The organism is Halomonas salsilacus, from assembly GCF_051216275.1.
Lineage (GTDB): Bacteria > Pseudomonadota > Gammaproteobacteria > Pseudomonadales > Halomonadaceae > Halomonas.
In genome coordinates this window covers 283,284-332,384 of sequence record NZ_JBPKAQ010000003.1, presented here as the reverse complement: position 1 = coordinate 332,384, position 49,101 = coordinate 283,284, and the positions used below count along the sequence as shown (strand labels likewise).

General features: G+C 66.6%; 51 protein-coding genes, 1 rRNA gene and 1 pseudogene. 28 read left to right on the top strand and 25 right to left on the bottom strand.

The genetic code is table 11. The features are described from left to right. Positions 1 to 94 (top strand): 5S ribosomal RNA (gene rrf / locus ACR80S_RS07120); the annotation flags it as partial. Between the two features lie 194 nt (positions 95 to 288). Next, a complete protein-coding gene (locus ACR80S_RS07115; RefSeq protein WP_435401339.1) occupies positions 289 to 447 on the top strand; it encodes a hypothetical protein in 159 nt (52 codons plus the stop codon). Between the two features lie 117 nt (positions 448 to 564). Here ACR80S_RS07115 and gdhA read toward each other — a convergent pair whose 3' ends face one another. Beyond that, the gene (gene gdhA, locus ACR80S_RS07110) at positions 565 to 1,917 is read right to left on the bottom strand and encodes an NADP-specific glutamate dehydrogenase (RefSeq protein ID WP_435401340.1); all 1,353 of its coding nucleotides are present in this window, start codon (positions 1,915 to 1,917) and stop codon (positions 565 to 567) included. Between the two features lie 297 nt (positions 1,918 to 2,214). Between gdhA and ACR80S_RS07105 the strand changes: the two genes are divergently transcribed. The 3 genes and pseudogenes from ACR80S_RS07105 to ACR80S_RS07095 all read left to right on the top strand — a co-directional run. Next, positions 2,215 to 2,646 carry a DUF2721 domain-containing protein gene (locus tag ACR80S_RS07105; protein WP_435401341.1) on the top strand — a complete coding sequence of 144 codons (432 nt, stop codon included), beginning with the start codon at positions 2,215 to 2,217 and terminating at the stop codon, positions 2,644 to 2,646. Then, on the top strand, positions 2,643 to 3,668 hold the full coding sequence (gene rlmM, locus ACR80S_RS07100; RefSeq protein ID WP_435402899.1) for a 23S rRNA (cytidine(2498)-2'-O)-methyltransferase RlmM: 1,026 nt from the start codon (positions 2,643 to 2,645) through the stop codon (positions 3,666 to 3,668). The genes ACR80S_RS07105 and rlmM overlap by 4 nt, the downstream gene beginning before the upstream one ends. Next, positions 3,650 to 3,823: pseudogene (locus tag ACR80S_RS07095) on the top strand (23S rRNA (cytidine(2498)-2'-O)-methyltransferase RlmM); the annotation flags it as partial. The gene rlmM and the pseudogene ACR80S_RS07095, both read left to right, overlap by 19 nt. 62 nt (positions 3,824 to 3,885) lie before the next feature. Here ACR80S_RS07095 and ACR80S_RS07090 read toward each other — a convergent pair. After that, positions 3,886 to 4,176 carry an antibiotic biosynthesis monooxygenase family protein gene (locus ACR80S_RS07090; protein ID WP_435401343.1) on the bottom strand — a complete coding sequence of 97 codons (291 nt, stop codon included), beginning with the start codon at positions 4,174 to 4,176 and terminating at the stop codon, positions 3,886 to 3,888. A gap of 43 nt (positions 4,177 to 4,219) precedes the next feature. On the opposite strand from ACR80S_RS07090, the gene tusA reads away from it, so the two are divergent. Beyond that, positions 4,220 to 4,483, top strand: coding sequence for a sulfurtransferase TusA (tusA, locus tag ACR80S_RS07085; protein ID WP_435401344.1), 264 nt, complete (start codon positions 4,220 to 4,222; stop codon positions 4,481 to 4,483). Positions 4,484 to 4,499: 16 nt separating this feature from the next. Here the strand turns inward: tusA and ACR80S_RS07080 are convergent, their stop codons facing one another. The 3 genes from ACR80S_RS07080 to ACR80S_RS07070 all read right to left on the bottom strand — a co-directional run bounded on the left by ACR80S_RS07080 (position 4,500) and on the right by ACR80S_RS07070 (position 7,823). Beyond that, complete coding sequence (locus ACR80S_RS07080) at positions 4,500 to 5,213, bottom strand: hypothetical protein (protein WP_435401345.1); 714 nt, start codon at positions 5,211 to 5,213, stop codon at positions 4,500 to 4,502. A gap of 146 nt (positions 5,214 to 5,359) precedes the next feature. Next, on the bottom strand, positions 5,360 to 6,391 hold the full coding sequence (locus tag ACR80S_RS07075; RefSeq protein WP_435401346.1) for a DUF3080 family protein: 1,032 nt from the start codon (positions 6,389 to 6,391) through the stop codon (positions 5,360 to 5,362). Further along, positions 6,372 to 7,823, bottom strand: coding sequence for an MATE family efflux transporter (locus tag ACR80S_RS07070; protein ID WP_435401347.1), 1,452 nt, complete (start codon positions 7,821 to 7,823; stop codon positions 6,372 to 6,374). The genes ACR80S_RS07075 and ACR80S_RS07070 overlap by 20 nt, the downstream gene beginning before the upstream one ends. A 130-nt stretch (positions 7,824 to 7,953) precedes the next feature. Between ACR80S_RS07070 and ACR80S_RS07065 the strand changes: the two genes are divergently transcribed. Both ACR80S_RS07065 and ACR80S_RS07060 read left to right on the top strand, forming a co-directional pair. Further along, positions 7,954 to 8,520: an elongation factor P hydroxylase gene (locus tag ACR80S_RS07065; RefSeq protein ID WP_435401348.1), complete on the top strand. Its 567-nt coding sequence runs from the start codon at positions 7,954 to 7,956 to the stop codon at positions 8,518 to 8,520. A 64-nt stretch (positions 8,521 to 8,584) separates the two neighbouring features. Then, a complete protein-coding gene (locus ACR80S_RS07060) occupies positions 8,585 to 10,780 on the top strand; it encodes a thiamine pyrophosphate-dependent enzyme (RefSeq protein WP_435402898.1) in 2,196 nt (731 codons plus the stop codon). 7 nt (positions 10,781 to 10,787) lie between these two features. On the opposite strand, the gene ACR80S_RS07055 is transcribed toward ACR80S_RS07060, so the two are convergent. Both ACR80S_RS07055 and ACR80S_RS07050 read right to left on the bottom strand, forming a co-directional pair. Beyond that, positions 10,788 to 11,276, bottom strand: a complete 489-nt coding sequence (locus ACR80S_RS07055) for a hypothetical protein (protein ID WP_435401350.1) — start codon at positions 11,274 to 11,276, stop codon at positions 10,788 to 10,790. A 1-nt stretch (position 11,277) separates the two neighbouring features. After that, positions 11,278 to 12,180, bottom strand: a complete 903-nt coding sequence (locus ACR80S_RS07050; protein ID WP_435401351.1) for a TatD family hydrolase — start codon at positions 12,178 to 12,180, stop codon at positions 11,278 to 11,280. Positions 12,181 to 12,318: 138 nt separating this feature from the next. On the opposite strand from ACR80S_RS07050, the gene ACR80S_RS07045 reads away from it, so the two are divergent. Beyond that, on the top strand, positions 12,319 to 14,250 hold the full coding sequence (locus ACR80S_RS07045; RefSeq protein WP_435401352.1) for an ATP-binding cassette domain-containing protein: 1,932 nt from the start codon (positions 12,319 to 12,321) through the stop codon (positions 14,248 to 14,250). A gap of 54 nt (positions 14,251 to 14,304) precedes the next feature. Here the strand turns inward: ACR80S_RS07045 and ACR80S_RS07040 are convergent, their stop codons facing one another. Further along, positions 14,305 to 14,763, bottom strand: coding sequence for a universal stress protein (locus ACR80S_RS07040; RefSeq protein WP_435401353.1), 459 nt, complete (start codon positions 14,761 to 14,763; stop codon positions 14,305 to 14,307). A gap of 131 nt (positions 14,764 to 14,894) precedes the next feature. Between ACR80S_RS07040 and ACR80S_RS07035 the strand changes: the two genes are divergently transcribed. After that, complete coding sequence (locus ACR80S_RS07035; RefSeq protein WP_435402897.1) at positions 14,895 to 15,425, top strand: preprotein translocase subunit YajC; 531 nt, start codon at positions 14,895 to 14,897, stop codon at positions 15,423 to 15,425. Between the two features lie 3 nt (positions 15,426 to 15,428). On the opposite strand, the gene slyA is transcribed toward ACR80S_RS07035, so the two are convergent. Next, positions 15,429 to 15,878 (bottom strand): transcriptional regulator SlyA, encoded by a 450-nt coding sequence (gene slyA, locus ACR80S_RS07030; protein WP_435401355.1) that lies wholly within the window; start codon positions 15,876 to 15,878, stop codon positions 15,429 to 15,431. A gap of 72 nt (positions 15,879 to 15,950) precedes the next feature. After that, positions 15,951 to 17,099 carry a DUF5924 family protein gene (locus ACR80S_RS07025; protein ID WP_435401356.1) on the bottom strand — a complete coding sequence of 383 codons (1,149 nt, stop codon included), beginning with the start codon at positions 17,097 to 17,099 and terminating at the stop codon, positions 15,951 to 15,953. A 158-nt stretch (positions 17,100 to 17,257) separates the two neighbouring features. On the opposite strand from ACR80S_RS07025, the gene fadB reads away from it, so the two are divergent. Further along, positions 17,258 to 19,435 carry a fatty acid oxidation complex subunit alpha FadB gene (gene fadB, locus ACR80S_RS07020; protein WP_435402896.1) on the top strand — a complete coding sequence of 726 codons (2,178 nt, stop codon included), beginning with the start codon at positions 17,258 to 17,260 and terminating at the stop codon, positions 19,433 to 19,435. A 31-nt stretch (positions 19,436 to 19,466) separates the two neighbouring features. Beyond that, positions 19,467 to 20,645, top strand: coding sequence for an acetyl-CoA C-acyltransferase FadA (fadA, locus tag ACR80S_RS07015; RefSeq protein WP_435401358.1), 1,179 nt, complete (start codon positions 19,467 to 19,469; stop codon positions 20,643 to 20,645). An 85-nt stretch (positions 20,646 to 20,730) separates the two neighbouring features. Here fadA and ACR80S_RS07010 read toward each other — a convergent pair whose 3' ends face one another. Continuing rightward, entirely contained in the window at positions 20,731 to 21,729 is a 999-nt protein-coding gene (locus tag ACR80S_RS07010) for a TAXI family TRAP transporter solute-binding subunit (protein WP_435402895.1), read from the bottom strand. A 78-nt stretch (positions 21,730 to 21,807) separates the two neighbouring features. Continuing rightward, positions 21,808 to 22,272 (bottom strand): flavodoxin family protein, encoded by a 465-nt coding sequence (locus tag ACR80S_RS07005; protein WP_435402894.1) that lies wholly within the window; start codon positions 22,270 to 22,272, stop codon positions 21,808 to 21,810. 70 nt (positions 22,273 to 22,342) lie between these two features. Between ACR80S_RS07005 and ACR80S_RS07000 the strand changes: the two genes are divergently transcribed. Next, complete coding sequence (locus ACR80S_RS07000; RefSeq protein ID WP_435401361.1) at positions 22,343 to 22,822, top strand: YbhB/YbcL family Raf kinase inhibitor-like protein; 480 nt, start codon at positions 22,343 to 22,345, stop codon at positions 22,820 to 22,822. 6 nt (positions 22,823 to 22,828) lie between these two features. On the opposite strand, the gene ACR80S_RS06995 is transcribed toward ACR80S_RS07000, so the two are convergent. After that, positions 22,829 to 23,773: a 2-dehydropantoate 2-reductase gene (locus ACR80S_RS06995; protein ID WP_435401362.1), complete on the bottom strand. Its 945-nt coding sequence runs from the start codon at positions 23,771 to 23,773 to the stop codon at positions 22,829 to 22,831. Positions 23,774 to 23,954: 181 nt separating this feature from the next. On the opposite strand from ACR80S_RS06995, the gene ACR80S_RS06990 reads away from it, so the two are divergent. Next, a complete protein-coding gene (locus tag ACR80S_RS06990; protein WP_435402893.1) occupies positions 23,955 to 25,532 on the top strand; it encodes a thymidine phosphorylase family protein in 1,578 nt (525 codons plus the stop codon). After that, positions 25,532 to 26,425: a ribose-phosphate diphosphokinase gene (locus ACR80S_RS06985; protein WP_435401364.1), complete on the top strand. Its 894-nt coding sequence runs from the start codon at positions 25,532 to 25,534 to the stop codon at positions 26,423 to 26,425. Before ACR80S_RS06990 ends, ACR80S_RS06985 begins: the two co-directional genes overlap by 1 nt. Positions 26,426 to 26,498: 73 nt before the next feature. Here ACR80S_RS06985 and ACR80S_RS06980 read toward each other — a convergent pair whose 3' ends face one another. Further along, entirely contained in the window at positions 26,499 to 27,764 is a 1,266-nt protein-coding gene (locus ACR80S_RS06980) for a M20/M25/M40 family metallo-hydrolase (protein WP_435401365.1), read from the bottom strand. A gap of 264 nt (positions 27,765 to 28,028) precedes the next feature. Here ACR80S_RS06980 and ACR80S_RS06975 point away from each other — a divergent pair, with 264 nt between their 5' ends. Then, positions 28,029 to 28,556: a hypothetical protein gene (locus ACR80S_RS06975; protein ID WP_435401366.1), complete on the top strand. Its 528-nt coding sequence runs from the start codon at positions 28,029 to 28,031 to the stop codon at positions 28,554 to 28,556. 53 nt (positions 28,557 to 28,609) lie between these two features. On the opposite strand, the gene ACR80S_RS06970 is transcribed toward ACR80S_RS06975, so the two are convergent. Then, a complete protein-coding gene (locus ACR80S_RS06970) occupies positions 28,610 to 29,059 on the bottom strand; it encodes a GNAT family N-acetyltransferase (RefSeq protein WP_435401367.1) in 450 nt (149 codons plus the stop codon). A 73-nt stretch (positions 29,060 to 29,132) separates the two neighbouring features. Beyond that, a complete protein-coding gene (locus ACR80S_RS06965) occupies positions 29,133 to 30,878 on the bottom strand; it encodes a M14 family metallopeptidase (protein WP_435401368.1) in 1,746 nt (581 codons plus the stop codon). 136 nt (positions 30,879 to 31,014) lie between these two features. Here ACR80S_RS06965 and ACR80S_RS06960 point away from each other — a divergent pair, with 136 nt between their 5' ends. Together ACR80S_RS06960 and ACR80S_RS06955 are read left to right on the top strand one after the other, a co-directional pair. Beyond that, a complete protein-coding gene (locus ACR80S_RS06960; protein WP_435401369.1) occupies positions 31,015 to 31,773 on the top strand; it encodes a VIT1/CCC1 transporter family protein in 759 nt (252 codons plus the stop codon). 249 nt (positions 31,774 to 32,022) lie between these two features. Beyond that, the gene (locus ACR80S_RS06955; protein ID WP_435402892.1) at positions 32,023 to 32,535 is read left to right on the top strand and encodes an Hsp20/alpha crystallin family protein; all 513 of its coding nucleotides are present in this window, start codon (positions 32,023 to 32,025) and stop codon (positions 32,533 to 32,535) included. A gap of 112 nt (positions 32,536 to 32,647) precedes the next feature. Here the strand turns inward: ACR80S_RS06955 and ACR80S_RS06950 are convergent, their stop codons facing one another. The 3 genes from ACR80S_RS06950 to ACR80S_RS06940 all read right to left on the bottom strand — a co-directional run bounded on the left by ACR80S_RS06950 (position 32,648) and on the right by ACR80S_RS06940 (position 35,497). Next, positions 32,648 to 33,835, bottom strand: coding sequence for a histone deacetylase family protein (locus tag ACR80S_RS06950; RefSeq protein WP_435402891.1), 1,188 nt, complete (start codon positions 33,833 to 33,835; stop codon positions 32,648 to 32,650). A 67-nt stretch (positions 33,836 to 33,902) separates the two neighbouring features. Beyond that, positions 33,903 to 34,541, bottom strand: coding sequence for a DsbA family oxidoreductase (locus tag ACR80S_RS06945; protein WP_435402890.1), 639 nt, complete (start codon positions 34,539 to 34,541; stop codon positions 33,903 to 33,905). Positions 34,542 to 34,588: 47 nt separating this feature from the next. Next, complete coding sequence (locus ACR80S_RS06940; protein WP_435401373.1) at positions 34,589 to 35,497, bottom strand: complex I NDUFA9 subunit family protein; 909 nt, start codon at positions 35,495 to 35,497, stop codon at positions 34,589 to 34,591. Positions 35,498 to 35,682: 185 nt separating this feature from the next. On the opposite strand from ACR80S_RS06940, the gene ACR80S_RS06935 reads away from it, so the two are divergent. The 8 genes from ACR80S_RS06935 (at position 35,683) to ACR80S_RS06900 (ending at position 43,088) form a co-directional block, all read left to right on the top strand. Continuing rightward, positions 35,683 to 36,027 (top strand): zinc ribbon domain-containing protein YjdM, encoded by a 345-nt coding sequence (locus ACR80S_RS06935; RefSeq protein WP_435401374.1) that lies wholly within the window; start codon positions 35,683 to 35,685, stop codon positions 36,025 to 36,027. A 212-nt stretch (positions 36,028 to 36,239) separates the two neighbouring features. After that, complete coding sequence (locus ACR80S_RS06930) at positions 36,240 to 36,704, top strand: SUF system Fe-S cluster assembly regulator (protein ID WP_290905211.1); 465 nt, start codon at positions 36,240 to 36,242, stop codon at positions 36,702 to 36,704. Between the two features lie 68 nt (positions 36,705 to 36,772). Further along, positions 36,773 to 38,215, top strand: coding sequence for a Fe-S cluster assembly protein SufB (gene sufB, locus ACR80S_RS06925; RefSeq protein WP_435401375.1), 1,443 nt, complete (start codon positions 36,773 to 36,775; stop codon positions 38,213 to 38,215). 81 nt (positions 38,216 to 38,296) lie between these two features. Further along, entirely contained in the window at positions 38,297 to 39,049 is a 753-nt protein-coding gene (gene sufC / locus ACR80S_RS06920; RefSeq protein ID WP_435401376.1) for a Fe-S cluster assembly ATPase SufC, read from the top strand. After that, a complete protein-coding gene (gene sufD / locus ACR80S_RS06915) occupies positions 39,046 to 40,416 on the top strand; it encodes a Fe-S cluster assembly protein SufD (RefSeq protein ID WP_435401377.1) in 1,371 nt (456 codons plus the stop codon). Before sufC ends, sufD begins: the two co-directional genes overlap by 4 nt. Positions 40,417 to 40,441: 25 nt before the next feature. Continuing rightward, positions 40,442 to 41,698, top strand: coding sequence for a cysteine desulfurase (locus tag ACR80S_RS06910; RefSeq protein ID WP_435401378.1), 1,257 nt, complete (start codon positions 40,442 to 40,444; stop codon positions 41,696 to 41,698). A gap of 20 nt (positions 41,699 to 41,718) precedes the next feature. Next, positions 41,719 to 42,291: a putative Fe-S cluster assembly protein SufT gene (gene sufT / locus ACR80S_RS06905; RefSeq protein WP_435401379.1), complete on the top strand. Its 573-nt coding sequence runs from the start codon at positions 41,719 to 41,721 to the stop codon at positions 42,289 to 42,291. Between the two features lie 14 nt (positions 42,292 to 42,305). Further along, positions 42,306 to 43,088: a SanA/YdcF family protein gene (locus tag ACR80S_RS06900; protein ID WP_435401380.1), complete on the top strand. Its 783-nt coding sequence runs from the start codon at positions 42,306 to 42,308 to the stop codon at positions 43,086 to 43,088. A gap of 1 nt (position 43,089) precedes the next feature. Here ACR80S_RS06900 and ACR80S_RS06895 read toward each other — a convergent pair whose 3' ends face one another. The 4 genes from ACR80S_RS06895 to ACR80S_RS06880 all read right to left on the bottom strand — a co-directional run bounded on the left by ACR80S_RS06895 (position 43,090) and on the right by ACR80S_RS06880 (position 46,078). After that, complete coding sequence (locus ACR80S_RS06895) at positions 43,090 to 43,536, bottom strand: hypothetical protein (RefSeq protein ID WP_435401381.1); 447 nt, start codon at positions 43,534 to 43,536, stop codon at positions 43,090 to 43,092. A 113-nt stretch (positions 43,537 to 43,649) separates the two neighbouring features. Beyond that, positions 43,650 to 44,558, bottom strand: a complete 909-nt coding sequence (rimK, locus tag ACR80S_RS06890; RefSeq protein WP_435401382.1) for a 30S ribosomal protein S6--L-glutamate ligase — start codon at positions 44,556 to 44,558, stop codon at positions 43,650 to 43,652. Between the two features lie 31 nt (positions 44,559 to 44,589). Further along, positions 44,590 to 45,027: an ATP-dependent zinc protease family protein gene (locus ACR80S_RS06885; RefSeq protein WP_435401459.1), complete on the bottom strand. Its 438-nt coding sequence runs from the start codon at positions 45,025 to 45,027 to the stop codon at positions 44,590 to 44,592. Between the two features lie 25 nt (positions 45,028 to 45,052). Beyond that, a complete protein-coding gene (locus ACR80S_RS06880; RefSeq protein ID WP_435401383.1) occupies positions 45,053 to 46,078 on the bottom strand; it encodes a DUF3549 family protein in 1,026 nt (341 codons plus the stop codon). Between the two features lie 368 nt (positions 46,079 to 46,446). On the opposite strand from ACR80S_RS06880, the gene ACR80S_RS06875 reads away from it, so the two are divergent. After that, a complete protein-coding gene (locus ACR80S_RS06875) occupies positions 46,447 to 46,779 on the top strand; it encodes a YqcC family protein (protein ID WP_435402889.1) in 333 nt (110 codons plus the stop codon). 87 nt (positions 46,780 to 46,866) lie between these two features. Here the strand turns inward: ACR80S_RS06875 and ACR80S_RS06870 are convergent, their stop codons facing one another. Together ACR80S_RS06870 and ACR80S_RS06865 are read right to left on the bottom strand one after the other, a co-directional pair. Next, positions 46,867 to 47,502, bottom strand: a complete 636-nt coding sequence (locus ACR80S_RS06870) for an OmpW/AlkL family protein (protein WP_435401385.1) — start codon at positions 47,500 to 47,502, stop codon at positions 46,867 to 46,869. 230 nt (positions 47,503 to 47,732) lie between these two features. Beyond that, positions 47,733 to 48,347: an OmpW/AlkL family protein gene (locus tag ACR80S_RS06865; protein WP_435401386.1), complete on the bottom strand. Its 615-nt coding sequence runs from the start codon at positions 48,345 to 48,347 to the stop codon at positions 47,733 to 47,735. Positions 48,348 to 48,633: 286 nt separating this feature from the next. Between ACR80S_RS06865 and ACR80S_RS06860 the strand changes: the two genes are divergently transcribed. Continuing rightward, a complete protein-coding gene (locus ACR80S_RS06860) occupies positions 48,634 to 48,930 on the top strand; it encodes a hypothetical protein (protein WP_435402888.1) in 297 nt (98 codons plus the stop codon). Positions 48,931 to 49,101: the final 171 nt, after the last annotated feature.

Sequence of the window (49,101 nt, the reverse complement as noted above, 5' to 3'; positions counted from 1 at the left end):
AACCACCTGATCCCATGCCGAACTCAGCAGTGAAACCGCTCAGCGCCGATGGTAGTGTGGGGTCTCCCCATGTGAGAGTAGGTCATCGTCAGGCTCCTTTTCAGAAAAGCCCCGCGCTCGAAAGAGCGCGGGGCTTTTTGCATGTCCAACACCCCGGTCTCCATTAGGGCCGGGGTGTCGGTGTTTCAGATGGTCGTCAGGGTGGTCGGCAGGGAATCTATATAGACCTTAAAATTAATACTAAGGTATAATTCATTCCGATGTGAACCGTAATGCGAGGAGCTCTCCATGAGCAATGCCAAGGCGTTCTATCCGACCATCTGGGACCACGCTGATGCTCGTCCCGTCATCATGCCCCTGCTGCGTGGCCTGTGGCGTGTCATCATGAAGATGGCCGAGGTTCAATGCCGTGCCGAGGCTCGTCGGTGTTATCTCCCATACGTCTGACAGGTTCTTCACCCTGTGCCATGACCACAGGAGTTGAATGGCGAATCAAGGAAAAAGCCCGGACTGTGAAGTCCGGGCTTTTTCTTTAGTTCGGTACGTCGGCGTAAAAGGAGGGGGTTACACCACACCCTGGTCGATCATGGCGTCGGCTACTCTCCGAAAGCCGGCGATATTGGCGCCCAGCACCAGGTTGGTGGGCTCGCCGAATTCCTCGGCGGTATCGTTACACTGCCTGTGAATATTGGCCATGATCTCCTTGAGCTTGGCGTCCACCTTCTCGAGTGGCCATTGCTCCATGCCGCTGTTCTGGGCCATCTCGAGCTGGCTGGTGGCCACGCCGCCGGCATTGGCGGCCTTGCCGGGGCCATAGGCGATCCTGGCTTCCAGGAAGAGGTCGACGGCGTCAGCGGTAGACGGCATGTTGGCGCCCTCGCTGATACAGGTTACACCGTTGTCGAGCAGGGCACGGGCATCGGCCACGGTCAGCTCGTTCTGGGTGGCGCTGGGGAAGGCGGCATCGGCCTTGATGCGCCAGACGGGGTGGCCATTCTCCGGGTAGTGGTTGGTCGGGATGTAGCTGGCCTCGGGGTGCTTGGCGAGGTACTCCTCGAGGGAGGCGCGTTTGACCTCCTTGAGCTCCTTGAGCAGATCCAGATCGATGCCGTTGGCGTCATGGATGGTGCCACGGGAGTCGGAGCAGGTCACCGGCTTGGCGCCCAGCTCGTAGAGCTTCTCGATGGTGTAGGTAGCCACGTTGCCGGCACCGGAGACCAGGCAGGTCTTGCCTTCGATGCTTTCGCCGCGAGCTTCCAGCATGTTCTGGGCAAAGTAGACCGCACCATAGCCGGTGGCCTCCTTGCGACCGAGGGAGCCGCCCCAGTTCAGGCCCTTGCCGGTGAGCACGCCTTCATAGCGGCCGGTAAGGCGCTTGTACTGACCGTACAGGTAGCCGATCTCGCGGGCGCCTACGCCGATGTCGCCGGCGGGAACGTCGGTGGTCGGGCCGATATGGCGATGCAACTCGGTCATGAAGGACTGGCAGAAGCGCATGATCTCGCCATCGGACTTGCCCTTGGGGTCGAAGTCGGAGCCGCCCTTGCCGCCGCCGATGGGAAGGCCGGTCAGGGCATTCTTGAAGATCTGTTCGAAGCCCAGGAACTTGATGGTGCCCGAGGTGACACTGGGGTGGAACCGCAGGCCGCCCTTGTAGGGGCCCAGGGCGGAATTGAACTGCACGCGGTAGCCCTTGTTGACCTGCACCTTGCCGTCGTCGTCGGTCCAGCAGATGCGGAACATGATCTGGCGCTCGGGCTCGACGATGCGCTCGATGATGCTGTGGTCATGGTAGTAAGGGCTGCGCTGAAACAGTGGACGCAGACACTCGAGGACTTCCTCGGCGGCCTGATAGAACTCGGTCTGGGCGGGGCTGCTCTTGCGAAGGCCTTCGAGAGTGTCATGAACGTAGGGCATCGGCATGTTCCTGTGTGACAAGGTGACTTCGTGTCCACCATTCGGGCGGACAGCCTGAAAGTGATTTCCAATGGGATGACAATATAAAGCAATGCACCATTATGCAGCAACTGTATGGGCTATGCGCTGGTCAGACGTTGATATGAACCGAACAGGCCTGAAATTGCCGGCATACTGCGCACCAAATCATCGCATTAATTACCCTTCATAAATGATAATTAAACGATAGGTGTCTCTCGTGTCGGGAACCGCCCCGCTGGTATCATGGGTGACATTATTCGTTGTGGAGAGCTCACCTTGACCCTGACAACGCCGGCGCTGCTGTTTCCGGCCATATCGCTGCTGTTGCTGGCCTATACCAATCGCTTTCTGGTGCTTGCCCAGTTGATTCGCAAGCTGGCCGATGAGGAGCGTAACCAGCACCAGGAGACCAATACTCGACAGATCCTTTTGCTGCGCCGGCGGATTTCCCTGACCAAGCGAATGCAGCTGGCCGGTGTCCTCAGTTTCCTGCTCTGCACCCTGTCGATGTTTGCCCTCTTCCTGTCGCTGGAGCTCACCGGCATGGTCCTGTTCGGTGTCAGTTTGGTGACGCTCTCGGTGTCGCTGGTCTATTCCCTGTGGGAGATCCAGATCTCTACCAACGCCTTGAACGTGCAGCTTCAGGACGTCGAGGACCAGTTGCGTGCCGGGAAGCCGCGTGACGGGCGCCGGGGAGTTGACGCTTGAGCCGGGTGCCGTCGGAACTGCTGCTCTACTGCCGTCCCGGGTTCGAGCGTGACCTCGCCGAGGAGGTCGCCGACAAGGCCGGTGAGGCCGGCTGGACCGGCGAGGTCATCCAGGGGGTGGGGGGCGGCTACGTGCGTTTCTGCCTGGCGGATGAGGAGCCGGCCAACGGTCTGCATCGGGCCCTGCCACTTTGCGGGTTGGTCTTCGCTCGCCAGAGTCTGGTGGCGATGCCACCGCTGTCGCTGGACCGGGAAGACCGCCTCTCGCCGATCACCGAGCAGGTGGTCGAGTCCGGCTGGAGCTTCGAGAGCATCTGGCATGAGACGCCGGACACCAACGACGGCAAGGCCCTGGCCGGTCTGGCCAAGGCGCTGTCACGCCCGCTGGAGTCGCTGCTCACCAAGCGTGGTGCGCTGCGCCGCAAGGCCGGCGGGCGACGCCTGCACCTGCTGTGGAGCGCCGGTGACTGCGTCCAACTCGGCCTAAGTTTTCCCGGCAATCGAAGCGAGCAGCCGGGAGGGATCCGACGCCTGCGCTTTCCCAGGTCGGCCCCGAGTCGCTCGACCCTGAAGCTCGAGGAGGCCTGGCACGAGTTCGTGCCGCGAGCGGAATGGGATACGCGCCTGGCAGAGGGGATGCAGGCCGCCGACCTGGGAGCGGCTCCCGGCGGCTGGACCTGGCAGCTCGTCCATCGCGGCATGCATGTCTATGCCATCGATAACGGCCCCATGGACAAGGCGCTGATGGCCACCGGTCAGGTGGAGCATCTGCGCGAGGATGGGTTCGTATGGGAGCCACCCTATCGGCTCGACTGGTTGGTGTGCGATATCGTCGACAAGCCGTCGAGGGTGGAAGTCATGGTGGAGCGCTGGCTGGTGCGGCGCTGGTGCCGCGAGGCGGTATTCAACCTGAAGCTGCCGATGAAACGCCGCTGGCCCGAGGTGGCGAGCTGCCTGGCTCGCCTGGAGGAGGCGCTGGCCAGTGCCGGGGTTGCGGGGGAGGNGAGGCGGTATTCAACCTGAAGCTGCCGATGAAACGCCGCTGGCCCGAGGTGGCGAGCTGCCTGGCTCGCCTGGAGGAGGCGCTGGCCAGTGCCGGGGTTGCGGGGGAGGTTGGCTGTCGCCACCTCTACCACGACCGGGAGGAGGTGACGGTTCATGTGCGACTGCGTGATTAGCTGCCTCGCGTTCCCGTCCGTGGGTTGAGCGGCGAGCGCTTGCATGGCGCTCGCCGCCGGCGTCAGTGAGTGGTGGGCTCGTAGATGCGAATCCGCTCCTCTTCGGTGAGCAGCGGCAGCAGGCGCTGCATCACCCGGGAGCGTTCCTCGCTGGTGTACCATTCCTTCCAGGCGCGCAGGTCGCGCCACTTGGTGATCATCAGACGTCGGTCGCTGTGGCCGAGTTCGACGAGGCTCTCACCCCCCACGAAACCGCGCGCACCGAGTGACTGGCGCATGGCTTCACGAGCGGCCTCCTCGTATTCCTCCTCGAGCCCCGGCATTATCCGACGTTCGATAATGATCTTGATCATCTAGCTTGCTCCCACAGTGTTGGTTCCAACGACGAGGCCATCGATGGTTGATTCCCGTGACGTCCTGCCCGAGGCGGCTACCGACTTCCAGGTCGAGCTCGATACCCGCGGGCTCTACTGCCCCGAGCCGATCATGCTGATGCACAACAAGGTGCGCGACATGCGCCCCGGCGAAGTGCTCATGGTCATTGCCAGCGATCCGGCAACGACCCGAGACGTGCCGAAATTCTGCCAGTTTCTGGGCCATGAGCTGATTCGCCAGGAGGAGCTCGAGGGCAGCTACCGTTACTTTATCCGTTTGGGCTAATTCTGTCCCGCAGGGGTCAGTTCGGCAAAGGGTCGTCGGCCTCCGGCATCACCATCAGGGCCAGCGCTTCGAGGGTCGCGGGATCCTCATGGCGAATGCGGTTGGCGATCTGGCGCTGGAAGAAGTAGACCACGCGGTGGCGGCTATGGCCGGGGTAGAGGCAGGGGTCGCCGGGCAGAATCGGAGTCGACTCGATCAGCCGCTCATCGGCCAGCAGTGCCTCTACGGCGCCATCGCTGTAGAGCCGCCAGCCGAAGACCTGCTTGAGCTGCCAAGGCGCGTCACCCTCGTCCATGCACAGGGCGTGGGTGCCCTGGGTGTCGGGGATCTGCTGGATGAGGGTGACCTGCTCGGTCTCCTCGTAGTCGAAGTAGGCCGCGGCGTGCTCGAGCTCGAACACCTTGTGCTCCGGAGCCTGTTCGAACAGTTCCTCGGTCTCGGGGTCGCGATAGCCCACGAAGCTGCCGTGCTCCGGATCATCCAGGCGATGGCATGGGGTCAGCGCCTCCATCCAGGGCACCATTCCGACGACCTCGCCATCCTCGCTCAGCCCCCAAGCCAGCAGCGGCATGCCGTAGAGGGTATCGGGGCTCGAGGCCAGGCGATAGACCATCTCGAGGCCGTCCAGCTCGGGGGCCAGACGAATCAGGCGTCGCCTGGCTAGCAGACGCTGGCGCATCGTTTCCAGGTCGATGACCTGGGCGGGGCGGTTTGACAGCGGGATTCCCATGACGTCTCTCCACATGCTGCGTGATCACGGCATCGGCGCGGGGAGCCGGGCTCCACGGACCGCACGGAAGCGCACTGCGTCACTCTCGTTCTCACCAATAGCACAGACGGTGAGGGAGGTTAAGCCCTGCAGCATTTCCCGTGCTCTCAACGGCAGCGCAGTGCCAGGGCCCGACGCAGCGCCTGATGGTGATGCCAGGCGGCCTCGAAGACGGGTAGTGGTGCCGACGGGTGGCTCCGGGAGAGCCACTCCCGATGATAGTCGCTGACCGGTTCGGGGGGGGAGGCAAGGGAGTCGAACAGCGGGTCGAGCGCGGTCAGCCAGGCGTGGGCGGCGCCGTTGAGCGTCTCCAGCCACCGGGCGAGGCGTTCGTCGATGGCGTTGTCCTCCAGGGCAGGCGTGAGACAGCCGTCATGGCGCGCCAGGGCGCGCTCGGCCAGGGACGAGGCCTCGTCCAGGCGCTGGGTGGCCAGCGTCAGGGTGCGCAGCAGCTCGGCGGTGTAGGGGCGCCCGTTGAGGGCGCGCAGGTGTCCCTCCAGGGCCTCCAGGTCGGGCGGCGGGATGTCAATCGACGCGGCCTCGGTCAGCGCCTGAAGATAGACGAGCGATTCCAGCTGTGCCTCGGGTGGCGCCAGGGCGTCCGAAGGCAGGGACGAGCTCACTCGGGAGAAGCTGCCGGCCCACTCGTCGGAGCCGAACAGGCCGTTCCAGGTCGCCCGGGGCAGCTGCTCCGTCTTGGTGGCGGTCAGGCGTTCGAGTCGCTCACGGTCCACCTCGGCAAGGCGCTCGGGCACCTCGCTCGCCAAGCAATCCGTCAGGCGTTGCCACATCGTCAGCTCGTAGCGCCACAGCTGGCTGGCCGGGGCGACCCTGCCCAGGGTGCTGTTGCGCTCAGCGACCAGGGTGGTGATATGGCACTCGCGCAGGGCAAAGACGTTGAGCATGCCCTCCCGCGTGTCGGGGATCGTCACCAGGCGCTCACGCTGGCCGGGAAAGGCACCGATATTGTCGGGGCTGGCCGGTGAGGGGGGCGCCAGGTCGAGGCGCCGGGCCAGGTCGCGCTGGTAGTCGATGAGCAGCTCGTTGCTGTCGCCGTCGCTGCCACAGGCGGTCAACAGGCCGCCCAGCCCCGCGACCAGCAGGGTGGCAAGGCCTCTGCTAATGGACGCCCAGCGCATCGTGTCTGCCCTCCGCCGCTGCCCGACTGATCCGCCTGAGACGCTCGCCGAGCAGCGCCGCCGCCACGGTGAGGCCGCCGATCAGGCCGATCCAGTAGCCGTGAACGCCCATTGGCTCGATCACCCCGATAAGCCCACGGGTTCCCAGCCAGTGGCCGCCCGCCAGCCCGACCAGCCAGTAGGAGGCCAGGGTAAACAACATGATGATGCGGGTGTCCCGGTAGCCGCGCAGGGCGCCAGCCAGGTTCACCTGCAGGGAGTCCGAAAGCTGGAAGATCATGGCCAGTAGGACCAGCGAAAGGGCCAGGCGTTGCACGGCCGCGTCGTGGGTGTAGAGGGCGATCACCGGTTGGGCGGTCAACCAGAGCAGGGCGCTGTTGAGCAGTGCCACCAGTACGCTTGCGGCGATGCCGAAGGCGGCCACCTGGCGGGCCAGAGCCGGCCGCTGCTGCCCCAAGGTGTTGCCGACCCGCACCGTCAGCGCCATGCTCAGCGAGAGCGGCAGCATGAAGAGTATCGAGGTGTAGTTGAGCGCGATCTGGTGGGCCGCCACGGTGATCTCGCCCAGGCTGGCGATGAGCAGCGCGATCACGGTAAACAGGGTGACCTCGACGAAGATCGCCACGCCGATGGGCACGCCGACATACAGCAGTTCACCGATCATCTTCAGGCGCGGCAGGGAAGGGGAGTGCCACAGCGACACCTCGCGGTAGGCCCGGGCGCGGCGGGTGTAGAGGACCATGGCCAGGCACATGATCCACAGCGACAGCGCCGTGGCGATACCGCAACCCAGGGCGCCCAGCGCCGGCAGCGCTTGCACCCAGGTCGGCAGCCAGTCACCGAGCAGGGCGGTGAGGCCGTCGCCCCCGTGGATCAGCACGTAGTTGCTGGGGATATTCACCGCCAGACCGATCAGGCTGATCCACAGCGAGGGGCGGGTGTGGTTCATGCCGTCCGAGAAGGCGCGCAGCGCCTGGAACAGCGCCGCGCCAGGCATGCCGAATGCCACCGCCGCCAGGTAGGCCGCCGAGCGGCTGGCCACCTCCTCGGGCACCGCCATCAGCACGAAGATCGGCTGGACGACAAACCACAGCAGGGTGGCCGCGACCACGCCCAGCACCAGCGCCACCCAGAGCGCCTGGTGCACGTTGGGGCGAATCTCGGCGAGGCGCCTGCCGCCCATCAGCTGCGCCACGATGGGTGTCAGCCCCATCAGGGTGCCCGTCATGAACAGCATCAGCGGCATCCACAGGCTCGAGCCCACCGAGACGGCAGCCAGGTCGGTGGCGCTGAGCCGGCCGGTCATCATCACGTCCGCCACGCTCATGCCGGCCTGGGCAAGCTGTGCGCCGCAGATCGGCAGCGTCAGGGCCAGCAGCGGGCGGGTTTCCCCACGGCCGGTCGCCAGCAGGCGGGCGATAGGACTGTACAAGGTCGGGTGCTCCATGGGTTCGAGCTTTCGGACAGGGCGGGGAAACCGAGCACTATAGCAATGCACGAGGGGTTTGGCCCGCACAGGCAGACGCCTATAATGACGCCCACACTTCGCCCATGGAGCCTGCGTGACTCACCGACTCGAGGATGTCATCGCCCTGTTCGACGGCCTCTTCCATGAGACCTTCGCCACCCGCCTGGTGCGCGGCGACGACGAGCCCCTCTACCTGCCGGCCGATGCCAATACGCCCTTCCACCGCGTGATCTTCGCGCGGGGCTTCTATGCGAGCGCCCTGCACGAGATCAGCCACTGGTGCATCGCCGGGGAGCGGCGTCGCTGCTACGAGGACTACGGCTACTGGTACCTTCCCGACGGCCGGGATGCCGAACAGCAGCGCGCCTTCGAGGCCGCGGAGGTGGCCCCCCAGGCCCTGGAACTGCTCTTCACGCGTGCCTCCGGTCGGCACTTCAACGTCAGCGTCGACAACCTAGGTGGCGAGGCGAAGGTGGATCGTGACGCCTTCCTGACCCGGGTCGAGGCGAGGGCCTCGCGTTTCGAGCGAGAGGGGCTGCCGCGGCGCGCCGCCGCCTTCCGGCGCGCCCTGCAGCGCTTCTATCGGGAGGGCGAGGGCCGGGAGGCCGCCATCGCCGCCGGGCGTCGCCTGCTCGAGCCGGCCCCTTCGGCCCTGGCCTGATCGCCGGCGACCGGGGCGGGCGAAGTCGGCTAGGCTGAAGGCGTTAACCCAGCCGGAGTCCGCCGTGGCCACCTCTTCCTCGTCCTCCTCCTGTGAGCCCTTGCCCCAGGAACAGCGATTTCTCGACGCCCTCGACCAGGACCGCTGGCCCGCGACCGAGCGCGGCTGGCGCCTCCACGAGGTGGCCCTGGCCCCCGAGGCGCTGGCCGAGCTGTTCGAGTCCCAACTGCTGAGTCGCCACCTGGACCTCCAGGCCCGCCGGCTGCAGGCCAGGGGCGAGGCCTTCTATACCATCGGTAGCGCCGGCCATGAAGGGAATGCGGCGATCGCCCGCGCCCTGCGCCCGACCGATCCGGCCTTCCTGCACTACCGCGATGCCGCCTTCCTGATCGAGCGCAGCCGTCAGGTGCCCGACCAGACGCCGCTCTGGGACCTGCTGCTGAGCTTCGCGGCGTCCCGCGACGACCCGATCTCCGGCGGCCGCCACAAGGTGCTGGGCTCCAGAGCGCTCAGCGTGCCGCCCCAGACCAGCACCGTCGCCTCCCACCTGCCCAAGGCGGTGGGCGCGGCCCACAGCCTGGGGCTGTGGCGGCGCTTGGGCGGCGGCGGCGAATGGCCTGCCGACAGCCTGGTGCTGTGCAGTTTCGGCGATGCCTCCTTCAACCACTCTACCGCCCAGGGGGCGTTGAATGCCGCCGGCTGGGCGGCCTACCAGGGGGCGCCGCTGCCGCTGGTGATGGTCTGCGAGGACAACGGCATCGGCATCTCCACGCCGACGCCGGCCGGCTGGATCGAAGCCAGCATGCGGGCCCGCCCCGGCTTCCACTACCTGGACTGCGATGGCCTCGACCTGCTCGACACCTGGCGGGCGGCGCGGGAGGCCGAGGTCATCGCGCGGCTGCGCAAACAGCCGGTGTTCCTGCATATGCGCTGCGTGCGGCTGTTCGGCCACGCCGGCTCTGACGCCCAACAGGCCTATCTGTCGGCATCGCGCATCGCCGCCGACGAGTCCCGCGATCCGCTGCTGGTTAGCGCCGGGCTGCTGCGCCGCCACGACGTGCTGTCGCGGGACGAGATCGCCGCGCGCTATTGGCGAGTCGGCGAGGAGGTGGCCAGGCTTGCCGAGGAGGCGATACGCCGCCCGAAGCTGGTCTCGGCCACGGAGGTGATGACCAGCATCGTGCCACCGTTGCGGCCCGCGCGTCGGCAGCCCCCCCGGGTCGAGGTCGAGACAGGGTCCGCGCCGGGCACCCTGGCCAAGCGGATCAACCAGGCCCTGCATCGGCTGATGGCCAGCTATCCCCACCTGGTGATGGCCGGCGAGGACATCGGCCGCAAGGGCGGCGTCTACGGCGTGACCCAGAAGCTGCAGGCTCGGTTCGGCCCTCATCGGGTGATCGATACCCTGCTCGACGAGCAGAGCATCCTGGGGCTCGGCATCGGCCTGGCCCACAACGGCCTGGTGCCGATTCTGGAGATCCAGTTCCTGGCTTACCTGCACAACGCCGAGGATCAGCTGCGCGGCGAGGCGGCCACGTTAAGTTTCTTCTCCGATGGCCAGTTCACCAATCCCATGGTGGTGCGCATCGCCGGGCTCGGTTACCAGAAGGGCTTCGGTGGGCACTTTCACAATGACAACGCCATCGCCGTTCTGCGCGATATCCCCGGGCTACTGGTGGCCTGCCCGTCCAATGCCGCCGACGCAGTGGGGCTGTTGCAGGAGGGGGTGCACCTGGCCGACGAGGCCCAGCGCGTGGTGGTCATCATCGAGCCGATCGCGCTTTACCACACCCGCGACCTGCTGGAGGAGGGCGATGACGGCTGGTGCTGCCCCGACCCGGGGCCCGAGCATCGGCTGCCCCCGGGGGAGCTCGGGACCTGGGGGGAGGGCGTCGTTCTGGCCATCGCCACCTATGGCAATGGCGTCTATCTGGCCCGCCAGGCGGCGGCGGAACTCGACCCGGCGGGCCAGAGGCTACGCATCATCGACCTGCGCTGGCTGACCGGCATCGACCACGACGCCGTGCACCGCGCGGTGGCCGGCTGCGCGCGGGTGCTGATCCTGGATGAATGCCGGCGCTCGGGGTCGCTGAGCGAGGAGCTGGTCACCGGCCTGGTGGAGAGGGGCGTGGCCGGTGAGCGCTTGCACCGGCTGACGGCAGAAGACAGCTTTATCGCCCTGGGGCCGGCGGCCACCCTGACGTTGCCCTCCCGGGCACAGATCGTCGAGCGCGCTCGGGCGCTGCTGGGGGGCGCGTGACGTCGCCTCAGGTCTCGTCGTCGACGCCGCTCATGCGCTGGTGGAGGTGCAGCATCACCTCCACCTCGTGCTCCGGTCGCAGCGGCTCCAGCCCCAGCTCGCCGAACAGCTCGCCGCGGGCCCGGGACCAGTCGCCGGGGGCGATGTCGGTGTAGAGGCTTTCGGCGGGGGCCAGCTCCACGAAGGGGTCGAGCCCATAGGTGTCGAACAGCTGCGACAGGGCGGCCTCGTCGTCGCTGACGCCCGCTGTGTAGAGGGTGGCGCTGAAGTGGTCGTTCTCCAGTTCGCGGATCACGTCCAGCGGGCTCACGCCCATGCTGTTGAGCTCCTCCAGGCTGTACTCCCCCAGCGAGATCAGCTCGGCGTCCAGCCAGTCATCCTCGGGCTGGATCAGGGTGTGCTTGACGCGACCGTCGGGCAGCGTCCAGGCGATGGCAAGGGGCAGACCGCCATCCTCGCCGGTCTCCACGGCGATAAAGCCGGGCAGGTCGGGCATGTCAGGAATCCTCGTGTCGGGTCGCTGTCGTGTGACGGTTCGCCATCGGCAGGCGGAAGAAGGCCTCGGCCGTGCGGGTGGTCGCCGCCGCCAGGTGGGTCTCGTCGATGCCGCGCCAGTGGGCAATCTCCCGCAGGATCCAAGGCAGCAGCGCCGGTTCATGGCGCCTGCCCTTGAGTTTGGCAGGTAAATTACGCGGCAGCAGATAGGGGCAGTCGGTTTCCACCATCAGGCGGCTCAGGGGAATCTCGCCGACCAGCTCGCGCAGGTGGTGACCTCTTCGCTCGTCGCACAGCCATCCGGTCAGGCCGATATGCAGGTCGAGATCCAGGTAGCCGAACAGGGTGTCGCGGTCGGCGGTAAAGCAGTGCACCACGGCGTCGCCGATATCGTCCCGCCAGGCGTGCAGCATCTCGCGCATGCGTCGGCCCGCGTCCCGCTCGTGCAGGAACAGGGGCTTGCTGCTCCCCACCGCCAGGGCCAGCTGGGCTTCGAAGGCGCGCTCCTGCTGGGCAGGCGTGGAGAAGTTGCGATTGAAGTCGAGCCCGCACTCGCCCACCGCCACCACCTCGGGCTGACGCTGCAGCTCGGCCATGGCGGCCGCGAGTCCGGCATCCCAGCGGCTGGCGTCGTGGGGATGCACGCCGGCGGTGGCATACAGCACAAGCCCCGGATCGGCGTGCTGGCGGGCCATCGCCACCGCCTGCTCGGCGTGCTCGCGGTCGGTTCCGGTGAGGATCAGGGTGGTGACGTTGGCGGCCCGGGCGCGGCCGAGCACCGCCGAGAGGTCGCGGGCGAAGCTCTCGTGGGTCAGGTTGGCGCCGATATCCACCAGCGGGGCCGCGGCGCGCAGGCGCAGCGCCTCGGGCAGGACGTCGTCGAAGGTGTCGGTCGGTTCAGCCAAGGCGCAACTCCTGTGGTCGTGATGGCCGGGGCGCGGTGCAGTTTACGCGGGATCGGCGGCCGTCACCATGACGGTAGGGCCACGGCAGGCCGGAGTTGCGATACACTAGCCGCCTTCGAGATCGGATGAGGTGTACGCGTGACCCTGCTACGTCTGGAACAGCTGCAACTGGCCTATGGTACCCATGTGCTGCTCGACGGTGCCGACCTGGTGCTGGAAAAGGGAGAGCGCCTGGCCCTGGTGGGGCGCAACGGCACCGGCAAGTCGACGCTGCTCAAGCTGGTGGCCGGCGAGATCCTGGCCGATGGCGGCAACATCTGGCGGGCCCCGGGGCTGAAGATCGGCGTGCTCGCCCAGGACCTGCCGGAGGCCTCCGGCCAGACCATCTTCGATGTGGTGGCCGGTGGCCTACCCGAGGCCGGCGAGCTGCTCTCCGAGTATCACCACCTGATCCACGAAGACGAGCCCGACATGCGCCGAATGGCCGAGCTGCAGACGCGCATCGAGGCCATCGACGGTTGGTCCTTCCACCAGCGCATCGATGTGGTGCTGACCCGCCTGGGGCTGCCCGAGGACGCCGAGATGGCCGAACTCTCGGGCGGCTGGCGGCGTCGCGTGGCGCTGGCCCGGGCGCTGGTCGCCGACCCTGACCTGCTGCTGCTCGATGAGCCCACCAACCACCTGGACCTGGACACCATCGCCTGGCTCGAGGAACAGCTGGCCGCCTTCAACGGCGCGGTGCTCTTCATCACCCACGACCGTGCCTTCCTGTCGAAGCTGGCCACGGCCATCCTCGAGCTCGACCGCGGACGCCTCGGACGCTATCCGGGCGACTACGCGAAATACCAGGCCCAGAAGACCCACGAGCTGGAGGTGGAGGCCCGCGAGAACGCCGAGTTCGACAAGAAACTGGCCCAGGAAGAGACGTGGATCCGCCAGGGCATCAAGGCGCGGCGTACCCGCAACGAGGGGAGGGTGCGGGCCCTGGAACAGCTGCGTCGCGAGCGTAGCGAACGCCGCGAACGCCAGGGCAAGGCCAACCTCAGCGTGGACAGCGGTGAGCGCAGTGGCAAGCGGGTGGTGGCCCTGAAGCATGTCACCCAGCGCTTCGGCGATGAGGTGGTGATCGACGACCTCTCCCTGGAGATCCAGCGCGGCGACCGGATCGGCTTCATCGGTCGCAACGGCGCCGGCAAGACCACCCTGCTCAAGATCCTGCTCGGCGAGCTGGCGCCGACCGAGGGCGAGGTGCAGCTCGGAACCAAGCTGCAGGTCGCCTACTTCGATCAGCTGCGTGGTGGGCTGGAGCCCGAGAAGACCGTTTACGACAACGTGGCCCAGGGAAGTGACCGGGTCACGGTGGGCGGCCGCGATCGCCACGTGATGAGCTACCTGCAGGACTTCCTGTTCACCCCGGAGCGGGTCCGCCAGCCGGTCAAGGCGCTCTCGGGCGGCGAGTCCAATCGCCTGCTGCTGGCCAAGCTGTTCACCCAGCCCGCCAACGTGCTGGTGCTCGATGAACCGACCAACGACCTGGACGTCGAGACCCTGGAGCTGCTCGAGGAGCTGCTGCTCGACTTCGACGGGACCCTGCTGCTGGTCTCTCACGATCGCGCCTTCATGGACAACGTGGTGACCAGCGTGCTGGCCTTCGAGGGCCATGGCCGGGTGCGCGAATACGTGGGCGGCTATAGCGACTGGGTGCGCCAGGGCGGCACGCTGCCACCGGCGCCCTGGGAGGGGGCGGCCCGCCAGCGGGTGGAGCCAGTGGCCGACGACGAGCCGATCGCGCCAGCGCCGGCCTCGCCCGGTGCCGGTGTCCCAGCCAGGAAGGCCGTCAAGCTATCCTATAAGCTGCAGCGTGAGCTCGACACGCTGCCGGCCGAGATCGAGCGGCTCGAGAGCGAGATAGCCAGGTTCGAGGCCACGGTGGGGGATCCGCGCTTCTACCATCAGGACGCCGATACGGTCTCCACCACGCTGGAGGCGCTGGGTGCCAGGCAGGGCGAGTTGGATGCCGCCATGGAGCGCTGGATGGAACTGGAGGCGATGGCCGCCGGAGAGTCATGAAGGCGACATGAAAAAGGCGCCCCTTGGGCGCCTGCGGGGGTGTGCAGAGTCACGTTATTCAGCGCTCTTCTCGCCCTTCGTGCCCACCCGCACGGCCAGCACATCACACTGGGCGCCGTGCAGCACGCCGGTGGAGGTGGAACCGAGCAGCAGGGCGAAGCCGTGACGGCCGTGGGAGCCGACCACGATCAGGTCCACGTCGTTCTCCTCGGCGAAGCGGTGGATCTCGGTGTCGGGCATGCCCACCAGCACATGCTGGTTCTCCTTGGCCACGCGGGGGTCGGCGATCTCGGCCAGGCGCTGCTTGGCGTGCTCGTCGAGCTGGTCCTGGATGCTGGTCAGATCCATGGGAATATCGCCGCCGTAGGCGAAGCCCAGCGGCTCCAGGGTGTGCATGATGGAGACCTTGGCATTGTTGTTGCGCTCGGCAATCTGGGCCGCGCGCTCCAGCACCTTGTGGGAGTCCTTGGTCAGGTCCACGGCGACCAGGACGTGGCGGTATTCGTTGCTCATGGTAGGGCTCCTGGGTGGCATCGAGCTGAAGAGAGATGTCTTCACTCTAGGCCGGCTGACTCGGCAAGACAACGACCTGTATCAAGACTCACGCATCAACCCTAAAGCATCAACCCTACCTGGAGATGGCGATGACCTGGCTGTTCATCCTGTTCATCCTGATGCTGGTGGTCTCGCCGGTGATGTGGCTCAAGCCCAGTCCGCGGCAGCGCCGCGTCTCGGCGCTGCGCACTGCGGCGATCAAGACCGGACTCACCGTCAAGCTGGAGAAGCCGCCGCTGCACGGCATCGAGACGGCCATGCCGGCCTATCGCTGGCGCTACCCCCAGGATCGACCGGGCCCCGATTTCGTGCTGGTGCGAGACGGCCATGCCAGTGCGGCGCTCAAGTCCTTCGCCCACGGCTGGCGCTGGCGGCGAGAGCCACTGCGCCCGCTGCCCGAGCCGCTGGAAAACCGGCTGAAGGAGTTGCTGGAACGGCTGCCCCAGGACGCGGTGGTGGTGGAGTCCCACCGCCACGCGCTGGCCCTGTGGTGGTGGGAGTCCCAGGACTTTTCGCGCTTCTCTACTTACCTGGAGGATTTCGTGGCGCTGCGCGATGGCCTGGCCGGACGGCCGGATGACAACGCCGTCACGGCGCCCTTCGGGCAGCCGAAGGCCTAGGCGTCAGGCCTGGGTTTCGGCGTCGCGGGCCTGGATGGCCAAGCCATTGTCCTCGATGCGGGAGAGCAACTCGGCCAGGGTGGCCACGTCCTGCTCGCTGAGTCCGGCGAGCATCTCGCCGCGCGCCTCGCGCACCACGGCGTCGATGCGCTGGAGCAGCGGAGTGGCAGCGGGCGTCAGGAAGACCCGCTTGGTGCGGCGGTCCTGATCGCAGGGGCGCCGCTCCACCAGACCCTGGCGGGAGAGCTGGTCGAGGGTGCGCACCAGGGAGGGCGCCTCGACGCCGATGGCACGAGCCAGGTCGCACTGGGGCTGGCCATCGCCGAGGCGCCAAAGGTGATAGAGCGTCACCCAGCGCGTCTGGGTCAGGCCCAGCGGGGCCAGACGCTCGTCGATGATGGCGCGCCACAGCCGCGGCAGGCGGCTGAGCTGAAAACCGATATTCTCGTACATGGGCTAGGGGCTCCATTGGCGATGGCTGGATTCTGTGAATCCAGCGCGTGAAATGCAAGCCGGCTTATCATTTCACTCGTTACCCCGCCGCCCCGGCACCAGCCGGCGCAGCCCCTTGATGCCGGTCAGCAGTTCCCGCCCATCGGCCAGGGTGGCCTCCTCGCCGGCGGCGACCCGGAAACGCACCACCCCGATGCGCTGGCCGCTGTCGGTCATCACGTCGATCCGCCAGCGCCCCTCGGGGCTATTCGGGAAGTTCTGCTTGTGGCTCCAGGCCCGGTAGCCCGCCTCTCGCCCGCCCTCGATCGCCAGCGCGATGCGGTCGACCTCCTCCCCGTCCTGTCGCCACACATGGAACACCTCTTCCCTCAGCCCCCGCGGTGCGCGGATCGCCGTGTAGACATAGAGTCCGTTTGAGGACAATGCTCCGGGCGTCAGTCGAATCTCACCCTGTGGGCTCCTGGCCTCCACGTCGAAGGCCGGTGAGAGTGCGGCACTGCCCAGCCACAGGTTGGCCGGCGGTACCCAGATACGTCCCGTCCAGGCCAGCACGGCGAGCAGCGGCAGCAGGGTCAGCATCATCAGCCAGCGGCGGACGCGCTGCTGGGCGGTCAGGTGCAACAGGCTCGGCAGGCTGAACAGCAGCATGGCGCCCAGCGCCAGCTTGAGGCTCTGACCGGTGGTGAGCTGCAGCATGATCGGCAGGGTGACCAGCACCACCAGGAAGACACACTGGGCGTGAAAGGCCAGGTAGAGCCAGCGATAGCGGTCCGCCACTCGGTAGTAGAGCGGGTCGATGATGGAGAATACCGCCAGCCCGATCAGCAGCAGGGTGAACAGCGCCTGTCCGCTGCTCCAGACGGTGGTGGCCAGCAGGAAGGGCAGCGAGAAGAACAGCGTCTCCTGGTGGATCATCTGGGCGATGAACAGGGTCGCGGCATGGGGCAGGGTGGGGTATCCGCGGCGGGCCAGCAGCCGGCCGATCAGGCTTTCGGAGAGCAGCAACAACCAGGCGGCGAGCATGCCCAATGCCAGCAGGGCGCCCAGCCACTGCTGGCGCTCCACCAGAAAAAAGCTGCCCAGCCCGGCACCGAAAGCCACGGGAGGCCACAGCCAGCTCCAGGGTCGCAGGCGCTCGATCAGCGTCTCGATGCGCGCCTGCAGTTGGCTGAGCCGAGTTGCATCCGGTCGTTCGTCAGGCCGGGGAGAGGATGAGTGCATGGCGCGGGGCTACCCTGAGTGGTGACAACGTGCAAGCCTAACACCCGGTGGCGGCGAGAGGGCCTCGAGGCATCGACGTGAGCGGGGGTTGACGAGCCGGCGTTCGTGACCCAAGCTGTGTGTATTCAAACGGTCGTATGAAATCGGGAGATTCGCGGATGATCTATCAGGGCAATGCCATCACGGTGGCGCGCGGCGGCGACGATATCGCCACGCTCACCTTCGACCTGCAGGGCAAGTCGGTCAACAAGCTCTCCAGCGCGGTGATCCGTGAACTGGACGAGGCCGTCAAGGCCCTCCAGACCGAGAACGATCTCAAGGGCCTGGTGCTGGCCAGCGCCAAGGAGGCCTTCATCGTCGGTGCCGACATCACCGAGTTCCAGGCCATGTTCGGCAAGGGCGCCGAATTCCTGGAATCGATGCTTTATCGTGTCCACGGCATCTTCAATGCCATCGAGGACCTGCCGTTTCCGACGGTGACCGCCATCAATGGCCTGGCCCTGGGCGGCGGCTGCGAGGTGCTGCTGAGCACCGACTTCCGGGTGATGAGCGACACCGCCCAGATCGGCCTGCCCGAGACCCAGTTGGGCATCCTGCCGGGCTGGGGCGGCTGCGTGCGCCTGCCGAGGCTGGTCGGTGCCGACAACGCCATCGAGTGGATCGCCGGCGGCACCCAGAACAAGGCCGAGGCCGCTCTCAAGGTGGGCGCCGTGGATGCCGTGGTGCCGGCCGAGCAACTCGAGGAAGCGGCTCGCGACATTCTGACCCGCGCCATTGCCGGTGAACTGGACTACCGGGCTCGCCGCGAAGAGAAGACACAGCCCCTCATGCTCAACCCCATCGAACAGATGATGGCCTTCGAGACCGCCAAGGGCTACGTGGCCGGCAAGGCGGGTCCGCACTACCCGGCGCCGGTGGAGGCGATCAAGGTGATCCAGAAGGGGGCCGGCGAGGAACGCGCCCGGGCCCAGGCCATCGAGGCCAAGGCCTTCGCCAAGTTGGCCATGACCGAGGTGGCCTTCAACCTGGTTGGCCTGTTCATGAACGACCAGGTCGTTAAGAAGAAGGGCGGTCAGTACGAGAAGCAGGCTCGCTCGGTCAAACAGGCCGCGGTGCTGGGCGCCGGCATCATGGGCGGCGGCATCGCCTACCAGAGCGCCTCCAAGGGCACGCCGATCCTGATGAAAGACATCAAGGACGATGCCATCGAGCTCGGCCTCAAGGAGGCCCGCAAGCTGTTCACCAAGCAGGTGGAGCGCAAGAAGCTGACCACCGAGCAGATGGCCGAGAAGCTGACCAACATCCGCCCGACACTCTCCTACGGTGACTTCGGCCACGTCGATCTGGTGGTCGAGGCGGTGGTCGAGAACCCCAAGGTCAAGGATGCGGTGCTCACCGAGGTGGAAGGCTTGGTGGGTGAGGAGACCATCCTGGCCTCCAACACGTCCACCATCTCCATCACTCGCCTGGCGCAGAACCTCAAGCGTCCCGAGAACTTCTGTGGCATGCACTTCTTCAACCCGGTGCACCGCATGCCCCTGGTGGAGGTGATCCGCGGCGAGAAGACCGGTGACGCCGCCGTGGCGGCTACCGTGGCCTACGCCCGCGCCATGGGCAAGACCCCCATCGTGGTCAACGACTGCCCGGGCTTTCTGGTCAATCGTGTGCTCTTCCCCTACTTCGGCGGCTTCAGCCTGCTGATGGAGCAGGGCGCCGACTTCCACCGCGTCGACAAGATCATGGAGACGTTCGGGTGGCCCATGGGCCCCGCCTACCTGCTCGACGTGGTGGGCCTGGACACGGCGGTTCACGCCGGTGAGGTGATGGCCGAAGGCTTCCCCGAGCGCATGGGCAGCCTGGGCGGTGAAGGCGACAAGAGTGCTATTCAGGCGATGTTCAAGAACGAGCGCCTGGGGCAGAAAAACGCCAAGGGCTTTTACGCCTACGAGGAAGACAAGAAGGGCAAGCCGAAGAAGGTCCGCGACGAAGCCGCCATCTCACTGGTCAAGGGCGTGGCGAAGCAGACCCGCGACTTTTCCGATGAGCAGATCATCGCCCGCATGATGGTGCCGCTGTGCCTGGAGACCGTGCGCTGCCTGGAGGATGACATCGTGGGGAGCGCCGCGGAAGCGGACATGGCACTGATCTACGGCATCGGCTTCCCGCCGTTCCGCGGTGGCGCGCTGCGTTATATCGACGCCATGGGCGTGGACGCCTTCGTCAAGCTGGCCGACGGCCTGGCCGAGGAGTTGGGGCCGCTCTACGCGCCCACCGCGAAGCTGCGCGAGATGGCCGCCGCCGGTGAGACCTTCTACGCCGCCCCGGCCCAGGCCTGAGCCCACCACGACGAACAGGAGTAACAGAACGATGAGCTTGAACCCGAGAGATATCGTGGTGGTCGACGGTGTGCGTACCGCCATGGCCAAGGCCAAGAACGGCGCCTTCCGTCACGTGCGCGCCGAGAACCTTTCCGCGGCGGTGATGGAGGGGCTGCTCGAGCGTAACGCCGGCGTCGATCCCAGCGAGATCGACGACATCATCTGGGGCTGTGTCAACCAGACCCTGGAGCAGGGCATGAACATCGCGCGCAACGCGGCGATCCTGACCCGCATCCCGCGCAGCGTGCCGGCCCAGACCGTCAACCGCTTGTGCGGCTCCTCCATGAGCGCGCTGCATATCGCCGCGGCCAACATCAAGGCCGGCATGGGCGACGTCTACCTTGTCGGCGGCGTGGAACACATGGAGCACGTCGCCATGACCCACGGCGTCGATGTCAATCCGGCGGCCAGCAAGCATGCCGCCAAGGCCGCGATGATGATGGGACTGACCGCCGAGCTGCTGGGCAAGATGCACGGCATCTCCCGCGAGGATCAGGACAAGTTTGGCGTGCGCTCCCACCAGCGCGCCCAGGCCGCCATGGAGAAGGGCTACTTCGACAACGAGATCATCGGGGTGGAAGGCCACGACGAGCGCGGCTTCAGGGTTATGTTCCAGCGTGACGAGGTGATTCGCGCCGACGCCAGCCTGGAGAAGATGGCCGAGCTGAAGCCGGTCTTCGACCCGAGAAGCGGTACCGTCACCGCGGGCACCTCCTCGGCGCTCTCCGTGGGGGCCTCCGGCATGCTGGTGATGAGTTACGAGCGCGCCCAGGCGATGGGCCTCGAGCCGATCGCCCGGGTGCTCTCCACCGGGGTGGCCGGCTGCGACGCCTCGATCATGGGCTACGGTCCTGTGCCGGCGTCGAAGAAGGCGCTCAAGGCCGCCGGGCTGAGCGCCGACGACATCCAGACCGTGGAGCTCAACGAGGCCTTCGCCGCCCAGGGCCTGCCGGTGCTCAAGGACCTCGGCTTCCTTGAGGCCATGGACGACAAGGTCAACCTCAACGGCGGCGCCATCGCCCTGGGGCACCCGCTGGGATGCTCCGGCACCCGCATCTGTACCACCCTGCTCAACGTGATGCAGCAGCGTGATACCACATTCGGCCTGGCCACCATGTGCATCGGCATGGGGCAGGGCGTGGCCACGGTGTTCGAACGCCTGAAGTAAGTGTTGGCTGAAGCTCTCCGCCAACTCCGTTCGCGCCGACGGTCCCCACGGGGTTCGTCGGCGTTTTGCGTCTAGGGGGCCTGGCTCACGGCATGGGCTCCGTCGTGGGAGGCTCATCGGGTAACCAACCCTGTTCCCGATAATAACGCAGCGCTCCCTCGTGGAAGGGAGCGCTCAACCCTTCGGTGATCATCGTCTCAGGGCTTAGTTCGGCATAGGCCGGATGAAAGGTCTTGAAGGCATCGAGATTGTCGAACAGGGCCGCCACCAGGCGGTAGACCAGAGCCTCGTCCACCTCTGCCGAGGTGACCAGGGTCGCACGTGCCCCGAAGGTCTCCACCGCAGGCTGGCCTTCGCCATAGAGACCGGCGGCAATGGTGGCACGAGTCAGGTACGGGACGCCTGTCACCAGGCGCTCGACCGGTTCGCCGCCGACGTCCACCAGTATGGCGTCGCAAAGGCGAACCGCCTGGGCAATGGAGGGATTGGGGTGCCCCACGGTGTAGACCATGGCGTCGATGTTGCCGTGGCAGAGTTCCAGAGACTGCTGGTCGGCGGGCAACTCGTTGGCGGGGCGGAAATCCCTCAGGCTCCAGCCCCAGGCCTCTAGCAAGGTCATCATGGTGCCGCGCTGGCCTGAGCCAGGGTTGCCCACATTGACCGAATGCCCGCGCAGGTCTGCGAATCTCGTGATGCCGCTGTCGCGACGGGCTACCAGGGTAAAGGGCTCACTGTGCAGCGCTGCGATGGCACGCAGGTTCGGTGCAGGCCCCTGGTCGCTGAAGCCTGCACTGCCGGTCACTGCGAAGTGCTGCAGGTCCGATTGGGCCAAGGCTACCGGCACCTCGCCATCGCGCAGCGCGGCCAGGTTGGCGGCGGAGCCGTCGCTGGTGCGGGCCTCGCAGGGAATATCAACCAGGCTGCACAGGGCGCGTCCGGTGATATGGTAGACTCCGGCGGGACTCGCCGTGGCAATCACCAGCTCAGTTGCCAGGACGGGGCCCGTGCCCAGTAGCACCAGCAGGGACACGGCTCGGCCCAGCCTGGGCAGGATGTGTCGCGACACCTTCCAATTGTAAGGCATGATGCACCTCCTTGAGCGAGGCACTCGGTCTTGGGTCAACTCTTGGCTCGAGCGTCACTAGCGAAAGCATAGACGCCCTCAGAGGATACCGCCCTCCAACCCCGAGGCCAGATAGAGCCCCAGTTCCTCGACCTCGTCGACGAAACTCGCCTGCCACTCACCGCGCAGGATCAGCGGTTCCTGCACCCACCTCCAGCGCAGTCCGCTGACGATGCTCTCCACGGCCCGGCGGGTGCCAGTGCCGTCATGGCCGGCGCGGACGTAGAGCGCGCAGGGCAGTCCCTGCTTCTCCTCCAGCACCGGGTAGTAGCAGCGATCGAAGAAGTCCTTGGTCAGGCCTGCCATATAGCCCAGGTTCTCGGTGGTGCCGAGCAGGATGGCATCACAGGCCCGTACATCCTCGGGGCTGGCCTCGAGCGGCGCCTTGACCACCACCTCGATGCCCTCGATCTCGGGATGGCGGGCGCCGCGTTCGGCGGCCTCTCGGAGTGCTCGGGTGTGGGGGGAGGGGGCATGGACGATGATCAGCAGACGCCTGGGCATGTTGACAGCTCCTTGGTTGTTTCCCACGCTGAACCGGCACTTACTAGCGTTCATACCGGGAGAATCACCGATGGCCTTTGCCCTGTCGACCATGCAGCTCACCAGTCCCGCCTTCGAGAACGGCGGCGCCATCCCTGCCAAGCACACCGGTGAGGGAGATGATACCTCCCCGGCGCTGGTCTGGCAGGACGCCCCGGCGGGCACCAAGGGGTTCGCGCTGATCTGCCATGATCCGGATGCGCCGCTGGTCCAGAACGGTACCTACGGTTTCGTGCACTGGGTGCTCTATAACATTCCGGCATCCACCACCACCCTTGAGGAGGCGACCTCGGTGGGGCGGCGCGGCAAGAATGACCTCGGCAAGCTGGGCTACGGTGGCCCCATGCCGCCGGAGGGTCACGGGTCGCACCGCTACTACTTCTGGGTGCTGGCGCTGGACAAGCCCACTGACGATCTGCCCGAGGGGTTGAAGCTCCACGACCTGCTGGTCAAGGTCGAGCCTCACCTGCTGGGCATGAACCGTCTGGTGGGCACCTACCAGCGCGGCTGAGCCGGGTCAGACAGCGGCAGGGAGCTCGCCTCGGGCGGCCCGCTCCTGGGGCAGCAGCGCGGCGTGGATCATGGCGTTGACCGGCGTGGCCACGCCGGCTTCGCGACCCAGGCGCACCACCGCGCCGTTCTGGGCCTCCAGCTCCGAGGGCAGGCCGGCCACGATGTCGCGTTGCATGGAGGCGGTGCTCTCCGCCGGCAGTGCGTCGATGAAGTGCAGGGCCCGGGAGGCGGCATCCTCGGGCAGTGCCACGCCCCGGGCCCGGGCCACCGCCGCGATCTCGGTCAGTAGCTGCTCGATCAGCGTGCGGGTCTCGGGCAGGGTGCGGGAGACGCCGATGGGGGCGCGGGTGATGCTGCCGATGCCGCTCATGGCGCAGATGAACAGGAACTTGCTCCACACCGCCACCTGGATATCGTCGGGAATCTCGGCGGTGACCCCCCGGCCTTGGTCGAAGGCGGCCTTGAGCCGCTCGGCGCGTTTGCTGCGGCGGTTGTCGCGCTCGCCGAAACGCACGAAGGGTGAGACCCCGGCGTGCCGGATATGCCCGGGGGCCTCGCGCCAGGCAAGGATGCCGCACAGGCCGTCAAGCACATGGGCCTGGCCAAGCACGGAGGCCAAGGTGTCGGCGGCCTCGACGCCATTCTCCAGTGGCACCACGAAGGTGTCGGGGCCGATCAACGGGCGGATCGCTCTAGCCGCGTCGGCTACCTGCCAGGCCTTCACGGCCACGAGGACCGAATCCACGGCGCCCACCCGGGACGGGTCGCCGGTGGCCTTCACCTCGGCCAGGTGAGCATCGCCTTCGATGCTCGAGACCGTCAGCCCGTCACGCTGCAGTGCCGCCAGGTGCTCACCCCGGGCGATGAAGGTCACGTCATGCCCCGCTTCGGCCAGGCGTGCACCGAAGTAGCCGCCCACGCCGCCGCTGCCCATGATCGCCAATCGCATGGTCTTTCCTCTTTTGTCAGCTTGACCTACTGTCAGCCTACACCCGATTCAGTGGGTGTCACATCGCGACCTTGGCCTTGCGCCGGTGACGCCCCTCAGGGCGGCTGCTAGGATGGGGCATTCTCGATACCGCGTGGCAGGAGGCCCCGGCGCCGGTCGGCCACGCCGCAGGGAAGAGCCCATGACAGGATCCAAGACTCCCCTCATTCTGGACGATGTTCTCTCACCGCTTGCGCTGAAGCGGGTGGGCATCGACACCTACCGCGAGAATGTCGCCTACCTCCATCGCGACTGCGACCTCTACCGCGCCGAGGGCTTCCAGGCCCTCTCCAAGGTGGAGATTCGCGCCAACGGCCAGCGCATCCTGGCCAGCCTCAACGTGGTGGATGACGCTGCCATCGTCGACTGCCATCAGCTCGGCCTCTCCGAGGACGCCTTCGCCTCTCTGGGCGTGGAGGAGGGCCACCCTGTCAGCGTCTCCCAGGCCGAGCCGCCGGCCTCGATCCCGGCCCTGCATCGCAAGCTCGCCGGCGAGCGCCTGTCCCGCGACGACTTTCGCGACATCATTCGCGACATTGCCGACCTGCGCTACTCGAAGATCGAACTGACCGCCTTCGTGGTGGCCTGCGATCGCGGCGAGCTCGACCGTGAGGAGGTCTTTTACCTCAGCGATGCCATGGGCCGCGTCGGGCGGCGCCTCGACTGGCACGAGCAGCCGGTGGTCGACAAGCACTGCATCGGCGGGATTCCCGGCAATCGTACCTCCATGCTGCTGGTGCCGATCGTGGCCGCTCACGGCCTGCTCTGCCCCAAGACCTCGTCGCGGGCCATTACCTCGCCCTCGGGCACCGCGGACACCATGGAGGTGCTGGCCAACGTCGACCTACCGTTCGGCGAACTGGGCGACATCGTGCGTACTCACCGTGGCTGCCTGGCCTGGGGCGGTACCAGCCAGCTCTCGCCGGCCGATGACGTGCTGATCTCCGTGGAGCGCCCGCTCTCCATCGATTCACCGGGGCAGATGGTCGCCTCGATCCTCTCCAAGAAGGTGGCCGCCGGCTCCACCCACCTGCTGCTCGACATCCCCGTGGGGCCCCACGCCAAGGTGCGCTCCATGCCGGAGGCCCGCCAGCTGCGCAAGCTGTTCGAGTTCGTGGCCGGGCGCATGGGCCTGACCCTGGACGTGGTGATCACCGACGGCAGCCAGCCGGTGGGACGGGGGATCGGCCCGGTGATGGAGGCCCGCGACGTGATGCATGTGCTTACCAACCACCCTGCGGCACCCATGGACCTGCGCCTGAAGGCGCTGCGCCTGGCCGGGCGCATGCTGGAGTTCGATCCCGACGTGCGCGGCGGTGACGGCTTCGGCATCGCCCGGGACATCCTCGATTCCGGCCGGGCCCTGGAGAAGATGCAGGCGATCATCGCCGCCCAGGGCGGCAAGCCCTTCGACCCCGACGCTCCCCCGCTGGCGCCCCATGCCTTCGAGGTGTTGGCCCCGGAGGAGGGCGTGGTGATCGGCATCGACAACCTCAAACTGGCTCGGATCGCCCGCCTGGCCGGCGCGCCCAAGGCCGCCGGGGCCGGCGTCGACCTGCTGGCGCGCATCGGCGACCGCGTCGAGGCGGGCCAGCCGCTCTATCGGGTCCATGCGGCCTATCGCAACGAGTTGGCCTTCGCCCACCAAGCCAGCGAGCGCGGCAGCGGCTTCAGCCTCGGGCAGGCCGACCAGGTCACCCGCCTGAACGTGGAGTTCTGATGACCATCGCACTGCTGCATTTCGCCGACGAGGCCGCCCCGGCGAGACGCCTGGCCGAGGCCTGTGGTTTTGTCGCTCGCGAGGTCAAGCGCCATCGCTTCCCCGACGAGGAGCTCAGGCTCACGCTCCCCTTCGACGAGGCGCAAGCGTTCCCTGAGTCCCTGGTGATCTATCGCAGCCTGGACCGGCCCAACGACAAGCTGGTCGAGCTGCTGCTGCTGGCGCACCACGCCCGCGGGCAGGGGGTGAGCCGCCTGATCCTGGTGGCGCCCTATCTCGCCTACATGCGCCAGGACATCGCCTTCCACGCCGGCGAGGTGGTCAGCCAGGGCATCGTCGGCGGCTTTCTCGCCGAGCTGTTCGATGCGGTGATCACCGTGGACCCCCACCTGCACCGCATAGAGCGCCTCGACCAGGCGATTCCCATCGCACATGCCATCGCCCTCTCGGGCGCTCCACGGCTGGCCGAACTGATCGCCGAGAGGCGCCCCGGGGCGCTGCTGCTGGGCCCCGACGAAGAGGCGCTACAGTGGGTGGCCCAGGCCGCGGAGATCACCGGCTTCGACCACGCCACCTGTCGCAAGGTGCGCCACGGCGACCGCGACGTGGAGATCCATCTTCCCGGCATCCCCGTGACGGGGCGGGCGGTGGTGCTGATGGATGACGTGGCGAGTTCCGGTCATACCGTGGCTCGCGCCGCCGAGGCGCTGCTGGCCGCGGGGGCGGCCTCCGTGGATGTGGCGCTGACCCATGCGCTCTTTGCCGGTGACGCCTTAGCGGCGATTCGCAATGCTGGTGTCGGCGAGATCTGGAGCACCGACTGCATCCGTCACGACAGCAACGCCATTACCATGGCGCCGGTGCTGGCCGAGGCGCTGAACACCCTGGCATGACAACGGGGCGGGCCTCTCGGCTCGCCCCGTCGGGTGTGGCTTGCCCGTCGTCCGGGGCTACATGGTTAGGGGGCTACTTGTCGTTGGGCTCGGGCTTGTTGTCGTTGGCCTCAGGCTTGTCGGCGCCCTGATGGCCCAGCGCTCCGGCCTGGTCGAGGCGCGGGTGGTTGTCCAGGAACTCCCGGTGGAGGTCGGGGAGGGCATCCAGCGCCTGGAGGCTGCAGGTAATGGCGTGGATCGCCGCTGTCACGTCGCGCGTGTTCCCCGTCTCCGAGATGGTGTGCATGTTGCGGATCGGGAAGCCGATGGAGGTGGCCACACAGTCCACGGCGGCCAGCACGCCGGCCATGCCGTCGGTGCCGGTATCGGCGCCGACAATGTCGCGCTGCATGGGAATCGCATGCTCGCGGGCGGTGGTCTCGACGATGCGGTTGAGTTGCTCGCTGGCGATGGCCCCTACCGACAGGGTAAAGCCCTTGCCCATCTCCAGCGGCTGCATGCGGCGATCGCCGATGCCGGGAGCGGCCACGTAGTCATGGTTCACGTCCACCGCGATGATGGCATCCGGCCTGAGCTCCCCGGCCAGCACCCGGCTGCCGAAGCGGCCGATCTCCTCGTAGCTGGCGATGGCGAACATCACCCTGACATTCTCGGTACCGCCCGCCTCGGCGATCAGCCGCGCCACCTCGGCGGTGACGAAGCAGCCCAGGCCGTTGTCCAGGTAGGCGCCGTGGAAGGTGTCCGGGCTGAATCCATGGCGGATGGGACGGTTGAAGAGGATCGAGTCCCCGGGGCGCACGCCCAGCTTCTCCACCTGCTGCTTCTTGTTCTCGCCGTGGATCTGCAGGTCCAGGTAGATCTGCTCCTTCTTGATGCCCTTGCTGCCATCGCGTTGGGCCGGGTCGGAGAAGTGAATGGCGCCCAGCGCCTCGACCGTACCGCCCTCGATGCGCCGGTAGCTACCGGGCGCCTTCGGGTCCTCGCTGAACAGCGTGACATCGTGGCCGATCAGCACGTTGGGCAGGAAGGCGTCGGTGTTGATCCAGATCTTGCCGTCGTCGCCGATGGAGCGCACCTGCATGCGGATCTTGTCGGCGTGGCCGATCACCATCACCTTGAACAGGTCGTCACGGCCCGGGTGGGTGTCCAGCACCACGCCCGCATGGCCCTTGAACTGGTGCAACTGCCAGCCCGCGGGGGCGAAGCCCTCGAAGTGGGGCTTGAGCACGCCATAGGTCATGGCGGCCTCCAGGCCCACCGGGCTGGGGGCCGCGAGGATGCGTCGCATCAGGTCGAACTGCGCCTCGGGCATCGGGTTCGTCCAGGGGGTGTCGCTCATAGCTCTCTCGTATCCGTGGTGATGGCGCTTGGCCACCATGGTGATGGGGCTCGTGGACTGGTGCCGTGTCGCCGCTGCGGCGCAGGCCAGCGGTATCACGAGGCTAGCATGTCAGAGGTTACCACTCCGACGACACTCCGGTCCGCCCCGGAAGGTTGTCAGCCGGACGGCCGCTCAGGCTCTCGCCACGCTATGCTGAATCTGACATACGCGTCTTGCTGTTCACCCCCAGGAGGGTAGGGAATGTCGCCATGGAGGTTATCGTTGCCTAGGATCGCGCTGGCCGTCGCCCTGCTGGCAGGCTGCGCCGGTGGGGCGTCGATACCGCCCCTCGAGGCCAACCCCGTGTCGCCCGCGAAGGCGCCCGCGAAGGCGCCTGCGGAGGCGCTCTCGCCCGCTGTCGTCGTGGAGGACCGCCACTGGCTGCCGCCGCTGTTCACCGACCTGGAGGACGAGGTCCACTACTACATCAGCCGCCTGACGGACCGGCGGTTCGTCGACACCTATGGCGGGGCGGAGCACCCGAGGCCCTGGTACATTGCGGCGGAGCGGCTGGGGCAGATCGGCGAGACGGCCATCCCCCTGCTGGTCGCGCGGCTCGACACCACGGATGAGTACGAGCTGATGCTGGTGCTTTATGCGCTGATGCTCGCCTCCCAGGCCCCGGCGCTGATGGCCACCATCGGCGGCGACTACATCGAACTGGGCACTGTGCTGGACCTGCGCCACAATACAGAGAACCGCGACAGGGCCCTGGCCTGGTGGCAGCGTCACGGTTGGCGCTGGCGATAGTCTGCGGCGCCGAAGCAGCCAGGAGGCTCCGGGCGAGCAGACGGCACTCCTCGTTATTCCCGGATCTCGGCAATGACCTCGCCGGTCTCTTCGCTCAGCCCCGTCTCCTGGAAGCCGAGGCTGGCGTAGAAGTCTCGGGCGACCCGGTTGGTGGGCACATAGCAGATCGCGATCCGCTCGAAGGATCCTTGTGCCCGTATCTCGTCCAGCACGCACTGCATTGCCCGGTGCCCGATGCCCCTTCCCTGATGGTGTCGGTCGACCATCAGCCTGAAGATGTTGTAGGCAGGCGGGCGGCCCTTGTGGGTGAATGATTCGTACATGAGAAAGCCGACCACTTCCCCGTTGCAATAGATGGCGCGGGGCCGATAGGTGGGATGGAAGCTCGATTCGGCGAGGGAATACATGTTGTCAGCGACATAGTCACGCTGCGATGTCGCCACCTCAAGCGCAATCACGGCCTCGAAGTTCTCGCGGGTGACCTCCTTCAATGTGATGTCCATCGCCTGCTCCTCTCTTTTGGGGCATTCCATGTTGGGGCATTCCACGCCGCCTGGGCAGAGGCATCGCGGCCGCTCAGCCGGAGCCCGGTGCACCGGACTGCCCGGGGATCGAGATGGTCTGGTGCACCTCACCCAGCCGCGGGCTGGAGATGTGAACGGTCACCTCCCCCTCGCCCTGGATCACCCAGCCTGCGCAGGCTCGGTGGCTGTTGCCGCGGGAGCGCTGGAACCAGGGCATCTGGGCGGCGTCGCCGAGGCCTCGGCCCCAGCCATCCAGGTGGCCCAGCACCTGGTGGGCCCGGCCGGGTTCCTGCAGCCGACAGCCGGTAACGCTGGCCTCGGCCTCCACGCCGCTGTTCCAGGGGCGTGCCCGGGCTGCCTGGACGCCATAGCTCGGCAGGTAGCCGTGGTTGGCCACCGTCACGTCCAGTGCGTGGAAGCCCTCGCCCAGCGGCGTGCAGTACACCGCCTCGATCACCAGCCGTGGCATCATCGAGGCGACCTGAAGCCAGTAGGTCGCCAGCCCGTCGCAGATCTCCGGCAGGAAGTCCGGCGGCGGGTTCCAGATGCCGAGGCACGGATCCAGCCCGCCGACCTCCACCTCGCCCAATTGCGGATGCGTCAGCGGTTGCCAGGCGCGGAACAGCCGCTGGCCATTGTTGACCCGGTCCCATTGGGCCAGACGCGCCATCTGCTCGCGGTCCAGAGCGGTGTAATGGTCGATGAAGCGCTCGGGCCGGGGCAGGCCGAGGCGCAGGAAGAGGTCCCATAGCTCGCAGACCTGGGCCACGCAGCCGCGCTGGTGGTAGGCAAACTCGATGAGGTCGCCATGCAACGGGGTCTCGGGTTCGTAGCTGAATTCCTCGTAGCTGCTCACGGTTGGGTAGCCGGTCAGCGACTTGCCCCAGGCGGCCAGTTGCCGATAGAGCGCGAGGTCCTGTGGGGCCATGGCGCTGTCCGGGGCATCGACCGGCGGACGGATGAAGACACCGCCGAAGGTGTGCAGGTTGAGCCAGGCGTAGAGGTTGGGATGGGCGAGGGCGAAATCGATGATGGCGCGGGTCTCGGGTTCGCCTCCGGGGTAGTGGCCGGCGCCGATCTGCTCCGGTTCGGGCCGCCAGCCCCACGGGAAGTTGCGGTTGAAGTCCGGGGTGTCGGCCAGCCAGTCGGGCTCGGGAATTGTCACGCCGTCCCAGTGCTCGATCACCCCCTCAGGATAGACCCGCCAGAAGGGGGGTGGGTCTTCCACGCGTCGCGGCAGCATCAGCCCCGGGTAGTCGGGGGATTCGACGAAATCGCCCGCCTCGTCGTGGCAGCGCAGGTAGCGACAGCGGTCTTCGCCGTCCAGGTCCATCGCGCGCCAGCGGGGCCGGTCGGGGCTGCCGGACGTGCGGCGCGGGGCGGAGCGCACGAAGCCACCCTGGCGCAGCACCTGTTCGGCGCCGTCCGGCGAGACACGCGGGCAGAGGTAGAACAGCACCTCACGCAGCTGCCGGCATTGATGCTCGGGCCAGCTTCCCGGCAGTCGCTCGGGGGCCAGGTGCAGGGCCAAGACCATTTCCGCCACGGCCAGGGCGACGCTGGAGCCGGCCAACTCCGTACCGTGCATGTTGCCGTCCACCCAGACGCCGGGACGCCGGCGATCCGGCTCGGGGCCGAGGGTCAGCACCCAGAGGTCGCGTCCCTGGGGGCTGGTGCCGATACTCTCCAGGCGGGCCAGCTGTGGGTGGTCCCGGGCCCAGGTCTCGAGCTGGCGGGTCAGCGCCTCGTGGGTCAAGTAGCCGTGGCGGAAGGGGGCTTGGTGAGTCTCACGGGTCATGTTGATGCCTCGTCGTGCCGTGTTGCGCTGTCAGTATGGCGCATCCATCGGGAAGGGGATGTCGGTGTCGGGCTCACCCGTCACTGGCCGGCTGTGCCAAGCTGCAAGCAGGATGAAAGACGCAGCGAGGTGGCCCATGAACGACCGGCGGCGCGAAGCGCTGGAGCACGAGCATCGCCCCGAAGTGATCGAACAGCGGCTGCGAGTGCCTTCCCGGGGCCGCAACTTGCCCGATGCCATTCTTGGCGGCATCGACGGTTGCGTGACCACCTTCGCGGTGGTCTCCGGGGCCTTCGGGGCGGGCTTCTCGGCGACCGTCGCCCTGGTGCTGGGGGTCGCCAACCTGCTGGCCGATGGCTTCAGCATGGCGATCAGCAACTTTGAAGCGATCAAGGCGCAGCGAGAGCATATCGACGGGGTGCGTCGCAGCGAGAATCACCATATCGACATAGTCCCGGAGGGCGAGCGCGAGGAGATCCGCCAGATCTTCCAGCGCAAGGGGTTCACGGGGGAGACCCTGGAGCGGGTGGTGGAGACCATCTGCAGCGACCGCAAGTTATGGGTGGAGACCATGGTCTCGGAGGAGCATGGCCTGCAGACCGAGGGGCTGAGTCCGCTGCGCTCGGCCCTGGTGACCTTCACGGCCTTCCTGGTGGTGGGGGTCATGCCGCTGCTGCCCTACGCCATGCCGGGGTTGGGCATCACGCAGCAGTTCTTTTCCAGCCTCGCCATAGCGGGGCTGATGTTCTTCCTGATCGGCATGGGCAAGAGCCTCGTCTACCACCAGCCGGTGCTGAAGTCGGGACTGCGGACCCTGTTGATCGGCGGGGCCGCGGCGGGGCTGGCCTTCCTCACCGGCCATCTGGCGCAGGCGCTGTTCGGCGTGGGAATGTAATCGTCCTTGTCCGGTGGATGGAGGGCTTTATTGCCGGCTCGCCCGAGCCGAGGCACGAGGGCATCGGCGAGTGGCATGAAGGCATGACGAGAATCATGCTGATCTGTGTCAAGTGGGCCGGGCAGGGCTGGACTACCTTGATGATGAGGCGGTCCTGACCGGAGTGCGGCGGTCGGTGTTTCCCGGCCCTGACATCTCGGGTTTCCATGGGCCTCGCCATTCGTCAACCCCATTCGAGGAGCCATCATCATGGCCAAGAAAGCGTCCAAGGACACCGAGGAGGTCCCGGTCTCGACCGGAAAGTCGGCACCGCAGAACGAGTCCCGAGCGATGAGCCCGTTCCGGGAGATAGATCGCCTTTTCGATACCTTCTTCGATCGTGGCAGTATGCCGTCGCGCTGGGAACATCCCCTATGGCAGCGCTTTGCCGCCTTCGAGAAGGGCATGCCGAAGGTCGATGTCATCGACCGCGATGCCGAGGTGGTGGTGCGTGCCGAGGTCCCAGGTTTCGAGCGCGAGGAGCTCGACGTCACGGTGACCGACGGCGCGGTGACCATCAAGGGCGACCACCGCGAGGAGAGCAAGAAAGAGGAGGGCGAGTACTTCCATTCCGAGATTTCCCGCGGTTCCTTCACCCGGACGGTGGCACTGCCCGGCGAGATCGATGCCGACAAGGCGGCAGCCAGCTTCAAGAACGGCGTCCTCGAGCTGACCCTGCCTAAGCACAAGAAGGCCAACCGTCGCAAGGTCGAGGTCAGGTAACCCCGCCTTCCTTCGGCACTATGGGGGAGGGGTAGGGGGAAATGGCTGACTCGGGGTCCCGCTGGCCGGCGTGACCCCGTGGCTGGCCGGGGATGTCATCCCCGGCGCGGCATCACTGCATGTCCTGTCCTTGACTGTCCTCTCCTTGACTGTCCTCTTCTTGACTGTCCTGGCCGGCATCGGGTGGAGCAGTCGAAGCGTCCGGTTCGGTGACGAAGGCACTACGATGGAAGGCCGCGGCGGCCTCCACCTCGGCGATGCCGCGCAGACCGGGTTCCGGTGGCGTCTCGCCGGCCAGTACGCGCAGCACCGACCTCACGCCGCGGGACAGGGAGATGAGGTTGTAGCCGCCCTCCAGCACGAAGACCAGCCGCCCCTCGCACTGCCGACGGGCCAGCGCCTGCAGGATGCCAGTCATGGCGGCAAAGCCGTCATAAGAGACATTCAGCGCCAGGTCATGGCTATGGGGGTCGAACCCCGCCGAGACCAGGATCAGGTCCGGTTTGAACCACTCCGCTGCCGGCACCAGAATCTCGCGAAACGCCTTGAGGTAGGCGGCGTCTCCGGCATCGGCAGGCATGGGAACATTGATGTTGGTGCCTTCTCCCAGGCCCACCCCGACCTCCTCGAGGGTGCCTGTGCCGGGGTAGAAGGGCGCGGCGCGGTGGATATCGAAGCACAGCACATCCGGGTCGGCCCAGAAGATGTCCTGGGTGCCGTTGCCGTGGTGCGCGTCCCAGTCGACGATCATCACCCGCTCGCAGCCCAGTTCCTGGTGGGCATGGGCGGCGGCCACCGCCACGTTGTTGAACAGGCAGAAGCCTCGGGCGCGCACAGGCTCGGCGTGATGGCCCGGCGGCCTCACCAGCGCGAAGCTGCTCTCCGCCCGCCCCTTGATCACCGCTTCCACCGCGGCGATCGCCGTGCCGGCGGCCACCTCGGCGGCCTCGACGCTGCCCGGTGACACCGCGGTGGTGTCCACATCCAGCCAGGCGCTCTTGCCCCGCAGCTCGGCGATGTGCTCCAGGTAGGAGAGCGTATGAACCCGTGCCAACTGCTCCCGTGTCGCGGCCACACCGGCTTCGAAGGTCACCCCGGGCACCGGTTCGAGCTCGAGGAGGTGGTGGATGGCGGTCAGCCTGGCGGGGTGTTCCGGGTACTTCCATGGCACGCCCAGCCCCGACAGCAGCGAGCGTATGCGCGTGTCCATGCGCCCCGGGAGAAACGGCACTTCGATGTCCGGTTCATGGGCCAGCATGCGCTCGTCGTAGAAGGCGATCACATTGTTCTGGTTGCTCACGGCTCAGACTCCCTGATCGTTGAGGTCCCGCCCGATACGGGCTTGCTACCATAGCATAGCCATGAAGCTAACCTAGGGCGTCGAGCAGCCGCTCCATGGCCAGGAAGAGCTGGCGGCGCGGCTGGGCGCCCTCGAGCACACCGGCGTTCTCACCCCCCACCCTAAAGCGCAGCGCCGGTACGCCATGGATGCCGAGGTCCCGGGCGGCGCATTGGTCGTCCAGCACCGCCTGGCGATGGTCGCCTTGCTCCAGCGCACGATGCAGTGCGCTGCCGTTCAGCGACAGTGTATCGGCCAGATGGGCGAGAGCCTGCGGGTCGGCCAAGTCCAGGCTCTCTTCGAAGAAGCCCCGGAACAGGGCCCTATGCATGGCGTCCCCGGCTCCCGGGTGGCGGGCCGCCTGGACCTCGGCCCAGGCGGCGGCCTCGTGGGCGAGCCGTGAACGCGGCTGGATTCGCGGCAGTCGCAGGGTCATGCCGCGTTCGGCGGCCATGGGGTAGACGGCGCGTCCCCAGATGTCATGCAGGTAGTCGCCGTCCGGGTCCAGGGTCGGCTCGGGGTCGGGACGCAGCTCGAAGGCGCGCCAAAGGATCGTCACTCGGTCGGCGAAGTGCTCGGCCAGGGCGTCGATCTCCGGCATTTCCAGGTAGCAGAAGGGGCACACATAGTCGCTGAAGATGTCGAGGGCGATACGCGGCTGGGTCATGGGGGCTCTCCGCTCAGGTTGGCGTGGAGGCTATCCTGCCAGGCCGATCAACCGGCGGCCAGGCAGGTCGGCAGGCTGTCGTGGAGGGTGCGCGGCACGATGCCCAGGTCATCGAAGGTGCCGACGCCCTCGCCGACGATTGTGTCCTGCTGCATCAGGATCACCTGATCGCGTGTCAGCGGCGGTGAGGGCAGGGGGGCGAGCAGGGCGGCAGCGAGGCGCCAGGCCAGAAAGGGCACCGGGAGCAGGGGGCGGCGGCACTCCAGATGGGCCAGCACCTGCGCGATGATCTGGCGGTAGCGAAGCACCTCGGGACCCCCCAATTCGAACAGCCGCCGCTCCAGCGGGCGGGTATCGCTCAAGCGCACCGCGGCCCGCGCGACGTCATCCACGTGCACCGGCTGCAGCCTGGTGTCGCCGCGACCGAACAGCGGGATTGCCGGCAGCCGCGCCAGACGCACCAGGGCGGTGAGCAAGGCGTCATGGGGGCCGAACAGCACGCTCGGGCGCAGGATGACCGCCTTGGGCAGGGCATCGATCACTGCGCGCTCGCCGGCGGATCGGGCGCGTACATAGGCAGAGGGCGAGGCGTCGCTGGTGCCGATGCCGGAGACATGCACCAGTCGTGTCACGCCCTCCTCACGCGCGAGGCGGGCCAGTTGCCCGGCGCCCGTCACGTGGATGGCTTTGAAGGTCAGCCCCGCCCGGGGCCGCTCCACGTAGAGACTCACCGCGTTGATCACCGCGACGCTGCCCTGAAGAGCGATGGCGACCTGCTGCTCGTTCCTCAGGTCGCAAGCCACGGCCTCCACGCGGTCTCCCGCCTCCAGCCAGTCGGGCAGGTTCGGGCGCCTGGCCGCGATGCGCACCGGCCGCCCGGCCTCCACCAGTTCGCGCACCATGGCGCGGCCCAGGAAGCCGGTGCCGCCGAATACCGTGGTGAAGGCCTCCTGCATGGTGCGTCCTTGTGAAAGTTCCAGAGTCAGGGTCCAGCGGGCAATAGCAGGCAATGCTGGCAGCGGGTCAGTCACTATCCTGCCAGGCCCGGCGCAAGGCGTCATGTGCGCGGGCCGTGGCTTGGAGCCCGCCGTTGACGCGGTGTAGGCTTGGCGGCCTTCCTCAGCCCTTGCCGGAGCCCGCCATGAGTGATCTTCCCCACTGTCCCGCCTGTGATTCTTGCTTCACCTACGACGACGGCCTTCAGTACGTCTGCCCGGAGTGCGGCCACGAGTGGTCCCGCGACGCCGGTACACAAGCCACCGATGATGAGACTCCCCAGGTGCGCGATGCCAACGGCAACCCGCTCGCCGACGGCGATACCGTCACCGTGATCAAGGATCTCAAGGTGAAGGGCTCGTCGCTGGTGGTGAAGGTGGGTACGAAGGTCAAGAACATCCGACTGGTGGAGGGCGACCACGACATCGACTGCAAGGTCGACGGCATCGGTCCCATGAAGCTGAAGTCCGAATTCGTCAAAAAGGCGTAAAGGCATTAAGGCATAAGCTCGGAACACGATGATCACCCTCAAATGATAACGATTGTCGTTGTTGATGATAACGGCGCCGAACGTGACGGCATCCTCCCCGCTGGCTCCCGGAAACCCTGCAAGGCTCTTCACATCGGATCGATACAGGACTAAAATGGTCCCCAATAGAGGCGCGGCCCCTGTCGGGCTGCGCGCCACCGAGGAGGGCAGGCATGCTCAAGCTTTCGCGGCTGACCGACTATGCCGCCGTGGTGATGGCCCAGATCGCCCGCCACCCCGAGCAGCCCCAGGCGGCAGGGGAGCTGGCCGAGGCGGTGCAACTGCCGCACCCCACGGTCTCCAAGACCCTCAAGATGCTGGTCAAGGCGGGGCTGCTGGAGTCGCGGCGCGGCGTCCAGGGGGGCTACTCCCTGGCGCGGCCGGCCTCGCGCATCACCGCCATCGACATCATCACCGCCATCGAGGGGCCGGTGGCCATGACCGAGTGCAGCCACGCCGAGGGTGACTGCGACCTGGCCGCCACCTGTGGCGTCGCTGATAACTGGCAGCGGGTGTCGCTGGCCGTGCGCGCGCTTCTCGACAGCGTGACCCTGGCCCATCTGGCCGATACCGCACCGATCAAGCTGCCGGTGCAGATGCCCATCCAGAGCGTGACCCTGGCCGCCGACACGGCCTGAACCGTCTTACCGAATCCAAATCGGCGAGCCAGGCTCGCCGGCCCAACCGCCCGGGGAGGGGAGCCACCATGGCAAGTCAGGAAATGGAAGAGCTTGTTCATCGCGAATACAAAGAAGGTTTCGTGACCGACATCGAGAGCGACACGCTGCCGCCCGGTCTCGACGAGGACGTCATTGCGTTTATCTCGAACAAGAAGGGCGAGCCTGCGTGGATGCTGGAGTGGCGCCTGGAGGCCTATCGGAAGTGGCTTAAGATGACGCCGCCCTCCTGGGCCCATCTCGACTACCCGCCCATCGATTACCAGTCGATCTCCTACTTCAGCGCGCCCAAGCGTGACGAGGACCGTCCTCAGAGCCTGGATGAGGTCGACCCCAAGCTGCTCGAGACCTACGAGAAGCTTGGCATTCCGCTGCATGAGCGCGCGGCCCTGGCCGGCGTGGCGGTGGATGCCGTGTTCGACTCCGTTTCCGTGGCCACCACCTTCAAGGCGACGCTCTACGAGGCCGGGGTGATCTTCTGCTCCATCTCCGAGGCGATTCGCGACTACCCGGAGCTGATCAAGCAGTACCTGGGCACCGTGGTGCCGGTGACCGACAATTACTTCGCGGCGCTCAACTCCGCGGTGTTCACCGACGGCTCCTTCGTCTTCGTGCCCAAGGGCGTGACCTGCCCCATGGAGCTCTCCACTTACTTCCGCATCAACGCCGCCAACACCGGCCAGTTCGAGCGCACCCTGATCATCTGTGAGGAGGGCGCCCAGGTCTCCTACCTGGAGGGCTGTACCGCGCCGATGCGCGACGAGAACCAGCTCCACGCCGCGGTGGTCGAGCTGGTGACGCTGGATGACGCCTACATCAAGTACTCCACGGTGCAGAACTGGTATCCCGGTGACGAGGACGGCAAGGGCGGCATCTACAACTTCGTCACCAAGCGCGGCGACTGCCGCGGCGACCGCTCGCGCATCAGCTGGACCCAGGTCGAGACCGGATCCGCCATCACCTGGAAGTACCCCTCCTGCGTGCTGCGCGGCAAGGAGAGCATCGGCGAGTTCTACTCCGTGGCGGTGACTAACGGCCGCCAGCAGGCCGACACCGGCACCAAGATGATTCACATTGGCGAGGGCACCCGCTCCAGCATCATCTCCAAGGGGATCTCCGCCGGCCGCAGTAACCAGTCCTATCGCGGTCTGGTGAAGATCGGGCCCAGGGCCCGCGGCGCGCGCAATTTTACCCAGTGCGATTCCCTGCTGATCGGCGACAAGTGTGGCGCCCACACCTTCCCCTATCAGGAGATCGGCAACAGCACCGCCACCGTCGAGCACGAGGCCACCACCTCCAAGATCGGCGAGGACCAGCTCTTCTATTGCCAGAGCCGGGGCATCTCCGAGGAGGACGCGGTAAGCATGATCGTCAACGGCTTCTGCAAGGACGTCTTCCAGGAGCTGCCGATGGAGTTCGCGGTCGAGGCCGAGGCGCTGCTCAGCGTCACTCTCGAGGGAGCCGTGGGCTGAAGCGCCGTGGCACTCGGTCCTTATCAGAACACGTATTTCGGGTCGCCGCGGCGGCTCGCCAGAATCGAAAAGGTAATGAAGATGCTCGAAGTCAAGGATCTGCACGTCACCGTCGAAGGTACTGAAATCCTCAAGGGCCTCACCCTGACCATCAACGCCGGTGAAGTCCACGCCATCATGGGCCCCAACGGGGCCGGCAAGTCGACACTTTCCGCCGTTATCGCCGGCAAGGAGGGCTATGAGGTCACCGCAGGCTCGATCACCTTCGAGGGCCAGGACGTGCTGGAGATGGAGGTCGAGGAGCGGGCCCTGGCCGGCATGCTGCTGGGCTTCCAGTACCCGGTGGAGATCCCGGGGGTGAAGAACATCTACCTGCTCAAGGCGGCCCTCAACGCCAAGCGTGCTGCCAATGGTCAGGAGGACATCCCGGCGCCGGAGTTCATGAAGCTGATCAAGGAGAGGATCGCCGAGATGAAGATGGACGCCAGCTTCCTGCAGCGCTCCGTCAACGAGGGCTTCTCCGGTGGCGAGAAGAAGCGCAACGAGATCCTGCAGATGCTGGTGCTGCAGCCCAGGCTCGCCATGCTCGACGAGATCGACTCGGGTCTGGACATCGACGCCATGAAGGTGGTGGCCGACGGCGTCAACAGCCTGCGTGATGCAGACCGCGCCATTCTGCTGGTGACCCACTACCAGCGCCTGCTCGATTACATCGTACCGGATCGCGTCCACGTGCTGGTCGACGGCCGCATCGTCAAGAGCGGTGATGCCGACCTGGCCCGCGAGCTCGAGGCGCACGGCTATGACTGGGTACAGGAGGAGTCCGCTGCATGAGTGACGTTCAGAGTGACGTTCAGACCTTTCTCGACCGCCTGGCCGAACGGAACGCCGAGCGCCACGAGACACAAGGCCCCGAGCCGACCTGGATCGCCGCCCGGCGCCAGGCCGGTGCGGCGCGCTTCGAGGCGCTGGGCTTCCCGACTCGCCGCGACGAGGCCTGGAAGTACACCGACGTGCGCGCCATCGCCCGGGGCGACTTCGCCCTGGCCGCCAACGCCGAGTTCTCGCCGGCGTCTGCCGCGGCCCTGACCCTGCCCATCGACGCCTATCGACTGACCTTCGTCGACGGCGTCTTCTCGGCGCCTCTCTCCCAGATTGAGGAGCTGCCGGCGGGGGTGGCGCTGCTGCCGCTTTCCCAGGCGCTCGAGGAGAACCACGAGACGGTAGGCGGCCCCCTGGGACGGCTGACCGGGGTGGAGTTCTCGCCCTTCTCGGCGCTCAATACCGCCTTCATGGAAGAGGGCGCCGTGCTGCGCCTGGCGCCGGGCACTGTGGTGGAGAAGCCGATCGTGCTGCAGTTCCTCTCCCGCGCCGGTGAGCGACCGGTGATGAGCCACCCGCGCATCCTTATCCAGGCGGCCGGTCGCAGCCAGGCCACCGTGATCGAGCACCACATCGGCGAGGAGTCGGCGGCCAACTTCACCAATCTGGTGGCGGAGGTCATGCTCGACCGCGGGGCGATCCTGACCCACTACAAGCTGCAGGAGGCCCCGCTGGCCGATCTGCACGTGGCCAGCATCCACGTGGAGCAGGGCCGCGACAGCACCTATACCTCGTTCAACCTGAACCTGGGCGGGGGACTGGTACGCACCGACCTGATCAGCGAGCTCAACGGCCAGGGCGCCACCGCCAACTTCTATGGCCTCTTCTACGGACAGGGCCGTCAGCACGTGGACAGCCACACCCTGGCCAACCACAATGCGCCGCACACCTACTCCAACGAGAACTACAAGGGCATTCTCGATGACCGCGCCCATGGCGTGTTCAACGGCAAGGTGGTGGTCAAGCGCGACAGCCAGAAGATCGAGGGCTACCAGAGCAACGCCAACCTGCTGCTCTCCGACCGCGCCGAGATCGATGCCAAGCCCGAGCTCGAGATCTACGCCGACGACGTCAAGTGCTCCCACGGCACCACCACCGGCCAACTCGACCAGGAGGCGATCTTCGCCCTGCGCACCCGCGGTATCGACCGCCAGACCGCCCGTGGCCTCCTGACCCTGGCCTTCGCTGGGGAGGTGCTCGAGGAGGTCGACCTGGACGCCGTGGCCGAGCGAGTCGAGCGGGCGGTGGCCGGCAAGCTGCCCGAGCGCTTCAACCTGGCGGGGCTGGTGGAAACCGCCGTGGCCCTGGGCGATGAGTGAGCGCGCCCTTGAGGAGGACCCCGCCATGACCGAACTGGCTACCCGCGACGTCGACGCGCCCACCCTGGACGTGGCGGCAATCCGCGAGGAGTTCCCGATCCTGTCCCGCCAGGTGCATGGCCGGCCGCTGGTTTATCTCGACAACGCGGCCACCAGCCAGACCCCTCGCCGGGTGATCGCGGCGTTCGACGACTACTACAGTCGCTACAACGCCAACATCCATCGCGGGCTGCACACCCTGGCCGACGAGGCCACGGCGGCCTTCGAGGGCACCCGGGAGACGGTGCGCGGCTTCCTGAATGCTGCCGAGAGCCGCGAGATCATCTTCACCCGTGGCACCACCGAGGCGATCAACCTGGTGGCCTACGCCTGGGGCCGTGCCAACCTGAAGGCCGGCGACGAGGTGCTGATCTCGCGCCTGGAACACCACTCCAATATCGTGCCCTGGCAGCTGCTGGCCAGCGAACTGGGGTTCGTGATCAAGGTGATCCCGGTGGACGAGCGCGGCGTGCTGGACATGACGGCCTACCGTGAGCTGTTCTGCGAGCGTACCCGACTGGTGGCGGTGAACCACATCTCCAACGCCTTCGGCACCGTCAACCCGGTCAAGGAGATGGCGGCTATCGCCCACGCCCAGGGTGCCCTGATCCTGGTCGACGGCGCCCAGGCCACGCCCCACCAGGCGGTGGACGTACGCGATATCGACGCCGACTTCTATGCCTTCTCCGGCCATAAGGTCTACGGGCCGACCGGGGTCGGCGTGCTCTTCGGCAAGGCGGCGCTGCTCGAGGCCATGCCCCCCTGGCAGGGCGGTGGCGAGATGATCAAGACGGTTTCCTTCGAGGCCGGCACCACCTTCGCCGAGATTCCCCACAAGTTCGAGGCCGGTACCCCGGCCATCGCCGAGGTGATCGCCCTGGGCGAGGCGCTCAGGTGGGTATCCGGCGTGGGCCTCGACGCCATAGGCGCCTGGGAGCATCGCCTGCTGGTGCACGCCACCGCCGCGGTGTCGCGCATCGACGGGCTGCGCATACTCGGCACCGCTCCGGGCAAGGCGGGGGTGCTGTCGTTCGTGGTGGACGGGGCCCACGCCCAGGATATCGGCCTGCTGATCGATCAGCTCGGCGTGGCGATCCGCACAGGCCACCATTGCGCCCAGCCACTTCTGGCCCAGTTCGGCGTGGATGCCACCTGCCGGGCGTCGTTTGCCGCCTACAACACACTGGAAGAGATCGATGCCTTTGCCGAGGCGCTCACCCGTGTCATCGGTATGGTGAGATAGGGCCACGAACAGAGAGAGCCATGAGCGATATCGAGCAACTAGCCACCCTCGAGAAGGGGAAGACCCTGCCGCTGCAGCGGGACGTGGAGGCTATCTCCATCCCCTTCGGCAAGACCGTGACCCTGGCCGAGGACAACATCGTCAGCGTGATGCAGGCCAAGGGCAGCTCGGTCAGCGTGGGCTTCGAGGGGCGGCTCTACCTGATCGAAGGGGCCAACCTCGACGCCCTGGGGCTCGAGGCGCTGCCACGGCCGACCCTCGCCGAGGACGCCTCCGAGGAGGAGATCGAGCAGTTCGTCTGGGACCAGCTGCGCACCTGCTTCGATCCGGAGATTCCGGTAAACATCGTCGACCTGGGGCTGGTCTACGGCTGCCGCATCGAGCGGCTGATCACCGGCGAGCGCATCGTCACCCTTCGCATGACGCTTACCGCGCCGGGCTGCGGCATGGGTGATGTGATCGCCGCCGACGCCCGCAACAAGATCCTTGGCGCCCCGCAGATCAGCAAGGTGCATACCGAGATCGTCTTCGACCCGCCCTGGAGCCGCGAGATGCTGAGCGACGAGGCCAAGCTCGAACTCGGCATGTTCTAGTCTGGGGAGCTGTCATGAAGCAGGCGGTAGGGAAGGCCTTTCGAGGCCTGCTGATGACCCTCGGGGCCTCCGCGCTGCTGGCGGCCCTGCTGTTCGTGATAGCCAATCTATGGGTACTGGGGCAGACCCATTCGCGCATCGAGCATACACTTCCGCTGTGCGGCGGCCATCGGGTGGGCATCGTCTTCGGCACCTCCCACTGGACCCGCAGCGGCGTGCGAAACCCCTACTTCGATGCGCGCATGAGCGCCTCGGCGCGGCTGCTGCGACTGGGGCGCGTCGACCATCTGCTGCTTTCCGGCGACAACCGCACCCGCTTCTACAACGAACCCATCACCATGTGGCGCGACCTGCGTGGCCGTCAGGTCGCCGATGCCGACATGACCCTTGATTACGCCGGCTTCAGTACCTTCGATACCCTGGCCCGGGCCCGGGAAGTGTTCGGCGTGGAGCGGGCACTCTTGATCACCCAGGCCTGGCATCTGCCGCGGGCACTGTTCATCGCCGATGCCCTGGGGCTGGAGGTCGCCGGCTGCGCCGTGCCGTCGTCCTCGCGTACTGTAAGCGGAGAGTGGCGCCTTCAGGCACGGGAGTGGGTGGCGCGGGTGGCTACCCTTGGGGATCTCTATCTGTGGGGGCGTGAGCCCTACTTCCTGGGCCCGCTGGAACCGCTGGAGATTGCGCCGCGCTCCTGGGAGATCTGGCTATTTCCTCCGGCCGGCGACCCGGCGGCCGGCGACCCGGCGGCCGGTGATACAGGGGAAAGCGGCGAAGCGTCGACAGGGGAGCGCGAGTGATTCAGCGACGCGGGCGCTGCTTCTGAAGGGTGTAGAGCTCGCGGATCAGCGCCCGGCAGCCCTTGAGACACTCCTCGATCACCGGCTCGATGGCCTCGGGAAGGGGATGGGTGTAGAGAGTCGAGAGGGCCTGCATCAGCACCCGCTCCTGCTCGAGCAGCTCACCGATCACCACCTGACTCTCGTTGCCGACGAAACTCTTCAGTCGGCTCCACAGCCACATGTAGTCGTCGCGCTCCACGTCGGCGTCGCGGGGCAGCATGCTGAGGTGCTGACGGGCCAGCTCCTGAAGCTCGCGCATCGCCCTATTCCTGGCCTCATAGTGGGGCTTCAGGGCGTCACGCAGGGCGGGACGCAGACGCTCCAGGTTGTCCTGGAAATAGTCGATGCTGTCGGCAAGCGCCTCAAGGGCGCTGTCCATCGCCACCTGGCGATTATCGAGAAACATGAGCGGTCACCTCCTCCGGTGACGCAGATTGTGGCCGGGGAAACACTGTTTTACTACCCCCGGAGAGGAATAAAGCTTCCCACCATTTGGCCTGGTCGACGCCATCCTGGCAATTACCCCTTGGGCTTAGGCGGTGCCTTGCGGTTTGGGGCTGCATTCTTCTCGATATGCTCGATGATCAGCCCGGCGATGTCCTTGCCGGTGGCGGCCTCGATGCCCTGCAGCCCGGGAGAGGAGTTGACCTCCATGATGACCGGCCCGTGATTCGAGCGAAGCAGGTCGACGCCGGCCACGCGCAGGCCCATGGCCTTGGCGGCTCGGATCGCCGTGGAACGCTCCTCGGGAGTGATGCGGATCACGCTGGCGGTGCCGCCGCGGTGCAGGTTGGAGCGGAACTCCCCTTCAGCGGCCTGGCGCTTCATGGACGCCACCACCTTGTCGCCGATCACGAAGCAGCGGATATCGGCGCCCTGCGCCTCCTTGATGTACTCCTGCACCATGATATTGGCCTTCATGCCCATGAAGGCCTGGATCACGCTTTCGGCGGCCTGGTTGGTCTCGGCCAGCACTACGCCGATGCCCTGGGTGCCCTCCAGCAGCTTGATGACCAGTGGAGCTCCCTTGACCATGGTGATCAGGTCAGGGATGTCGTCGGGCGAGTGGGCGAAGCCGGTGATCGGCAGCCCAAGCCCCTTGCGCGAGAGCAGCTGCAGCGAGCGCAGCTTGTCGCGGGAGCGGGTGATGGAAACGTTGTCGTTGATCACGTAGGTGCCCATCATCTCGAACTGGCGCAGCACCGCACAGCCGTAGAAGGTCACCGAGGCGCCGATGCGCGGGATCACCGCATCGAAGGGCTCGAGTTCCTCACCCTTGAGGTGGATCGAGGGGTGATGGGAGGCGATGCTCATGTAGCAACGCAAGGTGTCGACCACCCGAGCGCTGTGGCCTCGCTGTTCGGCGGCCTCCACCAGCCGTCGGGTGGAGTAGAGATTGCGGTTGCGTGACAGCAGCGCGATATGCATCGAAGGACTCCAGTGGCTGGTGGCTGGTGATTCAGGGTTCGCCGTGCAGGAAGGCGGCGCCGGGCGCCACCAGCAGGCGGCGCAGGGCACGGCGGCCCAGCAGCATGGGGTGACGCATGTTGCGGCGGTCCGTCAGGCTCAACTCCACGGGGAACTCCAGTTCGCCCAGGCACAGGGAGGTACGGATCACGTAGCGCCACTCCTCCTGGCCGTTGGAACTGCGCACCTGGCGGCGATCATGCAGGTGCATGCGAAACACATGGGGAGGGGTGTCCGGGCCGCCGCTGCGGGTGGTGAAGCTGACCCACAGGTGGCCGTCCTCCTCGTAGGACTCGATATCCTCGGCGTGCAGCGCCGAGGTACGCGCGCCGGTGTCCGCCTTGGCGCACAGGGTCAGGTGCATCTCCGGCAGTTCCACCATCTCACGGCGGCCGATCACCGCCTTGGGAGTGTAGGGCAGTTCTTTTATGGTCATGGGAATCCTTCCAGGCCTGTCAGCGGGTCAGGGCGGCCATACGATGGCCGATAGGGCTCTCCGGGGCGGCCTCGCGCAGGGTCATCAAGACCGGGAGCCGCAGCCGTGGTACCAGCGCCAGGTCGCGCGCCACGCTCATGAAGTCGGCGGCCTCGCAGCCGGCCAGCCGCGCCAGGAAGCTCGGCAACCGTTCGGCGTCCTCCAGGTGATTCCAGCCGCGCCCGGCCATGGCCGCCAGTAGATCGGGGCCGCAGGCGTCGGCATCGGCCAGCAACTCGTCGTACCAGGCCCCGGCGAGGTCGCTGTCGGCGCCGGCCACGGCGCGGACGCAGGCGGAGAACGCCTCAATGTCGCCGGACCGTGCCGCCGCTTCGCCCCGATCGCGGAGCCCCCGGGCCAGGTCGGCACCGATGGCCACATGTTCCAGACAGTAGCACAGCGAAGTGAGCACTTTGCCAGGCAGCGCCGGCAGCCGATTGGCCAGGCGTGTCTGGTCATCGGCATCCATGCGCACGACGAAATCGGCCAGCCCCTGCAGGCCCAGGGCCTGCCAGTCGATCTCCTGCTGGCCGCTCAGGTAGTCCTCCACCGGCTCCAGGTGCTGGCTGGCTGCCATGTCCAGGTCCCGGCTGGCGCGGGCGTGCAGCAGGGCCTGGAAGGGCAGCGAGGGAGTAAAGGCCAGCGGATTGTCCTTCATCAGGTTATCCACTGCCTCGCCATCCTCCCGCCCGATGCTGGCCACGCTGCGCCCCAGGGTCTCCAGCAGGCGCTGCAGGAAGGCGTCGCGGGGCGCCGGTACCAGCAGGCCCTGCTCATCCAGGGGCAGGGCCAGGAACCAGATCAGCGGGTCGCGCACGTCGCCCAGGCTGAACACCAGGCCCAGGCGTGCCTGGCACTGCCAGGGGGCCGGCCAGGCCAGCTCACCGGCCTCGAAGGCCGCCAACGTCGCCAGCTCGCAGGGTTCGACGCGCCGCCCGAGGTGGTAGGCGCGTACCGCAGCGCCGCTGCGCATGAAGAAGTCATGTAAGGTATTGATGGGCTGCATGCTCTCTCCCGTCTTCGAACGCTGCACTCTACCTTGGCGCCGCGCCGCTGTCAGCAGCTTCCGAGTGGTCGAAGCCTGTGTCTGGTCAATTCTTGAACGATGGAGCCAGAGGCCCATGAAGCGTGGCCTTTAGCGTCCTTTCCAGAGTTTATCCACAGTCCCGTTCAGGAAAACTGTGAACTATGTACACCACCCCCGCAATGCCGAGAATCGCTGTGGAAAACACGGTGTATAAGCCCGGTGGGTAAGCCGGGTGTGTGAGCCCGGCCTATCACCCTTGTGGGGAAGTTCGCCGGGGGAATGCGGCGGGGTGGCCGGGGAGGGAGCTGGCAAGGATAATGGCGTTTCATGCATGCGAGGACGTCACCATGAGCGCTCACCAGGAACTGGCGGCCGCCCTGCGCGAACTGGAGGCCATCATGCGCGCCACCGACCAGTGGCGCATGACGCGGCCCGACCCTGCCGCCTTCGAGAGCATCGAGCCCTTCTGCACCGATACCATGGCGCTGCCCCAGTGGCTGCGCTTCGTGTTCATCGTGCGCCTGGAAGCCCTGGTGGAGGCACGGGCGCCGCTGCCGGCGAAGTGCGAGGTGGCCCCCGCGGTGGAGGCCTGGCTGGCCCAGTCCGGGGTGGGGGGTGTCGAGCGGCTGATGCTGACCCAGGCAGTGGAGGCGATCGATCGGCTGGTCACCGACAACTAGCCGGGGAAGTGCCGGTGGAACAGCGCCGCCACCAACGCACAGGGCCCGCCATTGGCGGGCCCTGCTGACTCTGCGGCGCAGGAAGGATCAGAAGCGGTAGCTGATTCCGCCCATCACCACCCAGGGGTCGATCTTCACCGTGCCGATATCGTTGCCGTCGAGGCTGGCATCAGTCTCGAGGTCGATGTACCAGGCGGCTGCGTTGAGCGCCCAGTTGTCGTTGATCAGCACGTCCACACCCACCTGGCCGGCGGCGCCCCAGGAATCGTCGAGGCTGAGGTCGCCCAGGCCGCTCTTCTCACTGGAGAAGGTGGTGTAGTTGACGCCTACGCCGACATAGGGCTGCACCAGGGCATCGGTGCCGCCCAGCGGGTAGTACTGCACGGTCAGGGTCGGCGGCAGATGCTTGGTCGAGGCAACGTCTGCGATATCACCACCCACGCTAAGCTCAATGTCATGCTTGAACTGCTCGGCGGCCAGCAACTCGATGCCGATCTTGTCATGGAATCGATAGCCCAGGGTAAAGGCGAAGCGGGTATCGTCCTGGACGTCTACAGCAACCGCACCATCGACTACTGAGCCGTTATCGCTCTTGGGGGCCACCTTGGCCACACCGAGGCGGGTAAAGAAGTCGCCCGCGCCGTAGGCCAGAGCCTGGGTGCTGGTGGTGAAGGCGGCGGCGGCCAGGCCGGCGGCGAGCAGGGTGGGGAGGGTCTTGCGCATGGAGCGACTCCTTTCTATGGCGATGGCTGACAGCTGACAGTTAATGTCCTGTCGAACAATAACCCCAGTTTAATCAGACGGCGCCTCGTCGTTATTGACCCAGAGCAAGGATTTTTCATTGCAGCACTCGTCCGCTCGCAGCGAGACTCCACCCCAGAATGCACAGCACGGAATGCAAGACGCCGGGCCAGGGCCCAACGTCTTGCTTCAGTGGAGCGTGCGTTCTGCCATCAGAAGCGGTAGGTGATGCCTCCTCCGATGGTCATGGGGTCGATCTTGGCCTCGCCGATGTCGTTGCCGCCCAAGCGAACGTCTGCCGAGACGTCCGCATAGCTGACGAAGCCGTTGAGCATCAGGCCCTGCGCCACGGCCAGGTCCACGCCCAACTGGCCGATGGCCCCGTAGCTGTGGCGCACATCGAGACCCTCCAGCTCCTCCCCGGAGAAGCGGGTGTAGTTGAGGCCGGCGCCCACGTAGGGCTGAACGCGGGAATCCATGCCGCCCATGGGGTAGTAGTTGACCAGCAGGTTGACTGGCATGCGGTCGACGCTGCCGATGGCTCCGCCTTCCAGGGTCAGGTCATGTTCGACGCTCTCTTGCCCGCTGAGCTCGATGCCGAGCCTGTCGGTGAAGAGATAGCCAAGTCCGTAATAGAGGCCCCGCTCATCGGAGACACTCAAACGAAGGTTGTCGGCGGTGAGGTTTCCATTGTTGGACTTGACGTCGGTCTGGGCGATGCCGCCGCGCAAGAAGATATCACCGGCGCTGTAGGCCAGGGCCGTCTGGCTCGCCATGGCGCAGCCGGCGGCGATCAGGGTGACGGTCAGGCGGTTGGAGGTTTTCATCAGGGCGTTCCTCTCGTCGATCAAGTCGGCATCATCTGCCAGGGAGTGCTGCATTCTTGTACGTCTATGACTATAGAAACGATGTTTGCAAAAGTCTTGTAAAGTTTTTTGATGGAGCCCATAGCCGTGCATATCGCGGTTTCACTCGCAGGTACGGGGGTTGCGCCTTATGGCGAGTCGTGGGCTGTCGCGCGCTATGTACAACTGTTGGTGCGGCGCAGCGTGAGCGGCTCGCGAGATCGCCGGTAATCGTCTTGACTGTGGGGAGCTGACAAGGAGAGCGGAGATGAGACCCGAGATGTCCCTTCGACACCCGTGGCGGCGGGAGACAGCGCTCCTGCTGGTCGCCGCCGGCCTGGCAATCTGGCTGCTGCTGCAGCCGGGGTTGATTCAGGGGTTGCCGTTCACGCTGCGCCTGCCGGCCGTCCTGCTGGGCATCTGGGCGCTCGGCGCCGCCTTCCTGCGCCCGCTGGCGCCGGCTTTTCCTCACCCCCTGTTGTGTCGGGCCCTGTCGCCGCACTGGAGCCAGTTGGCCCTTGCCCTCTTCGCCTTGCTGATGGTACTGCGCGCGCTGCTGGCCTGAGAGCTGTACCAGGCCCTCAGGCCAGGGTACAGAAAGCCACCCGAGGGGCGGCTTGGTGGTTTCTGACGATGCAGGCCAGGAGGGCGCCCGGGGCGTGTCGAGCCGTCAGGGTGATTTGGCCGGCGAGACAGGAAAAAGGGCCCCCGAAGGAGCCCTTTCACTACGTGGAGT

Excerpts from the sequence above, each read along its gene's own strand:
- ACR80S_RS07115 (WP_435401339.1), top strand. The coding sequence starts at position 289 with ATGAGCAATGCCAAGGCGTTCTATCCGACCATCTGGGACCACGCTGAT.
- gdhA (WP_435401340.1), bottom strand. The coding sequence starts at position 1,917 with ATGCCCTACGTTCATGACACTCTCGAAGGCCTTCGCAAGAGCAGCCCC.
- ACR80S_RS07090 (WP_435401343.1), bottom strand. The coding sequence starts at position 4,176 with ATGATCAAGATCATTATCGAACGTCGGATAATGCCGGGGCTCGAGGAG.
- tusA (WP_435401344.1), top strand. The coding sequence starts at position 4,220 with ATGGTTGATTCCCGTGACGTCCTGCCCGAGGCGGCTACCGACTTCCAG.
- ACR80S_RS07080 (WP_435401345.1), bottom strand. The coding sequence starts at position 5,213 with ATGGGAATCCCGCTGTCAAACCGCCCCGCCCAGGTCATCGACCTGGAA.
- ACR80S_RS07075 (WP_435401346.1), bottom strand. The coding sequence starts at position 6,391 with ATGCGCTGGGCGTCCATTAGCAGAGGCCTTGCCACCCTGCTGGTCGCG.
- ACR80S_RS07055 (WP_435401350.1), bottom strand. The coding sequence starts at position 11,276 with ATGCCCGACCTGCCCGGCTTTATCGCCGTGGAGACCGGCGAGGATGGC.
- ACR80S_RS07040 (WP_435401353.1), bottom strand. The coding sequence starts at position 14,763 with ATGAGCAACGAATACCGCCACGTCCTGGTCGCCGTGGACCTGACCAAG.
- ACR80S_RS07035 (WP_435402897.1), top strand. The coding sequence starts at position 14,895 with ATGACCTGGCTGTTCATCCTGTTCATCCTGATGCTGGTGGTCTCGCCG.
- slyA (WP_435401355.1), bottom strand. The coding sequence starts at position 15,878 with ATGTACGAGAATATCGGTTTTCAGCTCAGCCGCCTGCCGCGGCTGTGG.
- ACR80S_RS07025 (WP_435401356.1), bottom strand. The coding sequence starts at position 17,099 with ATGCACTCATCCTCTCCCCGGCCTGACGAACGACCGGATGCAACTCGG.
- fadB (WP_435402896.1), top strand. The coding sequence starts at position 17,258 with ATGATCTATCAGGGCAATGCCATCACGGTGGCGCGCGGCGGCGACGAT.
- fadA (WP_435401358.1), top strand. The coding sequence starts at position 19,467 with ATGAGCTTGAACCCGAGAGATATCGTGGTGGTCGACGGTGTGCGTACC.
- ACR80S_RS07010 (WP_435402895.1), bottom strand. The coding sequence starts at position 21,729 with ATGCCTTACAATTGGAAGGTGTCGCGACACATCCTGCCCAGGCTGGGC.
- ACR80S_RS07005 (WP_435402894.1), bottom strand. The coding sequence starts at position 22,272 with ATGCCCAGGCGTCTGCTGATCATCGTCCATGCCCCCTCCCCCCACACC.
- ACR80S_RS07000 (WP_435401361.1), top strand. The coding sequence starts at position 22,343 with ATGGCCTTTGCCCTGTCGACCATGCAGCTCACCAGTCCCGCCTTCGAG.
- ACR80S_RS06995 (WP_435401362.1), bottom strand. The coding sequence starts at position 23,773 with ATGCGATTGGCGATCATGGGCAGCGGCGGCGTGGGCGGCTACTTCGGT.
- ACR80S_RS06990 (WP_435402893.1), top strand. The coding sequence starts at position 23,955 with ATGACAGGATCCAAGACTCCCCTCATTCTGGACGATGTTCTCTCACCG.
- ACR80S_RS06985 (WP_435401364.1), top strand. The coding sequence starts at position 25,532 with ATGACCATCGCACTGCTGCATTTCGCCGACGAGGCCGCCCCGGCGAGA.
- ACR80S_RS06980 (WP_435401365.1), bottom strand. The coding sequence starts at position 27,764 with ATGAGCGACACCCCCTGGACGAACCCGATGCCCGAGGCGCAGTTCGAC.
- ACR80S_RS06970 (WP_435401367.1), bottom strand. The coding sequence starts at position 29,059 with ATGGACATCACATTGAAGGAGGTCACCCGCGAGAACTTCGAGGCCGTG.
- ACR80S_RS06965 (WP_435401368.1), bottom strand. The coding sequence starts at position 30,878 with ATGACCCGTGAGACTCACCAAGCCCCCTTCCGCCACGGCTACTTGACC.
- ACR80S_RS06960 (WP_435401369.1), top strand. The coding sequence starts at position 31,015 with ATGAACGACCGGCGGCGCGAAGCGCTGGAGCACGAGCATCGCCCCGAA.
- ACR80S_RS06955 (WP_435402892.1), top strand. The coding sequence starts at position 32,023 with ATGGCCAAGAAAGCGTCCAAGGACACCGAGGAGGTCCCGGTCTCGACC.
- ACR80S_RS06945 (WP_435402890.1), bottom strand. The coding sequence starts at position 34,541 with ATGACCCAGCCGCGTATCGCCCTCGACATCTTCAGCGACTATGTGTGC.
- ACR80S_RS06940 (WP_435401373.1), bottom strand. The coding sequence starts at position 35,497 with ATGCAGGAGGCCTTCACCACGGTATTCGGCGGCACCGGCTTCCTGGGC.
- ACR80S_RS06935 (WP_435401374.1), top strand. The coding sequence starts at position 35,683 with ATGAGTGATCTTCCCCACTGTCCCGCCTGTGATTCTTGCTTCACCTAC.
- ACR80S_RS06930 (WP_290905211.1), top strand. The coding sequence starts at position 36,240 with ATGCTCAAGCTTTCGCGGCTGACCGACTATGCCGCCGTGGTGATGGCC.
- sufB (WP_435401375.1), top strand. The coding sequence starts at position 36,773 with ATGGCAAGTCAGGAAATGGAAGAGCTTGTTCATCGCGAATACAAAGAA.
- sufC (WP_435401376.1), top strand. The coding sequence starts at position 38,297 with ATGCTCGAAGTCAAGGATCTGCACGTCACCGTCGAAGGTACTGAAATC.
- sufD (WP_435401377.1), top strand. The coding sequence starts at position 39,046 with ATGAGTGACGTTCAGAGTGACGTTCAGACCTTTCTCGACCGCCTGGCC.
- ACR80S_RS06910 (WP_435401378.1), top strand. The coding sequence starts at position 40,442 with ATGACCGAACTGGCTACCCGCGACGTCGACGCGCCCACCCTGGACGTG.
- sufT (WP_435401379.1), top strand. The coding sequence starts at position 41,719 with ATGAGCGATATCGAGCAACTAGCCACCCTCGAGAAGGGGAAGACCCTG.
- ACR80S_RS06900 (WP_435401380.1), top strand. The coding sequence starts at position 42,306 with ATGAAGCAGGCGGTAGGGAAGGCCTTTCGAGGCCTGCTGATGACCCTC.
- ACR80S_RS06895 (WP_435401381.1), bottom strand. The coding sequence starts at position 43,536 with ATGTTTCTCGATAATCGCCAGGTGGCGATGGACAGCGCCCTTGAGGCG.
- rimK (WP_435401382.1), bottom strand. The coding sequence starts at position 44,558 with ATGCATATCGCGCTGCTGTCACGCAACCGCAATCTCTACTCCACCCGA.
- ACR80S_RS06880 (WP_435401383.1), bottom strand. The coding sequence starts at position 46,078 with ATGCAGCCCATCAATACCTTACATGACTTCTTCATGCGCAGCGGCGCT.
- ACR80S_RS06875 (WP_435402889.1), top strand. The coding sequence starts at position 46,447 with ATGAGCGCTCACCAGGAACTGGCGGCCGCCCTGCGCGAACTGGAGGCC.
- ACR80S_RS06870 (WP_435401385.1), bottom strand. The coding sequence starts at position 47,502 with ATGCGCAAGACCCTCCCCACCCTGCTCGCCGCCGGCCTGGCCGCCGCC.
- ACR80S_RS06865 (WP_435401386.1), bottom strand. The coding sequence starts at position 48,347 with ATGAAAACCTCCAACCGCCTGACCGTCACCCTGATCGCCGCCGGCTGC.
- ACR80S_RS06860 (WP_435402888.1), top strand. The coding sequence starts at position 48,634 with ATGAGACCCGAGATGTCCCTTCGACACCCGTGGCGGCGGGAGACAGCG.